Source organism: Collinsella aerofaciens, from assembly GCF_040920445.1.
GTDB classification, from domain to species: domain Bacteria; phylum Actinomycetota; class Coriobacteriia; order Coriobacteriales; family Coriobacteriaceae; genus Collinsella; species Collinsella aerofaciens_BH.
The window spans coordinates 1-57,671 of the sequence record NZ_JBCOTQ010000003.1 but is presented as its reverse complement, the minus strand read 5'-3'; the positions used below and the strand labels follow the sequence as shown (position 1 = coordinate 57,671).

At 59.1% G+C, this 57,671-nt stretch carries 48 protein-coding genes (1 of these 48 running past the window's edge); 17 read left to right on the top strand and 31 right to left on the bottom strand.

The features are described from left to right. Both cas2 and AB5405_RS00880 read left to right on the top strand, forming a co-directional pair. On the top strand, positions 1 to 126 hold the end of the coding sequence (gene cas2 / locus AB5405_RS00885; RefSeq protein WP_195445652.1) for a CRISPR-associated endonuclease Cas2. Its footprint begins 192 nt before the window's first position; 126 of the gene's 318 nt are visible here — the last part of the coding sequence; its start codon lies beyond the left edge, outside the window; it ends in the stop codon at positions 124 to 126. A 70-nt stretch (positions 127 to 196) separates the two neighbouring features. Beyond that, the gene (locus AB5405_RS00880; RefSeq protein ID WP_368137257.1) at positions 197 to 442 is read left to right on the top strand and encodes a hypothetical protein; all 246 of its coding nucleotides are present in this window, start codon (positions 197 to 199) and stop codon (positions 440 to 442) included. 144 nt (positions 443 to 586) lie between these two features. Here the strand turns inward: AB5405_RS00880 and AB5405_RS00875 are convergent, their stop codons facing one another. From AB5405_RS00875 to AB5405_RS00865, 3 genes are all read right to left on the bottom strand, one after another. Beyond that, on the bottom strand, positions 587 to 1,165 hold the full coding sequence (locus AB5405_RS00875; protein WP_368137255.1) for a methylated-DNA--[protein]-cysteine S-methyltransferase: 579 nt from the start codon (positions 1,163 to 1,165) through the stop codon (positions 587 to 589). A gap of 642 nt (positions 1,166 to 1,807) precedes the next feature. Next, positions 1,808 to 2,833: an aspartate-semialdehyde dehydrogenase gene (locus AB5405_RS00870; RefSeq protein WP_368137253.1), complete on the bottom strand. Its 1,026-nt coding sequence runs from the start codon at positions 2,831 to 2,833 to the stop codon at positions 1,808 to 1,810. A 174-nt stretch (positions 2,834 to 3,007) separates the two neighbouring features. Next, positions 3,008 to 4,396, bottom strand: a complete 1,389-nt coding sequence (locus tag AB5405_RS00865; protein ID WP_368137252.1) for an aspartate kinase — start codon at positions 4,394 to 4,396, stop codon at positions 3,008 to 3,010. Between the two features lie 104 nt (positions 4,397 to 4,500). On the opposite strand from AB5405_RS00865, the gene thrC reads away from it, so the two are divergent. Further along, positions 4,501 to 6,018, top strand: a complete 1,518-nt coding sequence (thrC, locus tag AB5405_RS00860) for a threonine synthase (protein ID WP_368137251.1) — start codon at positions 4,501 to 4,503, stop codon at positions 6,016 to 6,018. 202 nt (positions 6,019 to 6,220) lie between these two features. After that, positions 6,221 to 7,102, top strand: coding sequence for a homoserine kinase (gene thrB, locus AB5405_RS00855; protein ID WP_368137249.1), 882 nt, complete (start codon positions 6,221 to 6,223; stop codon positions 7,100 to 7,102). Positions 7,103 to 7,386: 284 nt separating this feature from the next. Here the strand turns inward: thrB and AB5405_RS00850 are convergent, their stop codons facing one another. From AB5405_RS00850 to pflB, 11 genes are all read right to left on the bottom strand, one after another. Beyond that, entirely contained in the window at positions 7,387 to 8,019 is a 633-nt protein-coding gene (locus AB5405_RS00850) for a helix-turn-helix transcriptional regulator (protein ID WP_368137247.1), read from the bottom strand. Positions 8,020 to 8,215: 196 nt separating this feature from the next. Continuing rightward, a complete protein-coding gene (gene yihA, locus AB5405_RS00845; RefSeq protein WP_161159348.1) occupies positions 8,216 to 8,806 on the bottom strand; it encodes a ribosome biogenesis GTP-binding protein YihA/YsxC in 591 nt (196 codons plus the stop codon). 39 nt (positions 8,807 to 8,845) lie between these two features. Beyond that, positions 8,846 to 9,586, bottom strand: a complete 741-nt coding sequence (gene mtnN / locus AB5405_RS00840; protein WP_368137246.1) for a 5'-methylthioadenosine/S-adenosylhomocysteine nucleosidase — start codon at positions 9,584 to 9,586, stop codon at positions 8,846 to 8,848. A gap of 126 nt (positions 9,587 to 9,712) precedes the next feature. Beyond that, positions 9,713 to 10,531, bottom strand: coding sequence for a pyruvate formate-lyase-activating protein (pflA, locus tag AB5405_RS00835; RefSeq protein ID WP_368137245.1), 819 nt, complete (start codon positions 10,529 to 10,531; stop codon positions 9,713 to 9,715). 173 nt (positions 10,532 to 10,704) lie between these two features. After that, on the bottom strand, positions 10,705 to 11,559 hold the full coding sequence (locus AB5405_RS00830) for a DegV family protein (protein ID WP_368137244.1): 855 nt from the start codon (positions 11,557 to 11,559) through the stop codon (positions 10,705 to 10,707). A gap of 276 nt (positions 11,560 to 11,835) precedes the next feature. Continuing rightward, positions 11,836 to 13,278, bottom strand: a complete 1,443-nt coding sequence (locus AB5405_RS00825; RefSeq protein WP_368137243.1) for a glycoside hydrolase family 32 protein — start codon at positions 13,276 to 13,278, stop codon at positions 11,836 to 11,838. 101 nt (positions 13,279 to 13,379) lie between these two features. Further along, positions 13,380 to 14,831 carry a PTS transporter subunit EIIC gene (locus tag AB5405_RS00820; RefSeq protein WP_138113269.1) on the bottom strand — a complete coding sequence of 484 codons (1,452 nt, stop codon included), beginning with the start codon at positions 14,829 to 14,831 and terminating at the stop codon, positions 13,380 to 13,382. Positions 14,832 to 14,876: 45 nt separating this feature from the next. Continuing rightward, positions 14,877 to 16,259 (bottom strand): family 43 glycosylhydrolase, encoded by a 1,383-nt coding sequence (locus AB5405_RS00815; RefSeq protein ID WP_368137241.1) that lies wholly within the window; start codon positions 16,257 to 16,259, stop codon positions 14,877 to 14,879. Between the two features lie 184 nt (positions 16,260 to 16,443). Then, positions 16,444 to 17,454 carry a LacI family DNA-binding transcriptional regulator gene (locus AB5405_RS00810; protein WP_368137240.1) on the bottom strand — a complete coding sequence of 337 codons (1,011 nt, stop codon included), beginning with the start codon at positions 17,452 to 17,454 and terminating at the stop codon, positions 16,444 to 16,446. A 411-nt stretch (positions 17,455 to 17,865) separates the two neighbouring features. Further along, entirely contained in the window at positions 17,866 to 18,117 is a 252-nt protein-coding gene (grcA3, locus tag AB5405_RS00805; RefSeq protein WP_006234861.1) for an autonomous glycyl radical cofactor GrcA3, read from the bottom strand. 85 nt (positions 18,118 to 18,202) lie between these two features. Next, complete coding sequence (gene pflB / locus AB5405_RS00800) at positions 18,203 to 20,254, bottom strand: formate C-acetyltransferase (protein ID WP_006234859.1); 2,052 nt, start codon at positions 20,252 to 20,254, stop codon at positions 18,203 to 18,205. Between the two features lie 550 nt (positions 20,255 to 20,804). Between pflB and AB5405_RS00795 the strand changes: the two genes are divergently transcribed. From AB5405_RS00795 to AB5405_RS00770, 6 genes are all read left to right on the top strand, one after another. Continuing rightward, positions 20,805 to 21,254, top strand: a complete 450-nt coding sequence (locus tag AB5405_RS00795; protein WP_343007717.1) for a MarR family winged helix-turn-helix transcriptional regulator — start codon at positions 20,805 to 20,807, stop codon at positions 21,252 to 21,254. After that, positions 21,251 to 23,617, top strand: coding sequence for an ABC transporter ATP-binding protein (locus AB5405_RS00790; protein WP_368137238.1), 2,367 nt, complete (start codon positions 21,251 to 21,253; stop codon positions 23,615 to 23,617). Before AB5405_RS00795 ends, AB5405_RS00790 begins: the two co-directional genes overlap by 4 nt. Next, on the top strand, positions 23,617 to 25,473 hold the full coding sequence (locus AB5405_RS00785; protein ID WP_368137237.1) for an ABC transporter ATP-binding protein: 1,857 nt from the start codon (positions 23,617 to 23,619) through the stop codon (positions 25,471 to 25,473). The genes AB5405_RS00790 and AB5405_RS00785 overlap by 1 nt, the downstream gene beginning before the upstream one ends. Before the next feature lie 307 nt (positions 25,474 to 25,780). Continuing rightward, positions 25,781 to 26,812, top strand: coding sequence for a 3-deoxy-7-phosphoheptulonate synthase (locus AB5405_RS00780; protein WP_006234851.1), 1,032 nt, complete (start codon positions 25,781 to 25,783; stop codon positions 26,810 to 26,812). Between the two features lie 454 nt (positions 26,813 to 27,266). After that, complete coding sequence (locus tag AB5405_RS00775) at positions 27,267 to 27,917, top strand: GNAT family N-acetyltransferase (protein ID WP_347492381.1); 651 nt, start codon at positions 27,267 to 27,269, stop codon at positions 27,915 to 27,917. A 139-nt stretch (positions 27,918 to 28,056) separates the two neighbouring features. Continuing rightward, positions 28,057 to 28,248: a hypothetical protein gene (locus tag AB5405_RS00770; protein WP_152077231.1), complete on the top strand. Its 192-nt coding sequence runs from the start codon at positions 28,057 to 28,059 to the stop codon at positions 28,246 to 28,248. A 35-nt stretch (positions 28,249 to 28,283) separates the two neighbouring features. On the opposite strand, the gene AB5405_RS00765 is transcribed toward AB5405_RS00770, so the two are convergent. The 5 genes from AB5405_RS00765 to ptcA all read right to left on the bottom strand — a co-directional run bounded on the left by AB5405_RS00765 (position 28,284) and on the right by ptcA (position 34,412). Continuing rightward, a complete protein-coding gene (locus AB5405_RS00765) occupies positions 28,284 to 29,693 on the bottom strand; it encodes an APC family permease (protein WP_347492382.1) in 1,410 nt (469 codons plus the stop codon). Then, complete coding sequence (locus AB5405_RS00760) at positions 29,683 to 29,865, bottom strand: hypothetical protein (protein WP_147357368.1); 183 nt, start codon at positions 29,863 to 29,865, stop codon at positions 29,683 to 29,685. Before AB5405_RS00760 ends, AB5405_RS00765 begins: the two co-directional genes overlap by 11 nt. Positions 29,866 to 30,193: 328 nt before the next feature. Beyond that, the gene (locus tag AB5405_RS00755; RefSeq protein WP_368137236.1) at positions 30,194 to 31,399 is read right to left on the bottom strand and encodes an agmatine deiminase family protein; all 1,206 of its coding nucleotides are present in this window, start codon (positions 31,397 to 31,399) and stop codon (positions 30,194 to 30,196) included. A 367-nt stretch (positions 31,400 to 31,766) separates the two neighbouring features. Next, a complete protein-coding gene (locus AB5405_RS00750) occupies positions 31,767 to 33,206 on the bottom strand; it encodes an APC family permease (RefSeq protein ID WP_368137235.1) in 1,440 nt (479 codons plus the stop codon). Between the two features lie 132 nt (positions 33,207 to 33,338). After that, complete coding sequence (gene ptcA, locus AB5405_RS00745) at positions 33,339 to 34,412, bottom strand: putrescine carbamoyltransferase (protein WP_368137234.1); 1,074 nt, start codon at positions 34,410 to 34,412, stop codon at positions 33,339 to 33,341. Between the two features lie 329 nt (positions 34,413 to 34,741). On the opposite strand from ptcA, the gene AB5405_RS00740 reads away from it, so the two are divergent. Further along, on the top strand, positions 34,742 to 35,707 hold the full coding sequence (locus AB5405_RS00740) for a response regulator transcription factor (protein ID WP_368137233.1): 966 nt from the start codon (positions 34,742 to 34,744) through the stop codon (positions 35,705 to 35,707). 327 nt (positions 35,708 to 36,034) lie between these two features. Here the strand turns inward: AB5405_RS00740 and AB5405_RS00735 are convergent, their stop codons facing one another. Then, on the bottom strand, positions 36,035 to 38,272 hold the full coding sequence (locus tag AB5405_RS00735) for an FtsX-like permease family protein (protein ID WP_368137232.1): 2,238 nt from the start codon (positions 38,270 to 38,272) through the stop codon (positions 36,035 to 36,037). Continuing rightward, on the bottom strand, positions 38,262 to 39,047 hold the full coding sequence (locus AB5405_RS00730; protein ID WP_006234847.1) for an ABC transporter ATP-binding protein: 786 nt from the start codon (positions 39,045 to 39,047) through the stop codon (positions 38,262 to 38,264). The genes AB5405_RS00735 and AB5405_RS00730 overlap by 11 nt, the downstream gene beginning before the upstream one ends. Before the next feature lie 148 nt (positions 39,048 to 39,195). Between AB5405_RS00730 and vsr the strand changes: the two genes are divergently transcribed. Beyond that, on the top strand, positions 39,196 to 40,185 hold the full coding sequence (vsr, locus tag AB5405_RS00725) for a DNA mismatch endonuclease Vsr (protein WP_368137231.1): 990 nt from the start codon (positions 39,196 to 39,198) through the stop codon (positions 40,183 to 40,185). Between the two features lie 710 nt (positions 40,186 to 40,895). Here the strand turns inward: vsr and AB5405_RS00720 are convergent. Further along, positions 40,896 to 41,753 (bottom strand): class II fructose-bisphosphate aldolase, encoded by an 858-nt coding sequence (locus AB5405_RS00720; protein WP_022095149.1) that lies wholly within the window; start codon positions 41,751 to 41,753, stop codon positions 40,896 to 40,898. Positions 41,754 to 42,087: 334 nt separating this feature from the next. Between AB5405_RS00720 and AB5405_RS00715 the strand changes: the two genes are divergently transcribed. Then, complete coding sequence (locus AB5405_RS00715) at positions 42,088 to 42,891, top strand: DeoR/GlpR family DNA-binding transcription regulator (RefSeq protein ID WP_368137230.1); 804 nt, start codon at positions 42,088 to 42,090, stop codon at positions 42,889 to 42,891. A gap of 64 nt (positions 42,892 to 42,955) precedes the next feature. Here AB5405_RS00715 and AB5405_RS00710 read toward each other — a convergent pair whose 3' ends face one another. Together AB5405_RS00710 and AB5405_RS00705 are read right to left on the bottom strand one after the other, a co-directional pair. After that, positions 42,956 to 44,116: an FprA family A-type flavoprotein gene (locus AB5405_RS00710; protein WP_368137229.1), complete on the bottom strand. Its 1,161-nt coding sequence runs from the start codon at positions 44,114 to 44,116 to the stop codon at positions 42,956 to 42,958. 129 nt (positions 44,117 to 44,245) lie between these two features. Next, entirely contained in the window at positions 44,246 to 45,232 is a 987-nt protein-coding gene (locus AB5405_RS00705) for a LacI family DNA-binding transcriptional regulator (protein WP_368137263.1), read from the bottom strand. Between the two features lie 344 nt (positions 45,233 to 45,576). Between AB5405_RS00705 and AB5405_RS00700 the strand changes: the two genes are divergently transcribed. The 3 genes from AB5405_RS00700 to AB5405_RS00690 all read left to right on the top strand — a co-directional run bounded on the left by AB5405_RS00700 (position 45,577) and on the right by AB5405_RS00690 (position 49,602). Continuing rightward, positions 45,577 to 46,653, top strand: coding sequence for an aldose epimerase family protein (locus AB5405_RS00700; RefSeq protein ID WP_368137228.1), 1,077 nt, complete (start codon positions 45,577 to 45,579; stop codon positions 46,651 to 46,653). Between the two features lie 124 nt (positions 46,654 to 46,777). Next, positions 46,778 to 47,983: a galactokinase gene (locus AB5405_RS00695; protein WP_368137226.1), complete on the top strand. Its 1,206-nt coding sequence runs from the start codon at positions 46,778 to 46,780 to the stop codon at positions 47,981 to 47,983. Continuing rightward, positions 47,974 to 49,602 carry a UDP-glucose--hexose-1-phosphate uridylyltransferase gene (locus tag AB5405_RS00690; RefSeq protein WP_368137225.1) on the top strand — a complete coding sequence of 543 codons (1,629 nt, stop codon included), beginning with the start codon at positions 47,974 to 47,976 and terminating at the stop codon, positions 49,600 to 49,602. Before AB5405_RS00695 ends, AB5405_RS00690 begins: the two co-directional genes overlap by 10 nt. A 343-nt stretch (positions 49,603 to 49,945) precedes the next feature. On the opposite strand, the gene AB5405_RS00685 is transcribed toward AB5405_RS00690, so the two are convergent. The 7 genes from AB5405_RS00685 to AB5405_RS00655 form a co-directional block, all read right to left on the bottom strand. After that, the gene (locus tag AB5405_RS00685) at positions 49,946 to 50,881 is read right to left on the bottom strand and encodes a hexose kinase (RefSeq protein ID WP_152067580.1); all 936 of its coding nucleotides are present in this window, start codon (positions 50,879 to 50,881) and stop codon (positions 49,946 to 49,948) included. A gap of 53 nt (positions 50,882 to 50,934) precedes the next feature. Further along, positions 50,935 to 51,816 (bottom strand): aldose 1-epimerase family protein, encoded by an 882-nt coding sequence (locus AB5405_RS00680; protein ID WP_368137223.1) that lies wholly within the window; start codon positions 51,814 to 51,816, stop codon positions 50,935 to 50,937. A 119-nt stretch (positions 51,817 to 51,935) separates the two neighbouring features. Continuing rightward, on the bottom strand, positions 51,936 to 52,460 hold the full coding sequence (gene lacB / locus AB5405_RS00675) for a galactose-6-phosphate isomerase subunit LacB (RefSeq protein WP_006234831.1): 525 nt from the start codon (positions 52,458 to 52,460) through the stop codon (positions 51,936 to 51,938). 63 nt (positions 52,461 to 52,523) lie between these two features. Continuing rightward, a complete protein-coding gene (gene lacA, locus AB5405_RS00670) occupies positions 52,524 to 52,952 on the bottom strand; it encodes a galactose-6-phosphate isomerase subunit LacA (RefSeq protein ID WP_006234830.1) in 429 nt (142 codons plus the stop codon). A 308-nt stretch (positions 52,953 to 53,260) separates the two neighbouring features. Then, positions 53,261 to 54,274, bottom strand: coding sequence for a hypothetical protein (locus AB5405_RS00665; RefSeq protein WP_368137221.1), 1,014 nt, complete (start codon positions 54,272 to 54,274; stop codon positions 53,261 to 53,263). 285 nt (positions 54,275 to 54,559) lie between these two features. Continuing rightward, positions 54,560 to 54,898, bottom strand: coding sequence for a PTS lactose/cellobiose transporter subunit IIA (locus AB5405_RS00660; protein WP_006234827.1), 339 nt, complete (start codon positions 54,896 to 54,898; stop codon positions 54,560 to 54,562). Between the two features lie 213 nt (positions 54,899 to 55,111). Next, positions 55,112 to 56,116: a LacI family DNA-binding transcriptional regulator gene (locus tag AB5405_RS00655; RefSeq protein WP_368137219.1), complete on the bottom strand. Its 1,005-nt coding sequence runs from the start codon at positions 56,114 to 56,116 to the stop codon at positions 55,112 to 55,114. Between the two features lie 357 nt (positions 56,117 to 56,473). Here AB5405_RS00655 and AB5405_RS00650 point away from each other — a divergent pair. Further along, on the top strand, positions 56,474 to 57,671 hold a 1,198-nt coding region (locus tag AB5405_RS00650; RefSeq protein WP_368137218.1), incomplete at its 3' end, for a PTS transporter subunit EIIC.

Sequence of the window (57,671 nt, the reverse complement as noted above, 5' to 3'; positions counted from 1 at the left end):
CCAAGCGCTGGAGAGGTCACCGTTATCGAAATGACCGAAAAGCAATACGAAGACCGAATGGTCCTTCTGAGCGAGCACAAGGAGCAGCCCGTTGAGCAGGGCGCGCAGTTAACGCTTGTGTTTTGACGTTGCCGCCTCGCACGCGCTTGACCTCCCCGGTCTTGGACGGCTTGCGATGTTGGGCAGCGTGTTTGGCATGGTAGGTGGAGCTTTTGCCTGGTGTCTTGCCCACGCCAAGACCCTTGCGGCGCGACTGCTCCCCAACCCCTATGTGCACATCGCCGTTATGGGGCTTATGCTGTCAGCGATTCTGCTCGCACCCATCCTTATTGGCTGCGAAGTCTTCGGCTTTGGCAACTTGCCGATGTTCTTTATTGCCTGCGTCGTGGCTTATCTGTTCAACATGGACAAATCTATCTACGCCCTGCAGGAGCGGGCGTAGATAGATGTCCAAGCAAGTGGTCTCAACCGGAAACAGCGTCCCACTCTGAGGCTGTATTCCGGGACACGGTTTCCGCTTGGAACGCCATTCGGAAAGCACATCCCGTTCTTTCACGGCGTCTTGGCTATGCAAAGTGTCCTGACGTTACTCCTCGTACGCACCCTCGAGCCGCAGCAGCCACTCCTTGCGGTCAAGGCCGCCGGCATATCCGTTGAGCGATCCGTCGGCCGCCACCACGCGATGGCACGGCACGATAATCGAAATGGGATTACGTGCGACCGCAGCCCCCACCGCACGAGGAGACACAACGGGTGCCTCGTTTCCCGGTACACGATGTCGAGCGGCAACACGCTGGGCGATCTCGCCATACGTAGTGACCTCGCCACGCGGAATAGAAAGCAGCTCAAACCAAACCTCGCGCTGAAACGCCGTACCAATCATATGCAACGGCGGCGTAAACCGAGGTTCCTGCCCTGCGAAATAAGCATTCAGCCAAGCCCAGGAACGCTCAAGCACCGAAGAGGCCGCACCATTTACCGGACTCACCGGCGACATGCCACCAGTACCGGAAACCGCATCGGCGCCTTCAACGTGCTCCACATCTTCTTTGAGAAGCGTGGAGCCAAAGTGCTCCTGCCCCTCAAACCAAAGTCCCGTCAGACCGCGGCCATCAGCGGCAAGCAAGATTTCGCCCAAAGGCGAAGCAAACGTCGTCGTGACCACCAGCGGCTCCTTTCAAAACTTCGCAAACATAATACCGCGAACTGTGCAGACAACCTGTCAGATACACCTGGGCAGGCTCGTAATTGTTTAAGCGAGGCCGCTTTCCCCAATCAAGCGAAGAAGACACAGGGCTTCGACGCCAGAGCGGTACCTCTATCAGCTGAGCTCTAATACTTTCCCGAGAAGTGAACGAGTAAAAACGAAGCCTCGGAGCATCCACACCTTTAGACCACAAAACCGCAGGATTCGCGCAGCAAAACCTCAGGAAATAGCAGTCAAAATATGCCAATGCTTCGGGGGTCCAAATAAGGTCGTTCACTTCTCGGGAAAGTATTAGACCCCGATTCACCCCAACCCCAAAGTCACCCCAGGCAGCAGGCGCAAAGCGCCGAGGACGCCGCCGGGACTAGGGCCCGCAACAGCCACGTGCCCCCACATCAGCCCAGCGGCCCCAACCGACAACGACCCCATCGCAGATCGCTTGCAGCAGCGTCGCCGCAGGCGGGGGCTGGGCTTAGTTTTCAGAACGTCCTCGACCATGTGTGGCGCCTTGTCCTGCTCCTTCGGAGCCGCGGACAAGGCGCCACACTGGTCTGCGGAGTGTTCTGAAAACTAAGCCCGGCCCCCGCCGGACAGGTCACGCTACTCGCAGAGCAGCTTAGCGATCTGGACGGCGTTGGTTGCCGCGCCCTTACGGATTTGGTCGCCGCAGCACCAGAAGGTGATGCCACGCGCGGCCTCGGGGTTCGAGATGTCGCGGCGCACGCGACCGACCCAAATCAAATCCTGGTCGGACGTATCCATCGGCATGGGGAAGCGGTCGTGCGCATCCTCGGCAGCCATATCGTCAACCAGCTTGACGCCGGGAGCGGCAGCCAGCGCAGCACGGGCCTCGTCAACCGTAATGTCGCGCTCAAACTCAAGCGTAATGCTCTCGGAGTGCGAGCGCAGCACGGGCACGCGCACGCAGGTGCAGTTCACGCGCAGCTCGGGCAGGCGCATGATCTTGCGGCCCTCGTTCTGCAGCTTCATCTCCTCGGAGGTAAAGCCCTCCTCCTTGACGCCGCCAATTTGCGGAATCAGGTTACTCGCCAGCTGGGCAGCAAACGCGCGCGGCTCGGGAATCTCCTCGCCACGGCCCAGGGCGGCCAGCTGAGCCTCGAGCTCGGCCATACCGGGGGCGCCAGCACCCGAAGCCGCCTGGTACGTCGAGACGATCATGCGCTTTACGCCGGCAAGCTGATGCAGCGGCCACGTGGGAACCAGGCCGATGATGGTCGCGCAGTTGGGGTTGGCGATAAGACCATGATGCCACTTGATATCGTCGGCATTGATCTCGGGCACGACCAGCGGCACCTCGGGATCCATGCGGAAGGCATGGCTGTTGTCGACTACGACGGCGCCGTGCTTGACGGCCTCGGGCAGCAGCTCCTTCGCGATATCGTCGCCGGCGGCTCCGAGCACAATATCACAGCCCTCAAAGGCCTCGGGGCAAGCCTCTTCGATCACGATCTGCTCGCCGCGGAACTCAACGGTCTTGCCCGCGGAGCGTGCACTTGCCAACAGCTTGAGCTTGCCGACCGGGAACTCCTGCTCGTTGAGGCACTCGAGCATCTGGGTGCCCACGGCTCCCGTCGCGCCCAAAATAGCAACCGTGTACTGTTTCATGCTTCCCCCTTTAAAGGTTTTGGCTTTTGCCCGCACGCCGAGCAGGCTGATTATTGTTGCCAGTGTATACAAGAACGGGGCAGGCACGAAACCCGCCCCGTCGAAACGAAACCGAAACGAAACGCCCCGCGCTAGATTTTTGGCACTTGTCCCAAAAATCCACCGGGATAGCAGCTACTTGTGGAGCGCTGCCAAGGTGGGATCGGCCGGCGCAGGAGCCTCCAGGTCGGAGACCTTCACAATGCCGTTCTCATCGGAGAAGGCACGGTAAATGGTCTGAATCGCCAGGTCGAAGTCCTTCTCCTCGACACCGATAATGATGTTGATCTCGTCACAGCTCTGCGAAATCATACGCACGCTCACGCCGGCCTGGCCAAGCATGCCAAACAGGTGACCCGAGATACCTGCGCGCCCGCGCAGGTTACGGCCGACGGTCGCGATAAGCGCCAGGCCCTCGACAACCTCGATCTCGAGCGGCTCGACCTCCTGCTGAATGTCTCCCACGAGCGAGTACAGCGAATCGTGCACGTCCTGCTCCTGCACCACGGCGCCAAAGCGGTCGACGCCGGTGGGCATGTGCTCGACGGAGACGTCATAGCGCTCGAACACCGATAGCGCGCGGCGCATAAAGCCGACGCGCGGCTTGGTGCGGTCGCGGGCGACGTTGATGGCGACAAAACCGCGCTTGCCAGTCACGCCGGTAATGATGGGCTCTGCCTCGCCCTCGTCAGCCGTCTCGCTAATGATGGTGCCGGGGTCCTGCGGCGCATTGGTGTTCTTGATGACCAGCGGAATGCCGGCCTCGCGCACGGGGAACACGGCCTCCTCGTGCAGGACGCTCGCACCCATGTACGAAAGCTCTCGCAGCTCCTCGTAGGTAACGCGGGCGATGGGCTGAGCTTCGGGCACGATGCGCGGATCGGCAGAGTAGAAACCCGAGACGTCGGTCCAGTTCTCGTACAGATCGGCGCCCAGGCACTTGGCCAGAATCGAGCCGGAAATATCGCCACCGCCACGGTCGAGCAGCTTAATCTGGCCCTCACGCGTCGCGCCGTAGAAACCGGGCATAACAAAGCCGCCCTGCTGACCGTACTCTTGCACCAGCTCGGAGGTGCGGTTCATGCTGAGCGTACCGTCGTGATGGAACGCCACAACCGTCGCGGCGTCCAGGAACGGCAGGTCCAGGTACTCGGCCATCAGGCGAGCGGTGAAGTACTCGCCGCGGCTCACGAGCTCCTCGGTAGAGTAGCCGCCCGAGCGGGCGCGCTCGGCAAAGGCCGCAAACTCCTCGCGGATGGGATAGGTGAGTCCTAGCTCGTCAGCAATATCAAAGTAGCGCTGGCCAATGTCCTCGAGCAGCTCCTCACACGACACGTGATACTTAACGTGCGCGTTAACCAGGTAGAGCAGGTCGGTCACCTTGGTGTCGCCCTTAAAGCGGCGACCACAGGCGGAAACCACCACAAAACGGCGAGCCGGGTCGGCATCGACGATGGCCTTGATCTTCTTAAAGTGTTCGGCGTCGGCGACCGACGAGCCGCCAAACTTGGCAATCTTAATCATGGGCTGGAGGTTACCTTTCTAAAAAGCCTCTGCAAACCTACTTTGCGCGCTCTGATACCATGGTTTCACCGATTGGGACCAAGTCATCCGAGGAGCAGTGTTATATGGGAACTTATCATAGTACACGAGGACGCACTTTATCGTGCTCAAGTAAGGTGGCAATCCGCACCGGCATCGCTCCCGACGGGGGTTTGTTTGTCTCGGACGAGCTTGGCACCCAGCAGGTCGATATCAGCTCGCTTGCAGATAAATCGTACTTTGAAATCGCTCAAGATGTGTTGGGAATGTTACTGAATGATTACACGGCCGAAGTAATTTCGGCGTGTGTCGACGAGGCATACCGCGGCACGTTCGCGAGTGAAGAGGTTACGCCGCTCGTCAAACTCGACGCAGCGCCGGGCGCTGACGCCCCTCAGACCTATGTGATGGAGCTCTTTGGCGGCCCCACAAGCGCCTTCAAGGACGTCGCCCTACAGATGCTCCCCCGCCTCATGGCCCGCACTTCCGCCAAGGACGGCGGCGCCGAGCGCATCATGATCGTCACCGCCACGTCAGGCGACACCGGCAAGGCCGCACTCGCCGGCTTTGCCGACGCCCCGGGCACGGGCATCACCGTCTTTTATCCCGAGGGCAAGGTCAGCCGCGTCCAGAACCTGCAGATGTCCACGCAGGAGGGCGACAACGTCGCCGTCTGCGGCATCCGCGGCAACTTTGACGACGCCCAGAGCGCCGTCAAGCGCATCTTTGCCGATAAGGAGCTTGCCGAGCGTCTGGAGGCCGCCGGCACGGTGCTTTCGAGCGCCAACTCCATCAACGTCGGCCGTCTGGTACCGCAGGTCGTCTACTACTTTGCCGCCTATGCGCAGCTGTTGCGCGCCGGCGCCATCGAGGCCGGCGACGCCGTGGAGTTCTGCGTACCGACCGGCAACTTTGGCGATATCCTGGCCGGCTACTATGCCAAGCGCATGGGTCTGCCCGTCGCCAAGCTCGTCGTGGCGAGCGACAAGAACAACGTGCTTGCCGACTTCCTGACCACCGGCGTTTACGACCGTAACCGCCCGTTCTTCACGACCATCTCGCCGTCGATGGACATCCTCATCAGCTCCAACCTCGAGCGCATGCTCTACTTCCTGTCCGATGGCGACTGCGAACTCGTTGCCGGCCTTATGGAGCAGCTGGCACAGACTGGTCGCTACGAGGTTCCCACTGACCTGCTGGCAAAGATTCAGAGCGTCTTTGGCTGCGGTTGGGCCAGCGAGGACGAGGTCCGCGCTGCCATCAAGAGCTGCTGGGACGCGAACGGCTACGTGATCGACCCGCACACCGCTTGCGGCTATCACGTCTTTGAAAAAATCGCTCCCGCCGAGGGTGCCAAGGCCCGCGTGCTGCTTTCGACCGCAAGCCCCTACAAGTTCCCGCGCGCCTGCTGCGACGCCCTGGGGCTCGACGTTCCCGAGGACGACTTTGAGGCCATGCGCGTGCTCGAGCAGGCAACCAACACGGTTGCCCCGGTCCAACTCGCCGAGCTCGAGTCCAAGCCCGTCCGCTTCGAAGACGTCTGCAACGTCGATGAGATGGCAAGCTACGTCGAGTCTGCAGCAAAAAAGATGGCTACCAACTAAAACCCCTTATAAGGCGCCGGCGAAAGCCGGCGCACTTTCTTTCATCAGATACCCACCGGGATGATGACGAACTGACATGCGGGTCTGCCTGTTTAGTTCGTCGCGAGTTCCGCACGAGCCGGAAAGCACTTAATGTGCTTTCCGAGCGAGCCAGGACTGCCCGAGCAGCGAACTAAACAGGCAGACCGCCCAGGAGATTCCCATGATCAAGATCACCGTCCCAGCAACAAGCGCAAACCTAGGCATCGGCTACGACACCCTCGGCATGGCCGTTAGCCTCTACTCGCACTTCACCTTCGAGCGCGCCGACAAGCTCACCATCACGGGCTGCCCCGAGGAGTTCCAAAACGAGAATAACCTGGTCTATGTGAGCTTTGTCGATGCTCTGGCCGCGTGGGGCGAGCCGGCTTTTCCCGTTACTATCGACATTCAGACCGACGTGCCCGTCGCCCGTGGCCTGGGTTCCAGCTCCACCTGCGTCGTCGCCGGCATTATGGCCGCCGCCGCACTGACAGGCCACACCGTCGACCGCGCTGAGCTCGTCCGCATTGCCACCGAGGTCGAGGGTCATCCCGATAACGTCGCCCCTGCTATCCTGGGCGGCGCCGTCTGCTCCTTTACGCCGACCGATTCGCTCCCCCAGTGCCTGCGCTACGAGGTGAGCGATCGCTTGCGTTTTATTACCGTGATTCCGCCCTACGAGGTGCATACGAGCGAAGCGCGCAAGGTTGTGCCGCAGGAGATTCCACTCTCCACCGCCGTATGGCAAATGGGCCGCATCGCCGGCATGACGCGCGGCCTGGAAACCGGCGACCTTGACCTGATTGCTGCCGCCAACGACGACCGCATCCAGGAGCCCTATCGCCGCCGCCTCATCCCCGACTACAACGCCGTGCGCGACACCTGCCTTAACGGAGGCGCCAAGACCATCTGGATCAGTGGCTCCGGCTCGACCCTCATGGCCGTGACTGACGACACTATCGTGGCAAAGTTCCTGCAGGTCAAGCTGCGCGAGCAGTTCCCCAAGTGCGACACGCATATCCTCACGTGCGACACGGAAGGCGCCCAGATCGAATACCTGTAGTCGCCGTCCCGTATACTCGCCGGGGAGGCCAGGGGCTTTGCCCCCAAATCGTCCTCGGACATGACAGGACCCCCGCTGTGCACTTCGTGCGGCGGGGGTCCCGCCGTCCTGCGGAAAGATTTGGGGGCAAAGCCCCTGGCCTCCCCTATGTTAACTTCGCCGGCGGCGGCTACAGGGACCTACGCTCTGGAAAATCGCCGGGCTGATAGTTTGGCCTTTTATTGATAGGGGCCCTTGCTGGTGTGAAGCATGCTCTTTAGATGGGCTTCGGCTGTGTGCTTGGTTTAGGCAGCGCTGGTTTCTTTGTATTCGAAGACTGGTTCTAGGAGGTCTTCGATGTTGCAGTGGAGGGCTTTTGCTATGGCTCTTACGGTTGTTACCGAGGCTTCGTTGATGTTTCGTTGGCGCTGTTCGTACATTTGGATTGAGCGGAGTGATACGCCCGATTCGTATGCCAGGTCTTGTTGGGTTTTCTTGAACCTCTTTCTTGCTAGCGCCAATTTAGTTTGACGAGGCACTTTCTTCGCCATATCGCAGACGAGGCGAGCCACGCGTTCCTCCGAGGCTTCGTGCCAGGGGTAGTACAGACTGCGCAGCGCATCAAATGGAACGACATGCAGCAAATCTTCGAAAGACTCTCCTAGGCGCCACTGAAGGTATGCCAATATCCAGCCTGTCCAATATTCCGGTGTCTTTTCGAATCGATAGGTTCGATTTGGCATCGGCCTCGATTGATAGCCCGACCTTTCGGCGATAAGCGCGAACAGCTCGACGCCCGATTTTCCCGACACTACCCATGCGTTGCCGCGTTCGAACTCGCGAGCTACGCCGCTCAGGCAAAAGAGTTCAGCAACTTCCGATCCTTCTGCCCCATGATCGTTAACGGCATAGTCAAAGCAGTCGCCGAGGTTGTTCATTGCATCCTCGAGGTAGTAGACGGGGTATGTCCTACTCGGCCCACAATCCGTTAACTCTTGGATCATTCAAATCAACCCTCCCTGCCATCAAATCCCTAATGTCGACACCATCAGAGTCAAGATATCACCCTAGTGACAGTCCAGTATTAACTATCACTAGGGCGATATGCTCAAAAGCTTTTGCCAAGAGCCCTTATTAGAGGCACGCCTCGGCGATGCGCTTTTTAAGCTCGTCGATGCCGGCGCCGGTCTGAGAGCTTGTGATGATCACGTTCTCGGCCGGAACGTTGAGCTGCTTTTTGATGGCTGCTGCCTGGCGGGCCTGTTGGGTGCGGCTGAGCTTGTCGGCCTTGGTGAGGCAGACGATAAAGTTGAACTCGTTGCCCTGCAGGTAGTCAATCATGTCATGGTCGAGCTTGCTCGGGTCGTGACGAATGTCCACCAGCGAGACGACCAAGTTAAAGCTGCGCTCGGAGTCGAAAAAGTCGCCGATAAGCTCGGCCCAACGGTCGCGCTCGGCCTTAGAACGACGGGCGAAACCGTAACCCGGCAGGTCGACAAAGTGCACGTCATCGGCCTCAAAGAAGTTGATGTTACTCGTCTTGCCCGGCGTACTCGAAACCTTGACCAAGTTCTTGCGGCCAAAGAGCTTGTTCATGATGGAGGACTTGCCCACATTGGAGCGGCCAACGAAGCTCACCTCGGGACAGGTGGACTCGGGGATCTGCGAAACCTTGCCGTAGCTGGCGACGAACTTGGCAAGCTGGTAGTTAATTGAATCGGCCATGGACACTCCTTGGTCGTAGGTTCTTACAAAACGGGCGTGCTATTGCGCGGCAGCGATACGACGAACGATGTCAAGCGTGATACCGCTCGCGGTGCGAGCGTACTCGTCCAGATCGAACTCGCGCTCGCAAAACGCGTCATATGCCTCGTCGCAATTATCGCTGATAGCGCGCAGCACCAGGCAATCGACACCATTCTTGGCCGCGATGTGCGCAGTTGCCGCGCCCTCCATCTCGACGCAATCGGCATGCGTGGCCTCAATCGCAGCGTTACGCATGGCGTCACCCGTAACAAAGCGGTCACCCGTGGCGATAGTGCCACACAGGAACTGCTTGGGGTCCTTCTCCGCAGAATTCTCATCCGCCGAGGTATCCACAAATCCATGCTCGGCAAGCACGGCGGCGGCAACATCAACCAACGCCGGCGTCGAGGCAAACTCCTCGAGCCCCGGCGCGGACTCGGCGATGAGTGCCGTATCGGTATCCAGATAGCGCAGGCACTTGCCTATAACCACGTCGTTAATATGGAGCTTAGGGTTTAGGCCGCCCGCAATACCCGAAAACACAACGGCCTGCGGGGCGTATTTGCTGATGAGATGCTGCGTTGCGGCAGCGGCGTTCACGGTCCCCATGCCTGCCGTCGTGGCGACTACCGTCAGACCCGAAAGCCCACCGTTCACAACGGTCAAGCCCGCCTCCTGCGACTCATGCGCGCCACTTAGCTCTTCCTTAATCTGCGCAACCTCTTTTTCGAGTGCGCCTATGATCGCGATGGTTGCCATGCCATCCCCCAAATCCGTGCAAATTGCTTATCCACGGTATGGTACCAGCATTTTGGCTCAACCGCGTCAGCACCAAGCCGTTAGGCCAGTACAGCTCGGGTATCATAAAGGGGCAAAAATAGCTTGTTAGCCGATGGCCGACCTGAGCTCCGCACGGCGCTTTCTCATGCCGGCCATAACGGCGTTGCGCAGCTCGGGCATGCGCGCGGTATCCATCTGCGGAACGCCCTCGAGCTTATAGGGAATCCCCAGCTGCTCATACTTGACGACACCCATGGTGTGATACGGCAGCATCTCCAAGCCGACCACGTTATGCCACGGGGCGATTAAACGACCGAGCGCCTCGCACTCCTCCACCGTGTCGGTAATGCCCGGTACCACCACGTGACGGATAACGACCTTAATCTTGCGACGCGCGAGCTCATCACCAAACGCCAGAATGCGTGCGGGATCGCAACCGGTCAGCTTTTTATGCTCGACGGGATCGGCATGCTTGATGTCGAGCAAAACCATGTCGGTCTCGTTGAGAACGGCATCGAACTTCTCGGGGTGATTGGGATCAAACGCATATCCGCAGCTGTCAAGGCAGGTATGCACGCGGCCATCGGGGTTATTGTGCATGGCGCGGAACAGGTCGGCCAAAAACTCAGGCTGTAGGAGCGGCTCGCCGCCCGAAACCGTAATTCCGCCGCTGCGATAGAACTCGTGGTTACTCTGGAACTCATCCATCAGGTGTTCGACGGTCACCATGGTGCCGCCGTTAACCGACCAGGTATCGGGATTGTGACAATACGCGCAGCGCATGGGACAGCCCTGGACAAACACCACAAAGCGGATGCCAGGTCCGTCGACCGTACCCATCGTCTCGATCGAATGCACGCGGCCCAGGGCAAACGCGGAGTCCTCAGGACGAGCGTCCACACCCTCGAGCGTCATCTCAGCCATTCCCGCTACCTTGCCTCTCTTTGGTTTTAGTTACATAAATGCCAGAGCCATTCTAGCCCATGCGTTTGCGTTTAAACGTCTCGGGCCAGAATGGCACGTTTTAATCTATCCCCCATCACCATGGCTGGGAGCTACGTCGAGACGTCAGGCTGAAGAGCGCTCGCCTGCGGCCTTTACGCCTTAAGCGTGAGCACCGCACCGAAGGCGGTCGGGCCGCAATGGCTCGAGATGACGCCGCCAACCTGAGTCCAGGTAACGTCCTTAAAGCCCAGGTCGTGCGCATAGACTTCCATGTCATCGCGCAGCTCCTGGGAAAGGCCCACCGAATACGCCAAGCCAATGTGCGAGTAGTCAATCTCGCCCTTCGCAACCATGTGGTCAATAAAGGCGCGGGCGCACTTGAGCATAGAGCCGCGGAACTTCTTGGTCGCCACGAACTTGCCGCCCGTCACCTCAATGCAGGGCTTAATCTTGAGCAGATGGGCGCCAAGGAATGCCACGTTGGACAGACGACCGCCTGCCTTAAGGAAGGCTAGGTCGGTAGGAACAAAGCCCAGCAGCACACGGTCCATGACGGAATTCGTAAATGCAAAGATCTCGTCGACGGTGGCATCGGGGTGAGCCTCGATGTATTTGGCAGTCTCGACGACAACGAGCGACTGGCCCACCGAGACAAAGCGCGTGTCCATGGAGTAGACGTAGTCGCGCCCCTTGGCGGCGATCTTCGATGATTGATGCGAGCAGGTCGTGGCCTCGGAATATGCAAGATGCAAAATAGTCGCGTCGGGCTGCTCGGCATGGATACGGTCGTACACGTGAGCAAAATCCGCAGGCGCGCAGCCGCTGGTCTTGGGCATTACGCCAAACTCGTTGCAGCGTGAATAAATCTCGAGCGGATCGATCGAGCCGTCCTCGACGGTCTCGTCACCAATCATGACATGCATGGGCACGCGCACGATGCCGTAGCGCTCGCAGAGCTCCGGCGTCACATCCGACCCAGACTCAACCACGATTACGTACTTGCCCATTATTATCACGACCCATCTCGACATTGGCTTTTCAATACATGGCACGCGCCGCCGCACTGTTGCACAACGGCGTCCAAGCGCCAAAGAGACGCCGCCCCTTGCACACAACAAAGGACAGCGTCTCCCTGGAAAACTCCGTGCTTATCTAGGATTCCACACGGTTTATTAAGGAGGGTTACTTATTCCGCAAACGGTCGCTATATGCGGTAAGCGGTAGTTGGCCGCGACAACTGCGACACATTCCGCCCAGCAAGTCCAATCGTACTCCATGCACGGTTAATGCACGAGGCGGTAGAAATTCATCGATGCCGCACCCTCGGCATGCAGCTCCATCGCCGGAACCGCCGGCGAATAGGTACGGCTCGTAAGTGCCGCCTCGCCGCCATTTGCAAAAATCTCGACCATCGTAGTGTCCGAAAGCACGCGTAGGTCGCGAAGCTCGCCGAGCTCAATCGACCTCTGGTCGCGCCCATAGCCTTCGTCACCCATATCGAGGGTAAGCATCCCGTCCGTATAACGCACAAAGACACCCTTGCGGATTTCGAGCTCGACCATCTTGGCGCCCTCACAGGAAACCACAAGATCAAACAGGCGGCCCGGCTCCTCAACGGTTTCACCGCCTGTCGCGCGAACGCGGTCGCCGCGCATCTTCTCAATCTCGTGCGCCGGCTGCTGACAGAGCTTACCATCGCGTATGCTCAGCTCTCGCGGCACCGTCAACGCGCACTGCCACCCGCGTGCCACCGTCGGGTTTTCTGCCGTCGCATCGGGGCAACCAGACCACCCGATCATCAAACGCCGACCCGCAGCATCCTCAAAGGACTGCGGTGCGTAGAAATCAAAGCCAGCATCGACCATCGGGGGCATGCCCTGCCCGGTGATCTTAAAGCTCGGCGCCTCCCAATCGACCTCGATGGAGAACCACACGCACTGGTGCGGATTGCGGTAACGCCAACCATCGGCGGGCACGCCCTGCGGACAGCAAACGAGAATTAGCTCGCCATCAAGCTCAAATAGATCAGGGCACTCCCACATAAAACCAAACTTCTCGCCCAGCTCAATGCGCGTCGCATAGCTCCAATCCTCTAGATCGCGCGAAGTATAGACAAGCACGCAGCCGCGGTCGTCTTTCGTACGAGCGCCCAGAACCATGTAGTAGATACCATCGTGTTCAAGGATCTTGGGGTCGCGTACGTGCGTACCGATATCGTCGGGATAATCGACCGGCCCAACAGCCACACGCTTCTTGCCCAATTCGTCGGGATTCTCGGTAACCATATGAATTTGGTTTTGCTCACGGCCCGTCAACACGTAGTCGTAATCATCGCGGTCAAAATGCTTGACGTTGCCGGTATAGAAGTAGTGAATCTTGCCGTCGTGTACAAAGGCAGAACCAGAATACGCTCCGCTCGAATCCAAATCGGAATCGGGGAACAGCACAGGGCCGCAATTCTCGTACGTCACAAAATCCTTTGTTGTCAGATGATTCCAAAGCACTGGACCGCCATGCGCAGCATCGAATGGATCGTATTGGTGATAGATGTGATACGTATCACCGATCTGCACCAAACCGTTGGGATCGTTGAGCCAGCCAAGCTCAGGCTCCACATGGAACAGGAGCCTATCGGGGTCGGACGCGATGCGACCCGCCGTCTCATCCTGTCCGGCACGCCATTGCTCATAGTCCGCGCGTGTCACCTTATTTTTTTGATTAAACATCGCCGTTGACTTTCTCGTCTATGGGGAAGGACGCTCGACTCACACGAGCCGAACGCCCTTCCCCAAATGGACTTATCCTCAGATTACGCTGAACGGCTCAATTAGAAGCTAACGTCGAAGCCAGCGCCAGCGCCCTCTTCATCGGTGGTCGGCACGCCCTTTGCCTTGTTGTAGGCAAAGATCAAGACGATCGGCACGATGAAGGCGATGAGATTGCCGGCCACATACCACACGAGCGTCTCGGGCGTGACGATGAGCAGGCCAAGCACGCCGGTCAGACCCTGACCGATGGCGCGCACCTCAAAGAGCTTCACGAAGGCACCGCCGCAGCCTGCACCGATGCAAGCGCAGACGAACGGAATGATCGAGTAGCGCATGTTTGCAGCAAAGATTGCGGGCTCGGAGATACCGACCAGCGTCGGGATAAAGGACGACATGCAGATGTTGCGCTCTTTGGAGTGCTTCTTGTGAATGAGATACATGCCGATGGCGCCGCCGCCCTGGGCGATGATGGAAACCGACCAGATAGCCTGGATGTAGTTGAAGCCGGTCGTGGCAACGAGGTTGGCCTCAATACCCTGGATGAACTGATGCGTACCGGTAACGACGAGCGGCTGCAGGAACGCGGCGAAAACAAAGGCGCCAAAGACGCCCATCCTGTTGTACAGGACATCGATTACGCCAGCGAGGACGTCGCCGATCAGGTTGCCGAGCGGGCCGAACACGGTGAACAGGGCAACGTTAGCAAGAATCAGGGTAACGGTCGGGACAAAGACAAACGAAACGACCTCGGGGATGTACTTCTGGGCAATCTTCTCGACCTTGGCCATAAACCAGGCAGTCAGGATTGCAGGGAACACGCCGCCCTGGAAAGCAACCATGGGGATGGAGAGCGGACCAAAGTTCCAGTACTCAGCACCTGACGGATCCATAACGAACGCGTTACGGTTCATAAGGCTCGGGTGAACCATGACGATACCGACGAGGATACCCAGGATCGGGTTGCCGCCAAAACGCTTGACCGCGCTATACATAACCAGGACAGGCAGGTAGTCAAAGGTGGTGGCAATAATGGCAAAGAAGCTTGCGAGGTTCTTGAGGAACTCGCTGTGGTCGGCGAGGCTGCCCTCCATGCCAAAGAGGCCGTTGGCAACGATCAGCGACTTAAGGCCGATGATGATAGCGGCACCGACGAAGGCGGGAATGATGGGGATAAAGATGTCCGAGAACACCTTGAGGACAGAGAAGAACTTGCCTTTCTTGTCCGCCTCGGCGCCCTTGACCTCGGAAGCGCTGATCTCCTTAACGCCCGTCAGAGCCATAAACTCATCGTAGACCTTGTTGACGGTACCGGTACCGAAGATGATCATGAGCTGGCCGCTGTTGTACAGCACGCCCTTGACGCCATCGATGTTTTCGAGCTCGGCCTTGTTGTACTTGCTCGTATCCTTGAGCACCAGACGTAGACGCGTAACGCAATGCGTGGCACCCTCGATGTTCTCCAGACCGCCGACGTTATCGACGACTTGCTGAGACACTACTTTGTAGTCCATGTTCCTCTCCATTCCCTTACGAAATCATAGGACGTTTTGCCACCATTACAGAGACGCAATCGTTGCGTTTGTGCACTTGAGCGTACCGTCGGTGACCGTCAGCGCTACACCCTGGCCCTGCTTATTGCAGAAGCGAGCGTTGAGCGCAACATCATCGACAAAGATGGTCGCGATATCGTCGTCAACGACCAGACGCACATGGTGAGTGCCCTCGCCCTTAAAGAACAACGGACGCTCGAGGCCCATGTTGTTGACCTGGAACCATGGATACTGGGGGGCAGCCGTAAACTCGAGCTTGCCCTCACGCAGGTTGGCGCGGAACTCATAGGCAAGACCGGACTCGGCGTCCTCGGCAAGCTTCACCGAGAAGCCGGCAGCGTCACCGGCGAGCTCGATGTCGGCATCGAGCATATAGGTGGAACCGGCATCCGCGGCGAGCACCTGCTCGACCTTGCCCGACTCGCAGGAAAGCTCAAAGGCCTCGACTGCCTTAGCCTCGCCAAAGGCGCCAAGCATGCTGTCAGGGAGCTTGGTGCCGAGCGTTCCGTCGGCACGCTGAACGATCTCGAGAGGCATAAAGGTGCCACCCCACAGGTAAGAGCTGGGATCGCCACCCTCGTCACGCGTAGGAACCCAACCAAAGAGAACGCGGCGCTCGCCATCAAATGCGGTACGCGCGGCATAGTACGCGCGGCCATCGAATGAATCGTCAGCAGGAGTGATCCAAGGACCGTTGATGGAGCGAGACATGCGGTAACGGGTCTTGTTGCCATCACTGTACTCGGAGAACACCAGATACCACCAGTCGCCCATCTTAAAGAGATCAGGCATCTCGAACATGGTGTAAAGGCCCGGATTCCACCAGTCGCCCTGGAACTCCCAGGTATCCAGGTCCTTGGAGGTGAACTTGACCAGACGACCGGTCATCAGACGCTTGTCCTCGCCCACACGCGTGCCGAGGATGAGCATGTACTCTTCGTTCTCCTCATCCCAAAGCACAAAGGGATCGCGCCAGTTGCGGTCATCGTAACCCTCCTGGGGCGGAAGCAGCGTCTCGGCGATGTTCTTCTCCCACTTGACGGCGTCGTCACTCGTTGCGTGAAGAAGAACTTGCTTCATCAAACGTGCGCGGACCTTATCGCGATTGCAACCAGTGTAGAGCGCATGGTACTTGTCGCCCACCTTAAACACCGTGCCGGCATAAACGTACTGGTCGACCTCCTCGTCGCCGCCGCGCTCAAGGCTCTCGCCAAAGTCCTTGTAATTGACGAAGTCCTTGGTCGTAGCGAGTGCCCAACCAAACGGCTCTCCGAAAGGTCCGGGGTTACGCGTGTCGCGCTGATGATAGAGATAGAACGTGCCATCCTCGCCGTACGGCATGATGTCGCCTACCCAAATTCCCTCAGGCTGGTAATACACCTTATGCATCCGAGACTTCCTTTCCCACGAGATACTAACTCGGTACATCTGCAAGATATGTCAATCGTTTTCATATGTCAAACGTTTTCACATCAATACGTCTTTTCGCAGTTCCAGTCGTCGGCAAACGGTTGACATATGCCGGCGAACGGTCATCAGAGGCGTTTGAGGAATTCTTTTGGCACGGGATGAACTACGCGGTTTTGCCCTCAATGAGTTCAACGGGGAGCTTGGTATTCGATTCGGGCTTTTCACCGTTAACAAGAGCGATGATGGATTGCGCCGCGAGCTCTCCGATGCGATCGATATCTTGACGAACGGTTGTTAAGTCAGGCATAAACGTCATAGTGCGGCGGGCGCCATCCGCGCCCACGACCTTAATATCGTCCGGAGCGCTCAAGCCGCGCCGCTTCATCACGTTGAGGCAGATGGCCGCCATCGTGTCGTCTCCCGCAAAGATGCCGTCAATATCGGGGTTCTCATCGAGGATCTTCGCAACGACCGCACTCTTTTCGTCGTCGGACTTAACGAACTCGACCTCACGGACAAGCACGGGCAAACCGGCCTGCTCCACAACATCGTGGTAGGCATCGGTACGCTTATTGGCAGGCATACGCATGCGGCTATTGTTACGCAGGCACAAGATGCGCGAACACCCGTCATCGATCAGGCGACGCGTGGCAAGTTCGCCGATGCCATAGCTGTCGCTCGCAATCTGAACAGAGGTCTCGCCAAGGTCGCAGTCGATACCAACCAGACTCAAGCCCATCTCGGCATACGCCTCGGCACCGATATTAAGCGAGTTGACGATGACGCCATCAACCATATTGCGCCGAAGCATATCGATATAAGAACGCTCAAGATCAGGTCGATTGGCGCTATTGCACAGCAACATCTTAAAACCGTTTTCGGCCAGGGTACGCTCAACGGCTTGGACCGCTTGGGCATGAAACGGGCTGCTGACATAGGGGACGATCATACCTATTAGATTCAGGCGACCGTTGAGCATGGCACGGGCGATATCGTTGGGCGTATAGTTGATGCGCTTCATCGCGGCATGGACCTTATCGCGGGTCTCTTGGCTAATATAGCCGCGATTATTAAGCACGCGAGATACCGTAGTAGGCGAAACCCCCGCCACCGCTGCAACTTCCTTGATGCCAGGCTTAGCCGAATCCTTAGAACGAGCGCCCTCGCGAGCCATAGCACCCTCCCCCATCAACATGTCATACGTTTACATACGAACAAAGCATACCCCAACAAGAGCGGGAAGACGGTAACAGTACAAGTAAGTAAACGACTCATCCAAATAATTAGGAGAGTTCCGCCTAAAGGGTGACTACACAGGACCCCAGCCGGGGCTGTTTGGGCTACCTCCCAAAACATTCCGCAGGACGCAAAGAGGCTCGCCGCACGAAGTGCGCAGCGAGCCTCTTTGCATGTCCGAGGACACCAATTTAATTTAGCGTGGTTCCCTAAAGGACGACAACGCAGGAGACCCGGCAAGGCCGGGAGCACTTTGTCTCGCAAACATTCCGCAGCCGCGAAGCGGCGAGGACGTTTGAGAGGCAAAGTGCGTAGGCCTTACCGGGTCTCCGGTGGGAGTTGAGTCCCTTTAGAACTTGTCGTGGAAGGTACGCGCAATGACCTCGTCCTGCTGCTCCTTGGTGAGCGTGTGGAAGTTCACGGCATAGCCGGAAACGCGGATGGTCAGCTGCGGGTACTTCTCGGGGTGAGCCTGAGCGTCGAGCAGCGTCTCACGGTTGAAGACGTTGATGTTCAGGTGGTGGCCACCCTTCTCGGCGTAAGCGTCGAGCATGTGGACCAGGTTATCGGCCTGGGTCTCGGAAACTTCAGAAACCTTCATAATGTGTCTCCTTCGATTAATAGGCGCCGGCCGAAACCGGCGCACTAATCAGTAATCGTTATTGTTAGTATAGCACTAACAATAGTTACTCGCCCAGCTGATCAAGGTCGATATCGCCAAAGAACACCTGGTCCTCCTTGCCGAGCGCACTCGGGATGATGGAGAAGGTGTTGGAGATGCCGTCCTGAGCATCGCGGAACGGGAGCTTGGAAACCGAAGACAGCGAAGCGATGGCGCCGTGGCTATCGCGCTTGTGCATGGGGTTAGCACCCGGGGCGAACGGCTGGCCAGCCTTGCGGCCGTCGGGCGTGGAGCCGGTCTTCTTACCGTACACGACGTTGGAGGTAATGGTCAGAACCGAGGTCGTAGGCACGGAGTTGCGGTAGGTGTCGTTCATGCGGATGTACTCCATGAACTGGTGCACAACGTCGTGAGCGATCTGGTCGACGCGGTCGTCGTCGTTACCGTACTTGGGGAACTCGCCCTCGGTCTCGAAGTCGACGATGATGCCGTTCTCGTCACGGACGGGGTGGACCTTGGCGTACTTGATGGCGGACAGGGAGTCAGCCACGACGGAAAGGCCAGCGATGCCCGTAGCGAACCAGCGGTGCACGTGCTTGTCGTGCAGAGCCATCTGGATGCGCTCGTAGCAGTACTTGTCGTGCATGTAGTGAATGATGTTCAGCGAGTTGACGTACACGCCAGCGAGCCACTTCATCATGTCGTTGTACTTGGCCACAACGTCGTCGTAATCGAGCGTATCGCCCTCGACGGCGCGATACTTGGGGCCGACCTGCTTCTTGGAGACCTCGTCAACACCGCCGTTGAGTGCGTACAGCAGGCACTTGGCCAGGTTGGCGCGAGCGCCGAAGAACTGCATCTCCTTGCCGATGCGCATGGAGGACACGCAGCAGGCGATGCCGTAGTCGTCGCCATGATAGACGCGCATGAGGTCGTCGTTCTCGTACTGGATCGAGGAGCTGGCGACAGAAGTCTTGGCGCAGAACTTCTTGAAGTTCTCGGGCAGACGGGTCGACCACAGAACGGTCATGTTGGGCTCGGGGCTGGTGCCCATGTTCTCGAGCGTGTGCAGGTAGCGGTAGCTCATCTTGGTAACGAGCGTACGGCCGTCGACACCCATGCCGCCGATGGACTCGGTGACCCACTGCGGGTCGCCGGTGAACAGGGCCTGGTACTCAGGGGTACGGGCAAACTTGACCATGCGAAGCTTCATGATGAAGTGATCCACGAACTCCTGGATCTGCTCCTCGGTGAAGGTACCGTTGGCAAGGTCGCGCTCAGCGTAGATGTCGATGAACGTAGAGGTACGGCCGATGGACATGGCAGCGCCGTTCTGCTCCTTGACGGCAGCAAGGTAGGCGAAGTACATCCACTGGATGGCCTCCTGCGTGTTGGTAGCAGGGTTGGAAATGTCGAAACCATAGGTCTCGGCCATCATCTTGAGCTCGCCGAGGGCGCGGATCTGCTCCTGCAGCTCCTCACGATCGCGGATGTTGTCGGCGGTCATGACCGTCGGGGTGGAAGCCTTCTGGGCCTCCTTGTCCTTGATCAGGTAGTCGACGCCGTACAGGGCAACACGACGGTAGTCGCCGATGATGCGGCCGCGGCCATAGCCATCGGGCAGACCGGTGATGATGTGAGCCGAGCGGCAAGCACGCATCTCGGGAGTGTAAACATCGAAGACGCCAGCGTTGTGGGTCTTACGCTCGAAGGTGTAGCGCTCGACAACGTTCTCGTCGACCTTATAGCCGTGCTGGCTGGCAGCCTGACAAGCGATGCGGATACCACCGTTAACGTGCAGCGCGCGCTTGAGCGGCTTGTCAGTCTGGAGACCGACGATGGTCTCCTTCTCGCGGTGGGCGTTATCGATGTAGCCAGCGGGGTGGCTCACGATACCCGTGACGATCTTGGTGTCCATATCGAGGACACCACCCTGCTCGCGCTCCTTAAGCAGCAGGTCGAGAACCTCGCCCCACAGCTCCTTGGTACGCTCGGTCGGACCGACGAGGAACGACTCGTCGCCCTCGTAGGGGGTGTAGTTCTTCTGGATGAAGTCTCGGACGTCAACTTCTCCCGTCCAGATGCCTTCCTTGAAGCCTTCCCATGCCTCCTGCATTGTGTAACCACGCTCCTAGTTACGTGTAATGCGGCGCTCTCTCACACCGCTGCTTATTGAATTCTTGAATGTTCGGCTTGCACTACCGGCTTCTTCCGTTCTTCACCACACGTCGGTGCAGGGAAAAACGTTTGTCCACCTTGGAACTACAACCCAAAACCCAAGATTTCACCCGTCTGAGAAGGATAACATAGCGACCCTCTCCATCTGGGCTGTTATATGTTTCTTTTTTTATATCATAAAGGCGTTTTTTACAAACCCGCAGGAAATGCGAGCGCGAACAACTACCGTTCACCGATTTGTATGTTATTTTTCCTTGCCTTTGTACGACGTTCGCTCTAGCTGTTATGCCAGCTTTAGCAGGGTAAAGTGCCTCTGAGTGGGCTTTAGGACGTGCTCAGAGATCTACCCCTAACTTTGCTGATACCGACGGTGTACGGAGGTCGCCTAAAGGTTGTTTTCTAGGCATGTCCCAAAATCTACCGTATAGGGTGCGCGTGCGGGGGTATCATCTTTCACCGAAAATAGTTTCTAGTGTTAGGGGTTTTCGGTGGAAGATACCGATTTCCGTGAACTTGGACGTCAGCTCCTTACCGAGTTCGGCAGCATGCATCAGCGCATTTCGCGCTTTGCGGACAAAGCTCTCGGCGGCGAAATGGCTGTCATGCGCGCCCTCATACTCGCCGGCGGTTCGCTCACGCCGAGCGAACTCGCTGATCGCGCCTGGGTCTCGAGTGCCCGCATCGCCAATATCCTACGCGCTCTCGAAGCCAAGGGCTGGGTCGAGCGCGAGCACTCAAAGACCGACCGTCGTCGCGTACACGTCATAGTGACCGACAAGGGATTCCAGGATCTCGAAATCAAACGCCGGGAATTCGAGGACCGCACCGCGGCTTTCCTCGAGCAGCTCGGCGAAACAGATACCCAAGAGATGGTGCGTCTTCTTAGACGTGCCAACGAAATTATCGACCGCAATCAAGAAAGGAGAGATGCCGAGTGAGGATTCTCAAGCTCTTTAAAAAGCATGTCCTGGCACTGTTCGCAGCTATCGTGCTTATCGTAATCAGCTGCAACGCCGATCTGGCGCTGCCTACCTATATGAGCGACATCGTCGACGTGGGTGTGCAGCAAGGCGGCATCGCCTCGCCCGTGCCCGACACCATTCGCGCCGAATCGCTCGACGACCTCGAACTCTTTATGAGCGCCAAGGACGCCAAGGCTGTGGAGGCCGTGTTTAGCAAGGCTGACAAAAACGGCATTCGAACGTACAAGGGCACCGAGGAAGAGCGTGCCGATGGAGGCAAGATTGCCGACATTATGAGCCTGCCCGAGACTGTCGTCCTTTCGCTCGACCAGGGCATTGACGCCAACTCCATGGGCGACATGATGGGCTCGTCCAGCGAGAAAGACAACAACGCTGCCCAGGACATGCCCACCCCCGAGCAGATGGCTGCCATGACGCCCGAGCAACTCGCCGAGATGCAGCAGAAGGCCGCAGCCGCGCAGAGCATGCAAAAGCAGATCGACGCCGACGGCGGCAAGATCACCATGAAGAGCCTGCGCCTGGGCGTTGAAGGCGGCCTAATCGACCAGGGCAAGCTCGTCGAGGGCGCCAACGATATGGCAGACAAAATGGGCTCCATGTCGGGCTCCATCGTGACCCAGCGCGCCGTGACCTACGTACAAGAAGAGTACAAGGCACAGGGCATCGACCCCGCCGACGTGCAGAACGCTTACCTGAGCCGCATGGCGACCACGATGTTTGGCCTGTGCCTGGTGTCGCTCGTCGCCACCATCCTGACCGGTGCCGTGGCTTCGCGCACCGCCTGCTCCATCGCCCGCGACCTGCGCCGCGAGACCTTCGACAAGGTTATGCACTTCTCGCCGGCCGAGGTGGGCAAGTTTAGCCAGGCCTCGCTCATCACCCGCTGCACCAACGACATTCAGCAGATCCAGATGGCCGCAACCCTGTTTATCCGCATGTGCCTGATGGCCCCCGTCATGGGCATCGTCGCTGTCATGCGTGTCCTGGCTAACCACACCGGCCTGGAGTGGACCATCGCCGTGGCCATCATCGCGGTTTCGGCCGTTGTCGGCGTGCTCATGGGCCTCACCATGCCCAAGTTCAAAAAGATGCAGAGCTTTGTGGACCGCGTGAACCTTACCGCCCGCGAGCTGCTCGACGGCCTTATGCCTATCCGCTCGTTCAACCGCGAGGAGCATGAGCTCGAGCGTTTTAACAAGGCTTCGCTCGACCTGATGACCACGCAGCTCTACACCAACCGCGCCATGAGCTTTATGATGCCGCTCATGATGCTCGTCATGAACTGCATCACCGTGCTTATCGTCTGGTTTGGCGCGCAGGGCGTGTCCAACGGCGTGATGCAGGTCGGCAACATGATGGCGTTCATCTCCTACACCATGCAAATCGTCATGGCGTTTATGATCCTCACCATGGTTTCGGTCATCCTGCCCCGCGCCGAGGTCGCAGCCGAGCGCGTGGAAGAGGTCATCACCTGCCCCACGAGCATCAACGACCCCGTCTCGCCCAAACTGCCCGCGGCCAGCGCGCCGCGCGGCGAGCTCACCTTCCGCGACGTGAGCTTCCAGTATCCCGATGCCCGCGCCGACGTCATCAGCGGCGTGAACTTCACCACGCATGCCGGCCAGATGCTCGGCATCATTGGCTCCACGGGTTCGGGCAAGTCTACGCTCGTGCAGCTCATCCCACGCCTGTACGACGTCACGGGCGGCAGCATTTCACTCGACGGCATCGATGTGCGCGACATGACCCTTTCCGAGCTGCGCCGCCGCATTGGTTACATCCCGCAGCAGGGGCGTCTGTTCTCGGGCACCGTCGAGAGCAACCTCAAGTTTGCCGGCGACATGGTGAGCGATGATGACATGCGCCAGGCAGCACGCGTCGCCCAGGCGGAGGACTTTATCGCCGAGCGCGAGGACGGGTACGACTCCCCCATTAGCCAGGGCGGCTCCAATGTCTCGGGCGGTCAGCGTCAGCGCCTGGCCATCGCCCGCGCCTTGGCCAAGAAGCCCGAGGTCGTGGTGTTCGATGATTCGTTTAGCGCCCTCGACTACAAGACCGACGCGCGCCTGCGCGAAGAGCTGGCCAAAAACGTCACCGACGCCGCGCTCGTGGTCGTGGCCCAGCGCATCGCGACCATCATGCACGCCGACCAGATCATCGTGCTCGACGACGGCCACGTAGTGGGCACCGGCACGCACGAGGAGCTGCTGCGCAGCTGCCCGGCGTACCTGGAGATCGCACAGTCACAGCTTTCCGCCGAGGAGCTGGGGCTTACCCAAGAAGAAATTGCAGCCGTCATGGAAGGAGGCGAGCGCTAATGGCAGACGAGACCAAGACTCAGATTCCCAAGCCCACCCGCCAGCGTGGTCCCATGGGCCGCATGGGCGGCATGCGTCGCGGCGAAAAGGCCAAGGACTTTAAGGGCACCATGAGGCAGCTGCTCGGCTATATCGGCCAGCACAAGATTGCCGTGTTTGCCGCCGTCGCCTTTGCCGTGTGCTCGGTCATCTTTAACATTGTGGGACCCAAGGTGCTCGGCCAGGTTACGACCAAGCTGTTCGAAGGCCTGGTCGCCAAGGTCAACGGCACCGGCGACGTTGACTTTGGCTGGATCGCCAAGACGCTCGGCTTTTTGCTCTGCCTGTATCTGGCGAGCTCTGTCTGCAGCCTGGTCCAGGGCTGGCTCATGACCGGTGTCACGCAAAAGATCTGCTACCGCATGCGCAAGGAGATCGCAGCCAAGATTGCCGTCGTGCCGATGAGCTACTTCAATGGTCACAGCAAGGGCGATGTGCTCAGCCGCATCACCAACGACGTCGATACACTCGGCCAGTCGCTCAACCAGAGCGTGACGCAGCTTATTACGTCCGTCACGCAGATTATCGGCGTGCTCGTCATGATGCTGTCGATCAGCCTGCCGCTCACCGGCGTCACCGTGCTCACGCTGCCGGCCGCCGCGATTATCTTAACGGTGATGATTCACTTCTCGCAGCCGTACTTCCGCGAGCAGCAGCAGGTCCTGGGCACCGTCAACGGCATTATCGAGGAGGATTTTGCCGGCCAGAACGTCATTCAGGTGTTCGACCGCGCCGAGGCTTCGATCGAGGAGTTCGACCGCCAAAACGACCGCCTCTTTATTAGTGGCTGGCGCTCGCAGTTCCTGTCGGGCCTGATGATGCCGCTTATGAGCCTGGTGGGCAACATGGGTTACGTGGGCGTTGTCGTAGTGGGCGCGCAGCTCGCGCTGACCGGCAATGCCACGCCCGGCGACATCCAGAGCTTTATCCAGTATGTTCGCAACTTTACGCAACCCGTGCAGCAGCTGGGCAACGTGAGCAACACGATGCAGTCGATGGCCGCCGCCACCGAGCGCGTGTTTGAGTTCCTGGCCGCGCCCGAGGAGGAGCAGAAGGCCGACGCGCAGATTCCCGAGAAGCGCCCCGGCCACGTGGAGTTTGACCATGTCAAGTTTGGCTACACGCCCGACAAGACCATCATCCACGACTTTAGCTGCGAGGCACAGCCCGGCCAAACCATCGCCATCGTCGGCCCCACCGGCGCCGGCAAGACCACGCTCGTCAAGCTGCTGCAGCGCTTTTACGACGTGGACGGCGGTTCGCTGCGCGTCGAGGGCATCGACGTGCGCGACTGGGATCGCGCGGCACTGCGCGGCGAGTTTGCCATGGTGCTGCAGGATACCTGGCTGTTTAACGGCACGATCCGCGAGAACATCCGTTACGGACGCCCCGACGCGAGCGATGCCGAGGTCGAAGCCGCAGCACGCGCCGCACGCTGCGACCACTTTATCCATACGCTCGCCGGCGGTTACGACTTTATGATCAACGAGGAGGGCACTAACCTGTCGCAGGGTCAGCGCCAGCTCGTGACCATTGCCCGTGCCATTTTGGCCGACCGCCCGGCGCTCATTCTGGACGAGGCGACATCCAACGTCGATACCCGCACCGAGGAGCTCATCCAGCGCGCCATGGATGCGCTGATGCAGGGCCGTACCAGCTTTGTCATCGCGCACCGCCTGTCCACGATCCGCAACGCCGACGTGATCTTGGTAATTCGCGACGGCGACATCGTCGAAAAGGGCACGCACGACGAGCTGCTCGCCCAGGGTGGCTTCTACGCCGATCTGTACAACTCGCAGTTCGACGAAGCGGCGTAGATTCGGCCGCAAGGAGCGAATAACGCCCGAGAACGGGGGCGCAGGACAACCTGCGCCCCCGTTTTTTGTTCTGCGGACCTCAAACCGCCTCCTCTGGAACTCAATCGACGACCTCTTCCAAGCCACGTGGCATCATTCCATTCCAGGGCCAGCTGACGTTTGCCCAGATAAAACCTGCCAAAATATACCCGTCCCTTTTTGGTAGGTTTCGGGGTGGCAAGGACTTGCACTTTAGCGTGCGACAGCGGATAATGCCGAGCATTCGACAATACGCTTATTGCTCTTTCTATAGATTGAGGAGACCCCTATGGCCATGGAATTCAAACGCAGGCTGCCGATCCCCATGGAGATCCGCGAGGAAATGCCGCTTTCCGCCGAGCTTACCGCCAAAAAGCAGGCATTCGACGCCGAGGTCGCCAAGGTCTTTACCGGCGAGGACGCGCGCAAGGTGCTCATCATCGGCCCGTGCTCTGCCGACCGCGAGGATTCAGTGCTTGAGTACATGAACCGACTAGCCAAGACCGCCGAGGAGGTCAAGGACAAGCTCATCATCATTCCGCGCGTCTACACCAATAAGCCGCGCACCAAGGGCACCGGCTACAAGGGTCTTCTGCACAACCCCAACCCCGAGGCTCCCGACGACCTGCTCGAGGGCGTCAAGGCCATCCGCCATATGCACCTGCGCGTCATCGAGGAGACCGGCTTCTTTACCGCCGATGAGATGCTCTACCCGTCCAACTACCAATACCTCGTCGACCTGCTGAGCTATGTTGCCGTGGGCGCACGCTCGGTCGAGAACCAGGAGCATCGCCTGGTGTCGAGCGGCATTTCGGTACCCGTCGGCATGAAGAATCCCACTGCCGGCTCTACCACCGTTATGCTCAACTCCATTTACGCCGCGCAGGCGCACCAGAGCTTCATCTTCCGCAACTGGGAGGTCGAGTGCGACGGCAACCCGCTCGCACACGCCGTTATGCGTGGCTACATCGGTCTCGATGGGCGCACCTACCCCAACTACCACTACGAACACCTGGAACGCCTGGCCGAACGCTATACCGAGCATGCCGGCTATGCCAATCCGGCAGCGGTCATCGACTGCAACCACGACAACTCGGGCAAGCGTCCACTGGAGCAGTATCGCATTTGCAAGGAAGTGCTCGACAGCTGCCGCCGCAACGAGTCCATCTCCAAGCTGGTCAAGGGCTTTATGATCGAGTCCTACCTGGAGGACGGCAACCAGCCGGTCGACGGCGGCGTCTTTGGCAAGTCGATCACCGATCCGTGTCTGGGCTGGGAAAAGACCGACTACCTCATCCACGAGATCGCGGAACGTATTTAGTTACGCGGTTTTACCAAACCGCGTAACCAGTCGACGCTGCAAACGCCCCTAAGCGGCAATCTGACGTTCAATCGTCGGTCGCGTACCGAAGTACGCTTCCCTCCTCTTTCACGTCACCTTGCTCGCTTAGGGGCGTTTTCGCTGACCTATGCTCAACCTACGATAATTCCGAGCTGAACGAGTTGCTCACTGTAGCGAGTGGCTAGTCGTTGGGGACGTTCTTAAACGACTACCCAGAATGAGAGTGGATAATCTCCCGTTTTTGGCTTGCTTTTCGGGCGAAAGTGGGAGATTATCCACGCTCGTCGAGCGGGCGTCCGATAATCCACTCTCATTCCCTCCTGGAGCCCTCCGCCCCCGAGGATTCGAGGCTCGTCTGCCGAATGGTTGATGCGGCGGCCCTGCGGCCATGCCACACTCATAGATGGCCTGACCCAACTTGGAAGGAGCCTCCATGGGCCTTGACAACGTAACTCTGCGCGCCGCCACGCTCGATGACCTGGATGGTATCGCCGCCATCTACAACCAGCTGTGGTGCAACACGCTGCGCAACCGCGGCGACATCGAAGCCGCCGATTTCTGTGCGCGTTTCAACATTGCCATGCAGCTGCAGCGCTCCCCTATCGCGCTCGTTGCCGAAGCTGAAGGCCGCATCATCGCTGCTTGCTGCATCGGCATCTTCGAAGACGGCAAACCACGCAAAAACCCGACGTGGAAGCCTTGCTACGACGAGCTATTCGCCCAGGCAACCGAAATGTCAAAAACCGCCGACGCCAAGCTCGAGGGTTCACTCTTTGGCGACAGCCGCGAGAAGGCCACAGCCGACCGCTTTGCCGCCACGGGCAACGAGTATGCCCAGGGCCAGCTCAACCTGATCATCATCGTGCCCGAGTGGCAGGGCAAGGGCCTCGGCCGCGCGCTTATTGACCTTGCACGCGCCGAGCTCGCCAAAGCCGGCTGCACCAAGTTTTTCCTGATGAGCGACTGCAACTCCGATTGGCAGTTCTACGAGCACCTCAACATGAAGCGCATCCTCGAGGACCACAGCCAAGATACCGGCGACGGCTTTATCGTCTACATGTACGGCGGCAACACGCAGGATTAGCCCGCCAATAAGGACCGGAACCACCACAAAGGTGCCTGTCCCCTCTGTGGTGGTTCTGGAGCGCTATGCAGCGGGATGCTAGACTTGCGGCTAGCACATTTGCACCAAAATACGGGGCGCATGCAGGAGAGGAGATGTCATGGCACCGATTGAGCCACTCAAAAAAATCGTCGCTCCCGCCGCCAGGATCATCGTCCGCCTGAGCGACTCGCTTACCTACGACGATGTCCCCTGTGCCGCTAAGGCACGTTCGGACAGTCGTCCCTACCTGGGCCACGTCCCCTTCTTTGCGCCCAAGCTTGATTCCGATTCCAAACACCGCGAACAATAATCCAAACTGCAGCAGACACCGCGCAGGTCGCGGCGTTACTGCTTTGGCGCAACGTAACCTGACCCCCTTGCGCCAACGCCGGGATTATCGACACTGCGGCCGAGGCGCGATATCATGCGCGAGACCTCGCCCAGCAACACACCGGTCACCACGCCAACAAGGATGGGTAGTTTTGCCATCTCGGCGGGCGAGCTATTAAGTGGCACGATCGTAGCGACAATCGAAAGCACAAGCTCCACCACGGGAATCGCGAGCGCCACCGCAAGCACCTTGCGCTCGAAGGGCGCGCGGAACACGCGCGGGCGATCGTCGTATTTGCGCAGGCGCCAAAACGCCGGGAACATCGGGATATAGCTCATGAGCAGAAAAACGACGTTCATCGAGAAGAAGACCCAAAAGACGTCGGAGCCCTCGCCCAGCGGAATCTGGAGCAGCAGCACCAAGCTCGCGAAACAACCGTTAATGAGCGCCGAGCCGTCTGGCATGCCGGTCTTCTTGGACACCAGCGCAAAGGGACGCGGCATATTGCCATGACGCGCGGCATAGCTCGCCACGTTGTTAACGCCAAAGCTCCAGCAGATCATGTTGGCGAACAGCGTCACCAAAAAGGCCACGCCCACGACCATCGTCAGCGGATGGCTGCGCCCCAACATGGCGGCGACCGCGTCCACAATGCCCGAATCGAGCGAAAGCTGCTCGGTGGGAACCGCGGCTCCAATGCCGATGCCGCAGATAATGTAGATCGCCGCAATGGCAACGCCACCAGCGATAACCGCCTTGGGGATATCGCGCGACGGGTTCTTCATCGTGCTGGCAAAGGTCGCGACTACCTCAAAGCCCATAAAGTTGAATAGGATGATCGAAAGATACGTCAGTGAGTTAGTGTCTCCCAGATCGGGGACAAAGCTCTTAAACGACATATCGTTGGCAAAGCCGTTATTGCGGGCAAACCAGATGCCGACGATTCCCACCACGGCGGTAATGAGCACCTTGATGACGGCGCCGCCGTCCATGACCCAATCGGCCTCGGCCACCGGGTGCATCGCCATGACTGTGACGCCCCACACAAAGGCAAGCTCGATGGCAATTCGGACCCCGAGCGAAAATTCGATGCCCCATACCGCATTGATGACACTGGGAAACATGCAAGCGATGCTTGCCACCCACAGCGGAAAGTTGACCCAATAGCACCAGGAGCAGCGGGCGCCCCAACGGTCGCCCAAGCCCAGGCGCACCCAGTCGTACAGGCCGCCCTCGGAATCGAACGCCGTACCGAGCTCGGCCACCACCAGACCATAGGGAAGCAAAAACGTAATGATGAGGAAGATCCACCAGAAGAACTGCACGTTACCCATGGCAGATGCCGGAGCAGCCGCCTCGATGGTAAAGACAACGCAGATAACCGAGAGGATGACCTCGAACAGGGAGAACTTTTTACCTACCATGGCACGCTCCCCCTACAGCAAAAAGGATGGCATCTGTACCGAAGGCGCAGCCCAAGGTAGGGTTGCAGGCCGCGTCACCGGTGCAGGTGCCATCCCAAAGAGAAGAGAGGATGCAATTGTTGGACCAGCGCTCGCGGAACAGGCGCGTGTAGATGACGATACGCTGGTACATAGATACTCCGATCAAAACGGCCGCGTTTGCGACCGGAAACTTTCGACAATTGGGTACGCGTCTGACCTGAGATATTCAAGCGAACAATTGGCCTAACCCGCAAAAAATCCCAGGCCAGACGCGTACTCAATCAAAGAAAAGGGCACTCCGATGTGGAGGCAACGGAGTGCCCAAAGAAAAACCCAGCCGACCAATCAGGTAGCCCCTGTCCGCTTGACAGGCTGGGTTTCTGAGGTGCGGCAGATTCCCGTGAAAGAGGAGCGCCGCGTACTTTGGTACGCAAGCGACGAATGAACGGGAAGGTGCCGTGCCGCGGAAAGCCAGACGATTAAGCGGACGGCTCCTGCTGGGTAATGCAGTGGATGTTGCCGCCGCCGAAGACGACCTGCTCGGACTGAACGCCGACGCACTTGTAGACGCCCTCGCCCCAGACCTCGTCGTAGATCTTCTGGAGCGTGTCGACGGCCAGCTGGTCGTTCTCGTCGCCGTACTGCGGGACGATAACGCCGTGGTTGGTGACCAGGTAGTTCATGTAAGAGGCGATCAGCGGCTCGTCGGGGACGCGCGGCTCGGCGTTCTCGTCGGCGTCGATGGTGTCGCAGGAGGCTTGGTCCATGAACAGCGGGTTCACGGGCATGCAGAGCTTGTAGACCTTCATCTTGCGGCCCTTGGCGTCAACGGCGTTGGAGAGGGTCTCGTAGGCGGCGTGGCACTGCTCGTAGAACGGATACTCGGGATCGTCGGTCCAGATGCAGGCCATGACGCCCGGGGCGATGAACGTGGCGACGTCGTCGATGTGGCCGTTGGTCTCCTCGGGGTCGATGCCCTCCTTGACCCAGATGACCTTCTCGACACCCAGGTAATCCTTGAGGTGCTCGTCCATGTAGGCGCGAAGCTCCTCGCTCCAGGGCTCAAACTTCTTGTGGTACTTGGGCCAGATGGACTCGGGATCCTCTTCCTCCTCGAGCACCGCAGAGCAGGTGCGGCCCGGGGAAAGCAGGCACTGGTCGGTCACGACAAGGGTGCCCTCGCCGTCGACGGTGATGGAGCCGCCCTCGAGGATCATGTCATCGGGACGATAGCGGCGGCAGCCGGAGAGCTCAGCCATCTTGAGGGCGATCTGCTCGTCCTTGTCCCACGGGAAGTACAGGCCGTCGACGAGGCCGCCGTAGGCGTTGAAGTGCCAGTGGTTGGCGCGCTTCTCGCCCTTGCCGTTGATGACGTAGGTGGCGGCGGTGTCGCGGAACCAAGCGTCGTCGGTGGTCATCTCGATAACGGTGACGTTCTCGTCGTTCTCAAAGACGGCCTTGCAGTTGGCGTAGTCGACCTGGTTGGCACACATGGTGACCGGGGTGAACTCGGCGATGGCGCGAGCGATGGCGGCATACTGCTTCTGAGCCGGCTTGGCGCCGTGGGCCCAGGTGTCGGTGCGGTGGGGCCAGCCCATCCACACGCGATCCTGCGGGGCGAACTCGGCGGGCATAAAGAAGCCATCGGCCTTGGGGGTGGACTCGGACTCGGTGATCGTACGCATAAGATTTCCTCCAAATCGAACGATCGCTTGCTGCGGGCGGGTTACCCGCAGCCTAAAACCAAGAAATGATAGGCGCCCGTTCCCCGGCAAAGGTCGGGGCGCCCGGCGCCGGTTTTCACGGAGTCGCACCGGCAAGCGACGACGTAACCAAGTGCGTGGAGACAAAACGCACGAAGGATACGGAAGAGAGATTGGGGTGGGCGGTGGCTACCGGAGCTATCGCTCACACCCACCCCGGGGAATGGTTAGCAAACCTGTCGCTTTGGCACGCCTCCGAAGAGGCTAGAGTGCCCGAAGTCGGGAGCGACAAGCCCGACGAAGCGCACGTTGGTACGCGAGGAGGGTTGGAGCCCCAGAACCGGGTGCTCTAGTTCTCCTCGGCCTCGGCGGCCTCCTCAGCGAGACGCTGAGCTGCCAGCTCGGGAGTGAGGCCCTTGTACTCGGTCTCGCGGTCCCTAGCGGAGACGACGCGGACGACCTCGCCGATGAGCACGAGCACGATGAAGATGACGATCATCGGGACCTTGTCGCCAATTTCGGCGGCGGAGAACGGGATCAGCGTTGCAACGATGGCCAGGACCAGCTCGATGCAGGGAATGGCCAGCATGACCTTCATCATGGCGCCCTTAAACGGGAACGTGAATATGCGCTCGCGGTCGGGGTCGTTCTTGCGAAGGTTGAGGAACGCCGGGAACATCGGGATGTAGGTGAGCAGCAGGAAGACGACGGAGGTGCCGAAGAGCATCCAGAAGACGCCGTTGGAGATGGCGTCGATGGGAACGAGCTGCAGGCACAGCACCAGGGAGGCAACGACGGCGTTGACCAGGTTGGCGCCGTTGGGCATGTCGTCATCCGAGATCATCGAGGCGAAGACTTTGGGCATGTTGCCGTGCTCGGCGGCGTAGTGGGCGACGGAGTTGACGCCGAAGGACCAGGCGGCCATGTTGGCGAACAGGGTGATCAGGAAGGCGATGCAGATGACCTTGAAGATCATAGAGTCGCCCACCATGGTCTGGACTGCGACGATCATGCCGTAGTCGGGGTCGATGGAGTCGGCCGGCACGGCGGCGCCGATGCCGAAGCCGGCGAACAGGTAGATGACGGCGATAGCCACGCCGCCGACGATGATGGCCTTGGGAATATCGCGAGCGGGATCGGCCATGTCGTCGGTCATGGTGCAGATGACCTCGAAGCCCATGAAGTTGAAGATGATGATGGACAGGTAGCCGAGGGCGTTGGTGTTGGTGAGCTCGGGCAGGAAGGTGGCAGCGGACATGTCGTTCGCAAAACCGTTCTCCATGGCATACCAGATGCCCAGGGCGCCGACGATAACGGCAACCGCGACCTTGATGATAGCGCCTCCGTTGAGGACCCACTCGGAGTCGGCCGCCTTGGAGCGGCCCATGAGATACACGATCCACACAAAGGCAAGTTCGATACCCATCTTGGCGATTAGGTTGAACTCGACGCCAAAGACCATGCCCAGGATGTCGGGGAACATAGTGGCCAGCGAGGCGATCCACAGGGGGTAGTTGACCCAGTAGTAATACGAAATGCGGGCGCCCCACTTGTCACCCAGGCCATCGCGTACCCAGTCGTAAATGCCGCCCTCGCCGTCATAGGTGGTGCCGAGCTCGGCGACAACCATGCCGTAAGGGAGCAGGAAGGTCAGGATCAGGAAGATCCACCAGAAGAACTGCTGGTTGCCAATGGCGGCAGCAGGTGCGGCGGCCTCGCAAACGAAGACGACGCAGATGATGGTCGAAATGACCGTCAAGAAGGAAAGCTTTTTCTTTCCGTCGCTCATGATGAGCTCCTTCGCTCAGTCTTGGACAGATCCGAGACTCCAAGGACTAAGGCAATTGCTTGGGCCTCGGTGAGTGGGCGACAGGAGACGAGCATCCGCCGCCCGCAAACGTGCGTTTAGCAGCCTTGAGGCTTAGAGCTGCTCGAGAGCCTCGAGAGCGGCGTGGAGCTCGGCCTTGGCGGAGTACTCGACACCCTCGTCGTTGAGCGGGGTGCGCTTGCCCAGAGCGGCAAGGAGAGCGCGGATGGAGTGCTTGCGGTTCTCAGCCTCGACCCAGCACAGGGAGCGCTCGGGATCGTCCATGACCTCGTCGACGACCTCCTCGTTGCGGGTGGCCGGCAGGCAGTGCATGAACTTTGAGTTGGGGCCGGCGAAGTTCATCATGTCCATGGTGACCTGATACTTGGGATAGAACACGTCCATGTAGTTCTCGCCCGAGACCTCCTCGTCGTACAGGCCATACCACACGTCGGTGTAGATGAAGTCGGCGCCCTTGATGCACTCGATGTCGTCGGAGATGACGACCGAGCCGCCGGAGACCTTGCAGTTCTCCTCGGCGATGGCCATCATCTGCTTACCGAACTCGGCGCGTTCCTCGACGGTGCCGACGTGCAGGCCGCCGTCGGGGATCTGGTGGCCCTTAGGTCCAAACTGGACAAACTTCATGCCGACCTTGGAGGCGATGAACATGAGGGAGACGCAGACCTGGGTGGCGTCGCCGATGAAGGCCAGGGTGCAGTCCTCGATCTTCTTGCCCTCGGGGAGGTTCTCGAGCATGGTCATGAGGTCGCCCATCTCCTGCGTGGGATGGTTGAACTCGGACATGCCGTTGATGACGGGCACAGCGGAGCCCTCGGCGAGACCGACGACGTCCTTGTGACGGTCAACGCGAGCCATCATGATGTCGAGCAGCGAGCCCATAACGCGAGCGGTGTCGCCCAAGGACTCGTGACCGCCGAGCTGGATGGTGCCAGGGCCATAGAACTGAGCATGACCGCCGAGGTCGGTCATAGCGGTCTCGAAGGAAAGACGGGTGCGGGTGGAGACCTGCTGGAAGATCATGCCAAGGCTCTTGTTGCGGAGCAGGTGCGGATAATAACCGTCAACCTTGATGGCCTTCTTCATTGCCAGGCCAAGATCCTCGATAGCCATGATCTGCTCTTTGGTGAAGTCGTTGGTGTCGATGAAATCCTTAGGCAGTGCCATGTCGATTTCCTTTCCGCCGGTCTTGCCGACTATTACTATGAGGCGCTCGAACATCACGCCTCGTGTTGACAAGACCATCATTCACCCGTATGCAATTTTCACCTAGTTTATTCGGGATTAAAGACCGTTCACGGAGTTACATCCCCTCTAAACCAATATAAACCCGCAGGCAGCTGGCTTGTAGGGGGTTTACCGTCTGGAACCGCGAACGGTATACGGCTATGCTGTATCTCGGTGTTTAATCCGCAATGGAACGACCGGCGGAGGCATGTATACCGGGGGGATATAGCGGGCTCCATAAGAGATCAAATGAGACAGGACGGTGACATATGGACACACTCATGTTCTTCTATACCCTAGCGATACTCGTAATCTGTATTGTGACGGCAGTGCTTTCGCTTGCCGCCTACGCCTCGTCTCGTCGACAGTTCTTTATCTATGGCAGCGGCGTTTTTATTTGCTATGCCATCGAGATGACCGAGATCTTCTTTTTTGAATACACGTTGCAAAACCGAAGTTTTCCGGCCAATGAATATTACTCAATTACCATGCCTGTAATGCGGACCCTTGTGGCGACCGCTTCACAGGCTTTTATTTGGGCCATTGCCATGGACTTACTTGATAAGCATTCTAAGAAGTTGTTCGCCATCCCCGTTTTAACGTTTTTGCTGTGCGAGTCGCTGATTATCGTCGCTGTCCCCTCCGACCCCATGCATCAGTGGCTCTACTACACGATGCGTCAGGTATTCCTTGTCTTTATGGGACTGTATATCTTTTGGACGGCTCATAAGAGTACAAAGGTTGAGCTGAAGACACGCGTTAACAACCAACGAAAACACCTGATTATCGGCGCTATTCTGGTCGGTTGCATCGTTGCCGAGGATTTCTACAACATCCTTGTCGTCCCCATGAGTCTGGCGCCCTCTTGGCTGCAGCTATATCTGTCCGAGCGCAACTTTAGCGAAAACGTCTTTGCGTGCTACTTTGCGATTCTGCTGATCATCTACTCCTGCCACGTGCTTTCAATCCGCATGCAGGAGGCGCCCGAGGAAAAGAACGTCAGCGATCTTGATCGGCACATAGAAGAGCAGATGCCCTTCTATCGCAACGCCTACAAGCTCTCCAACCGTGAGACCGAAGTTATGCGTCTGGTCGTACTGGGCAAATCGAACCAAGAGATCGCTGACGAGCTATTCCTTGCCGTGGGCACCGTCAAAACCCACATCCACAACATCCTGGTCAAAACCGAGCAGCAAAACCGCACCACGCTGATCCTCCACTTCTGGAAGCGTTAACCTGCCAAAAAGGGACAGGTTTATTTTGGTAGGTTTTATCTGGGCAAACGCCAACCGCCGCAAGGGAGCTGCTTTCCCTCGCGGCGGTTTTCTAGCAGAAAAAACCAAGTGAGTAGGCTTTTTGCAGGAGGTCAAGCACGCCCCAAAACGCCACAGCCCTGACCTGCTGTTTTATTGGGCGCCACCCGCGATGTGCTCGACAGATCCAAAAAAGTCTACTCACTTGGTCTTGAGACTCATCAGTCAGGCAAAAAAACGCCGCGAAGGGGGCTGGACTCCCTTCGCAGCGGTTGTTCGCACTGGTTTTGCGACGATTTTGCCCGCTTGTTACTCGCTGTAGCGGGTGGCGATGGCGGCTCGCACTATGCCGGTGCTCATGAGGTAAGTTACCAAGAAGTAGCCGCCGTAGGATGCCAAGAAGATCGCGCAGGTGAGGCCCACGGTGCCGCCGATGCTCATATGACCGAACGTGCTCACCAGGTCGATAATCACCTTGAGCGCCACAAAGGAGTGCGCCAGGCCCACTGCCAGCGGGAACAGGAAGAACACCGCTTGCTGCGCCATCACCGAATGGTGGATCTGGCGGTCGTCACAGCCGATCTGCGCCAGCACACGATAGCTGCGGCTGCCGTCGGCCACATTGGAGAGCTGCTGGATCGACAGAATCGCCGCGCATGCAACGACCAATACAAAGCCGATGTAGATGGCTAGGTAGCTAATAAGACCGTTCATTTGCGCTGCTTGCACGTACATCTCGGAGCGTGTGATGAAGAGTCCCCACGACCCCGGCTCCTTGCCGTCAACGAGCAGATTGTCGAGCGCAGTGTATTTAATGCTCTCGTCTGCCTCGGTCGTATCCATCCCCTGTTTGTAGTTAACGAGCAGGCTGCTGGAATACGGTTGCAGATTAAGTTGGGACAACAGCTCGTCGGCAACGACGACGGTACCCGGATTACTGCCCATCGCCGAGTTGGCGATGGCCGCCGTATCTTCGTCCGACTTATCGGTTGCGGGCTTGAGCGTATGCCCGCCCAAGGTAAGGGCATGGCCGCCAGCCATATACTTGGTGTACATGTCGACCAGCTCGCCGCCCAGATCACACGTGAGCAAGTACTGGTCGCGACCAATGCTCACCGGCTCCTTGCCCATCATCTGACGCAATTTGTTGTACTGACTTGCCGGCGTCACAGACAGGCCTGTCGTGTCGGCGTTGCTACCCTCGAGCTCCTTGGGGAGCTTTTCGCCCATGGTCTTGCACATCTCACCTGGAGTCACCGAAGGATCCGAGCCGCCAAGCGGATAATTCAGATACGAATCGATCTGCACATGCTCACCGGCAACATCGGCGATATTGACCTTCTTGCCGGTCTCGACGCTGTTGTCCGCCGACTTACCATAAATACTCTCCGTATCATTGTCCGGATCGGCAAGCTCACCATGCCACGCAGAGTACAAGTCGACCGTTGCGTCGGCCGGCACCATACGATCGGCCTCAGACGGGTCAGCATACTCTTTGTAACGGTCGAGATCATCGGGCGTGTAGTAGATATACGTCTGCGACATATCAGCCGGCGTATAGCGCTCCAGATTCTCGTTCATCACGTTGGCGATCGACATGCCGCACGTCACCGAGGTGATGGCCAAAAACAGGATCATCGCGATGACGCCCATCGAAAAGCACACCGTGTTGACCTTGGCCGCAAGCTGGCGCACGGTAAACATGTTGAGACCGCGCCAATACACACCGCGCAGGCTCTGCAGCAGCTTGACGAGCATGCCCGAGAGTCCCCAGAACAGGGCAAAGGTGCCCACGGTAACCATAGCGGTCGTGATGCCAAACTGGTTCATGGCCTCTTGCAGCTTGCTGTCCGTCGCGGTGACCGGGAACCCATCACGTAGCAGACGGTAATAGGCCACGCCCACCAGCACCACGCCCACGGCAAAGATGGCAATCGCGATCCAGGGGTTGCGTGTCTTGATGCTCTCGTTGCGACGCTCGGCACCCATAAGCTCGATGAGTTTGGTGCGACGCACGGCGAGAAGGTTCAGCAGCAACGTGAGCACAAACATTACGAGCATGCAGGCAAGGGTCAGGTTGAACGCATGCACCGAGAAAAAGAAGTGGAAATTGGCGATCTGCGTCTTAAAGAGCGAGGCCGTAAAGAACGTCATGAGCTGGGAGAGTCCCACACCCAGCACAATGCCGGCGACAAAGGCCACGACCGATACTATCACGGTCTCGAGCGCCATGATCGTGGCGACGCGCCCGCGCCCCATGCCGAGCACCTGGTACAGGCCAAACTCCTTCTTGCGGCGTTTCATGATGAAGTTATTGGCATACACCATCAAAAAGGCCATGACACCGGCCAAAAAGTACGTCAGGTTGCCGAGCATGCTGCCCATAACCTGCGCCAAGCCCTTTTCATCGATGCCGGCGATGTCGACCTGCATCGAGATGGTGTTAAAAGCATACAAGACCGTGACGCCCAGGGTGAGCGTCAAAAGGTAGACGAGGTAGTCGCGGCCGGCGCGGCGGACGTTGCCCCAAGCGAGTTTACAGAGCATCGGAGCCCTCACCGCCCATCATGGCAACGACCTCCATAATGCGGTCGAAGAACTCTCGGCGGTCGGTGTCGCCGCGGCGCAGCTCGGTGAAAATCTTGCCGTCGCGAATGAACAGCACACGGCTCGTGTAGCTGGCGGCAAAGCTGTCGTGCGTGACCATGAGCACGGTCGCGCGCAAGCGGCGATTGAGGGCCTCCAGGCTCTCGAGCAGCAGACGAGCGCTTTTAGAATCGAGGGCGCCGGTGGGCTCGTCGGCCATAATCATGGTGGGGTCGGTGACGAGCGCGCGAGCCGCGGCAACGCGCTGCTGCTGACCGCCGGACATCTGGTAGGGATACTTGTCGAGCACCTGACTGATGGACAGGCGCGCTGCCACATCCTGCACGCGGGTCGAGATTTCTGCCGAGTTTGTGCGGGCGATGGTGAGCGGCAGGGCGATGTTCTCGCGTGCCGTGAGCGTATCGAGCAGGTTGGAGTCCTGGAAGATAAAACCGAGCTCCTCGCGGCGGAACTGCGAAAGCTTGGCCTGCTTCATGCGCGTCACGTCCTGCCCGTTGATGCGAATGGTGCCGCTCGTGGCGCTATCGATGGTCGACACGCAGTTGAGCAGGGTCGACTTGCCCGAGCCCGAAGCGCCCATGATGCCAACAAATTCGCCGCGGTTGACGGTAAAGCTGACGTCGTTGAGCGCGCGGGTCACGTTGCCCAGCGCGCCGTATACCTTTTCGAGATGCGCGACCTCCAGTACCGGGGTCGCCATGTGCGTGGTTTGCATACCGAGTCCTTTCTTGCAATTAGTCTACGGCATCTATAGTCGCAAGAAGCCGAGTCGGCTACCATCGATATGGCTTACGCTTGCCTTACCGTTGTGTAAGGTAGGGGCAGCTACCCTGCCACGTGTTGATGTTGAGAGAGGACTCCTGTTGAAGACTGTTCATGTTGCCGTTGGGATCATCCGCAAGGAAGGATCTGACGAGCTGCTTGCCGTGCAGCGCGGCTATGGCGACATGCAGGGACTTTGGGAGTTCCCCGGTGGCAAGCTCATGCGCGGCGAGACGCCCGAGGACGCCGTACGCCGCGAGCTCATGGAAGAGCTGCAGGTCAAAGTCACCAACCTGCGTGATTTCTATACCGTTGAGTACGACTACCCCGATTTTCATCTCTCGATGGAGTGCTACTACTGCTCGCTCGCCGATGAATCCGATGAGCCTCAGAAGCACGACCGCCAGCTCGATATCCGCTGGATTCCGCGCACCTCGCTTGCCACGGTGGAATGGATGCCCGCCGACAAGGGGCTTATTGATGCCCTGATTGAGCTGAAGGAAGATCGGCTTGAGGCCAACAGCACTGCCAACGACGCCGAGGCCACCACGACCGAACGCCCCGTCGCCAAGCCCAAGCGCGCACCTAAGCGCCGCAGCAAAAAGCGCCCCAAGCCCGGCCTGCTGGACGGCATCGACACCTCGGACCTCTCCGCCGACGAGCGTGAGCTCGTGCGCCGTCGCGCCGCCATCAAAAAATCCATGAAGGGCAACAAGCGTGCGAACACCAAACCCGAGCTGCTCGTTCGCCAGCGCCTGCGCGCCGCAGGCCTTACGGGATACCGTCTGGAATGGAAGGTGCCCGGAAAGCCCGACATCGCCTTTCCCGGGCGCAAGATCGCCATCTTCGTCAACGGCTGCTTTTGGCATCGCTGCCCCAAGTGCAACCCGAGCCAGCCCAAGCGCAATGTTGAATTTTGGGAGGCAAAGTTCCGTCGCAACGTCGAGCGCGACCGAGCCGCCATCTCCGCGCTTACCCAAATGGGCTGGACACCCATAACCATCTGGGAATGCGAGCTCAAAAAAGACCGCATCGACGCCACGATGGAAAAAGTCATCGAGCAGGTGCGCGCCGCAGAGCCGCAGCGCTAAGAACGAGCCATCCACACGCCCCGCACAGGCGAGCCACATCCGCACCACAAACCTTAGAAAGCCCTTAAGCTCAAAACCTTTCAAGAGTGTTACTCGATACTTCTGACCTGCAGTTTCATCGTAAAACCAAACCAGGTTAAGCCTTTCTTTAGCGCTTCTTTGCAGCAGCCGCGGCATAATACTGCCAGCGCACGGGACCTAGCAGCACACCCCATGCGCAACCTTTTGGTGGACATCGAGGAGGCCGCATAAGCATGCATTCTTCCAACGACGCAGCACAGCAGCCATCCCTAAATCATGCAAACCTTTTCTCCTTCCCCCCGACACAGAGAAACGGCCTCCTCGACTCCCCCACCACAAAAACCAAACGCTCAACCGACCAGGAACTCAACCTGCGAGCATCCTTCGAAAAGCTCCAAGCATCCCTAGACAAAACCTTCCCCAACCAAGCCCGGGCATACTAATCCCCCATCAGCAAAGAAGCCCTAACGCCCCACCCATTTCCGCCCTAACGCCACAAGGGCAATCGAGCAGGACGGCTTGGGCGGGTCCCCGTACTTAGTTTCCAAAATCATTCCGCAGCGCGAAGGCCCCCGTCGCCAACGCTTCGTAGAAGCGAGGCAACGGGGGCCTTCATGCGCGAGGACGTTTTGGAAACTAAGTACGGGGACCCGCCCAAGCCGTCCGGTGGGATCGGAGTACCCTTGCTGTTACTCCGCTTTGCCCACAGAGTTGAGGTTGGTCATGCGGATCTTAACCAGCTCGGTAATCTCACGCATACCCTCCTTGGCCGGCTTCTTAGGATCGAAGCAGGCAGGGTTCTCGGCCATGTAGGCCATGAAGCCCTTGGTGTAGGCCTGACGCAGCTCAGTGGCGTAGTTAACCTTGCAGATGCCGTTCTTCACAGCCTCGGCAACCTGCTCATCGGGCACACCGGAGGTGCCGTGCAGAACCAGCGGCACGTCGACGGCGTCGCGGATGGCCTTGACCACGGACTGCTCGATGTGCGGATCGCTCGTGTACACGCCGTGGCTGGTGCCAACGCCAATGGCCAGCGAGGTGCAGCCAGTGCGCTCGACGAACTCCTTGGCCTCGGCAGGATCGGTGTAGGGGCTCTCGCCCTCAACCGCGGGACCGTCGTCCTCCTTGCCGCCAACCTTGCCGAGCTCGGCCTCGACGGGCACACCCATGGCGCGGCCAGCGTCGGCGACGGACTTGGTCAGGGCGATGTTGTCCTCGAAGGACTCGTGCGAACCGTCGATCATGACAGAGGTGTAGCCAGTGCGGAAAGCCTGCATGCAGCGGTCATAGCCATCGCCATGATCGAGGTGCAGGGCGACGGGCACGGAAGCGCGCTCGGCGGCAGCCTTGACCATGCCGTAGAAGTAGTCCAGACCAGCGGTCTTGATGGTGCCCGGGGTGGTCTGCATGATGACGGGGGACTTGGTCTCCTCGGCAGCGGCCAGAACGGCCATAACAAACTCGAGGTTCTCGACGTTGAACGCGCCGACGGCGTAGTGGCCGGCCTGAGCGTCCTTGAGCATCTTTTCGGTGGTAACAAGTGCCATGAGCGTTTGCTCCTCTCCCTCGCCCGCATCTGGACATCGGGCGTACGTGTCCGCAAGGCGTTTTACCTTGCGTTTTGCTGCTTCCATTGTATGAAATTCAGCGGCTTTGCATGTGCGAGATATTGAGCCCATGCAGGTCAATACAGTCGTTTTTGAAAAGTAAACGGAAGGAATTGGAGCCGAGTGGGCGTATTCGATATTGAATTTTGGGCGTTCAGCGTCTTTCTTTTATAGAAAAGATAAGTAATCGAAAGGCGTTTTCTTACTCAAAAAGAAAATGAACGAAAATAGACTCAACACAATTCCTACAAATTTAGCCGAGAATGGAGCAGCCATGTCCCATGCGACAACCCGAGCCTTCGCCGATGAGCGTCGTGCCGCCATCATGGAGATGCTCGAGCATAACGCCTCGGTGCAGGTGGCAGAAATCGCCCAGACCTTTGGCGTATCCTCTGTCACCGCTCGCGCCGACCTGGACTCACTCGCCGAGTCCGGCAAGTTGCGCCGCACGCATGGTGGCGCCGTGTCTCTCCAGAAGCGACTGACCGTATCCACCCAGGATCGCCGCATCAACGTCAATGTCGCCGCCAAGCAGGCCATCGCGCAAAGCGCCATCGAGCTCGTCGGCAATGGCGACACGCTGCTTGTCGACTCGGGCACCACGGCGCTCGAGTTCGTCCGGCTCCTCGATCAGCGCGACGGCATCACCGTCATCACGGCCGACATTACCATCGCCGATTACATCGACGAGAGCATGCCCTCGGTCGATGTCGTCATGCTGGGTGGGGCACTGCGCAAAGGTCATCGCTATCTGTACGGTCCACTTACCATGCAGGCGCTCCAAATGGTCCACGCCGACCTTGCCGTCATGTGCCCCAGCGCTTTTGTCCCCCGCTGCGGCTTTACGACCGACTTTCCCCAAATGGCCGAGACCAAAACGGCTATGATCGCCGCAGCCCATCAAAGCGTCGCCCTCATGGACGCCAGCAAGGTTAACGGACGCGGCATGTACCGCTTTGCCGAGCTGGCAGATGTCGACACCATCGTGATGGACCGTGACCCCGATCATGCCGTTGCCACCTCAATCGCCGAGATCGTCGACGACGCCCGCCCAAATCTCCTCATCGCTGGCGCTTAAACAAAAACCACCACAAAGGTGCCTGTCCCCTTTGTGGTGGTTGAGCGTCAAAAGCGAAATATCGCTACTTGGAAAGCTCGTCGGCGAGGGCCTCGATCTGGGCGCGCGATGCGTCGTTGAGCGAACCCATGACGGTCACTTTGTTCTGCGTCAGGGCGATGTCCTTCATGCCCTCGAGCTCCTTGGTCATAACCTTGGCAGCGGCGGGCGCCCAGGAACCGGCCTCGACGAGCGCAACTGTACGGTTCTGATAGGCGTGCTCGGCAAGCGTATGGATAAAGGTGCTCATGAACGGGAAGATCTCGCCCTGATAGGTGATGGAGGCGAGCACCAGGCGGTCGTAGCGGAACGCGTCCTCAACGGCCTCAGCCATATCATCGCGAGCCAAGTCAAAGACGGAGACCTTCTGGCCGCGGGCCTCGAGCGCAGATGCGAGCTCCTCAACGGCAGCCTTCAGATGCCCATACACACTCGCATAGGCAATCGTGATGCCCTCGTCCTCGGGCTGATAGCTCGACCAGGTGTTGTAGGTGTCGAGGTAATAGCCCAGGTTCTCGGTCAGCACGGGGCCGTGAAGCGGGCAAATGATCTGGATGTCCAGATTGGCGGCCTTCTTGAGCACGGCCTGCACAAACTTGCCGAACTTGCCCACGATGCCAAAGTAGTAACGGCGCGCTTCGCAAGCCCAGCCCTCGGGATCCTCGATGTCGTTGGCACCAAACTTGCCAAAGCCGTCGGCACTAAAGAGCACCTTGTCGGTGGCCTCGTAGGAGAAGAGCACCTCGGGCCAGTGAACATTGGGGGCACCGACAAAGGTTAGGCTGTGGCCGCCCAGGTCGAGCACGTCGCCATCTTTGACGACCATCTTGCGCTCGGGGAAGTCGGTGCCAAAGTAGTTGACCATCATGCGGAAAGCGCCCATGCTTGCCACAATCTGCGCCTGGGGATAGCGCTCCATAAAGGCGGCGATACCGGCGGAGTGATCGGGCTCCATGTGATGAACGACCAAGTAGTCGGGCGTACGGCCATCGAGCACGGCCTCGAGGTTGCCGAGCCACTCGTCGACAAAGCCAGCGTCGACCGAATCGGCGACAGCGATTTTATCGCCCAAGATAACGTAGCTGTTGTATGCCATACCATTCTCGGACACGTCGTACTGGCCCTCGAACAGATCGATGTCGTGATCGTCGACGCCGATGTAGCGGATATCCTTGGTGATCTCCATCAGGCAAAGCCTCCTTGATAGACAAAAGAACCCGTCTATCATAACACTCGCCCTCGCAGCCACGGCTATCTGCCAGCATCCTTACCGATTGTTATTGATGCGGAATATACCGCTTTTGACCTGCAAAAACTATACGCGAGGCTCTGCCGTGGTGTGCCGAACGATGAGCTTGCCCGGAATACGAATGGCAACAGTCTTGCCCGTTGCCCCCGCCTTGGGAACCGCATGCTCGAATACCTCGCGTCCGCGCTGATGTAGATCGAATCGCACGGTCGTGAGCTCGTTATGCGCGACAAAGTCGTCGAGCGAGTCATCGACGCCCACCACGCTCACGTCCTCGGGCACACGCAATCCGTTGTCGCGCAACGCAGCGATCGCACCGTTTGCCATCTGGTCATTTGCCGCGTAAATCGCCGTCATGGTGCGGTCGTGCTCGGCCAGATATCTGCCGGCCTCGTAACCGCTGTTGGCAGACCAGTCACCCTCGAGCGGTTCAGCCATTTTGATATGCCTGCGCTCGAGAGAATCTCTCCAACCAGCCCGGCGGAACTGTTCGTCGACCGAGAAGGACGGACCGCCGATAAAGCGAATTTGCTCGTGGCCCAGCTCAAACAGATGATCCATAAGCAGTAGAGAGCAGCCATAGTGGTCAGAATCGACCGTGGTTACCCGCGGGTGAGCATACATGGTGACGATGACCGTGCCGATGCCCGGCAGAGGCGCAAACGTCTCAAAGTCGGGCGCCAGTCGGCTCATGCCGATGATGATGCCATCCACTGGCAGCGCTGCCATGCGACGAGTAGCCTCGGCAAGCGAAAACTCCTCGGTCTTGGACATCTCGACCAGTGTGATAGCACAACCGCGTTCGCGGGCCGCACTGGCAATGCCGTCGATCATCGTCAGGTTACCGAACTTGGTGACGTCGTTAACGCACAGCCCGACCGAATGGTAGCGGCCATCGCGCAGCGAGCGACCGGCATAGCTCGGACGGAAACCGAGCTCCTGCATGGCTGCCTGCACACGCTGACGCGTCTGCTCATTCACGTTGGGCAATCCGTTGGCAACGCGCGAAACCGTCTGCTGCGAAACACCGGCAGCGCGGGCAACGTCGACCATGGAAACCGGACGCGAACCCGTGTCGTTGGAAGGGCGCCTTGCCACAAAATCACCTTCGCTCCTGTAGGAAGCCTAAATACCCCATGCGAAATTGCTGGTCACACGGGAGGCTATGTTGTCTATCGATAATGTTAACGTATTCTACTATACCTATCAGCAGTTATGCAGCGCCCTCAACACCACCCGAATACCGTTCACGGCTCATTTTCGACCGATTGCAGGAAAGCGAAGAAGTCCGTGGTTCCAGGTTATGAGTACGTTAACATAAAGCATAAACACACCGATACCAAGATGGCCTGCGCTCCGAGCGCGCAGGCCATGGCGTCGTATTCGAAAGGACGCTCATGATTACCACAACTCCGTTCGGCACCGCCCCCAGCGGCTCGCCGGTTACGGCCTATAACCTTGTTTGCGCAGGTGCCCGCGTGCGCGTCATGGACTATGGCGCGACCATCCTTGGCATCGAGGTTCCCGATGCCTCAGGCGATGTTGCCGACATCGTGCTCGGCTTCGATGCCCTCGATGGCTACTTCGACAATCCGGCGTGCTACGGCGGAACTATTGGCCCTTCGGCCAACCGAACGGATAAGGGCCAAATCGAGATTGCCGGCACGGTCTATCAGATGGCATGCAACGATGGTCCTGACAAAGCCAATAATCTGCACACCGACCTTGTGCGTGGCCTTCATAAGCGCGTGTGGAACGCCACAGTCGACGAGATTACCAACACGGTGAGCTTTACCTGCGAGCTGAAAGACGGCGAACTGGGCCTCCCGGGCAACCGCACCTTTACCGTTGCCTATGTCCTGCAGGCAGGGCCAACGGGTGCCGCAGAGCTCACCTGCACGCAAAGCTGCGTTACCGATGCCGACACCTTCGTCAACATGACCAACCACACGTACTTCAACCTTGCGGGGCACGATGCCGGCACGGTTCTGGACCAGATCGCGACTATCGACGCCGAGGCTTTCCTCCCCCAGCGCCAGGACAACGTCTCTTCTGGCGAGGTTCGCCCCGTGGCCGGCACGCCATTCGATTTCCGCGCACCCAAGGCGCTCGGCCGCGACATCGAGGCGAACGACGAGCAGCTCAAGATTGCACGGGGCTTTGACCATTGTTTCTGCCTGGATGACTTTACCCCCGATGCCGACCCGCGCCACGCACTGCGCTTGCAAGATCCAAACTCGCGCCGCACGCTCGACATCTTCGTAACCGCACCGGGCGCGCATCTGTATACCGGCAACTGGCTCAGCGATATCGACGCCAAAGACGGCTGCAGTTACGGTCCTCGCGACGGCGTCGCATTTGAGCCCGAGTTTTGGCCTGACAACAACCATCACACAGATTGGGCGCATCCCGTCTGCACGCCTGACCACCCATTTAGCTCGACGATCGTCTACCGATTCGCGACGATTTGTTAACCCACCCTCGTCGAGGTGCGAGGGAGCAGCGTTATGACTCCCGTCTACTCCCTCGCACCTTGATATGTTTACGTACTCATAAGCAAAGCCCGGTAACTCGGGATAACCAAGAAAGGAAGACACCATGACCGCCCCCGACGAAAAGACACTCGCCACGCTCACCAAGCTGTTTGAGGAGGAGTTTGGCCCCATCGGCGATCGCCAGGTGCTCTACGTGCACGCGCCCGGGCGTTCCGAGATCAGCGGCAATCACACCGATCACGAGGGCGGTCATGTTATCGCCGGCTCGCTCGATGTCGCCGTCGACGGCATCGCCGTGGCAACCGACTCCAACAAGGTCCGCGTTGCCGACGAGGGCTATCCCACGTTTGAGATCGCGCTCGACACACTGGATGTTCAGGAGTCCGAGAAGGGCGCGTCCGCAAGCCTCGTGCGTGGTATGGCCCACGAAATTGCAGCCCTTGGCGTTGAGCCCCACGGCTTCGACTTCGCCTTCACCTGCTCCGTCCCCTCGGGTGGCGGCCTTTCCAGCTCTGCCGCCGTCGAGGCCGCGTACGGTCGTGCCATGGAGACGCTCTGGGGCGCGCCCGCCATTGAGCCCGTCACGCTCGCTCAGATGAGCCAGCGCACCGAGAACAACTACTACGGCAAGCCCTGCGGTCTGATGGACCAGGCCGCTGTGTGCTTGGGCGGCTTCGCCTACATGGACTTTGAGGATCAGGCTCAGCCTAAGACCCAGAAGCTCGAGCTCAACTTTGAGGATCACGGCTATGCGCTCGTGCTCGTTAAGGTCGGCGCCGACCACGTGGCCGCCACCGATGACTACGCCGCCGTTCCGCGCGAGATGCAGGACGTCGCCGCCGAGTTTGGCAAGGCACGCCTGTGCGAGGTAAACGTGGCGGACTTTGACGCCAAGCTCCCCGAGCTGCGCGCCAAGCTGGGCGACCGTGCCTGCCTGCGCGCCGTTCACTACTGGTACGAAAACGGCCTGGTCGACAAGCGCTGGGTAGCCCTGAACGCCGGCGACATCGACCAGTTCCTGGTCCTGACGCGCGAGTCCGGCGCCAGCTCTGCCATGTACCTGCAGAATGTCGTTGCCAAGCTGGGCTCCGAGCAGCCTTCCATGTATGCCCTGGCGCTGGCCGAGCACGTGCTCGACGGCCGTGGCGCCGTTCGTATCCACGGTGGCGGCTTTGGTGGCACCATCCAGGCCTTCGTGCCGCTCGACCTGGTCGACACCTTCATCGCCAAGATGAACGGCTGGCTGGGCGAAGGCTCTGCCCGTCACTACGCCATCTCTGACAAGGGGGCTTACGCGGCATGGCTGTAATGACTGACGTGCGCGAGGCCGCGCAGAACCTGATCGAGTACGCTATCCACCGATCGATGATCGGCCAGGACGATCGCATCTGGGCATACAACACCATTTTGGAGTGCATCGGCGCCACGGGCCCCGCACTCGACATGACTTGGGCACTCCAAGTTGAGAAACTCTCGCTCTTGCACCCCGATACCCTGCCTGACTTTGACCTGGAGGGCACGCTCGCCGCGCTTGCCGAGGCCGCCGTTGCCAACGGCGCCGCCGAGGACACGGCGTCGGGCCGCGACCGCATCGCCATGCGCATCATGGGCGCGCTCATGCCGAGGCCTTCGGTTGTAAACGAGGAGTTCGACGGCCGCATGGGCGTCAACGAGCCCCGCGCCGCGACCGACTGGTTCTACGGTCTGTGCTGCGACGCCGGCTACGTGCGCCGCGCCGCCATCGCGCGCAATATCAAATGGAACACCCCCACCAACTGGGGTGACCTGGAGATCACCATCAACCTGTCAAAGCCCGAAAAGGACCCGCGCGATATTGCCGCAGCCGGTGCCGCCAAAAACACGGGCGAGAAGTATCCCGCCTGTCAGCTCTGCATCGAGAACGAGGGCTACCCCGGACGCTCCGCCGCAGCCGACGGCGGCGCTCATCCCGCCCGTCAGAACCTGCGCGTTATTCCCATCCAGCTCGACGGCGAGCGCTGGGGCTTCCAGTACAGCCCGTACGCGTACTTTAACGAGCACTGCATTGCCATGAGCTCCGAGCATCGCCCGATGCACGTCGACCGCAAGGGCCTGACCTGCCTGCTCGACTTTGTCGACCTGTTCCCGCACTACTTTATTGGCTCCAACGCCGACCTGCCCATCGTGGGCGGCTCGATTCTGTCGCACGACCACTTCCAGGGCGGCGCGCACGAGTTCCCCATGATGCACGCCGCCGAGGTCTCGCAGTTTAGCATGCCCGGCTTTGACCAGGTCAGCGGTACCGTGTTGCAGTGGCCGCTTTCGGTGCTGCGACTGCGCTCGCACGACCGCGCCCAGCTGCTCGACGCCACCGAGAAGATTATCCTCGCCTGGCGCGAGTGGACCGATGAGTCGGTGGGCGTCATCGCGCACACAGCCGACGGCGTGGCCCACAACACCGTGACGCCCGTCATCCGCCGCGTCGACTCCCGCGGCAATGCCGGCGGCGAAATCTACGAGGCCTACCTGGCGCTTCGCTGCAACATCACGACTGACGAGCATCCGCTGGGCGTATTCCACCCGCATGCCGAGTACCACCACATTAAGAAGGAGAACATCGGCCTGATCGAGGTCATGGGCCTGGCCATTTTGCCGCCACGCCTGGTTCCCGAGCTCGGCGCCGTCCGCGAGCACCTGCTGGCCGCCAAGGTCGACGCAAGCTACGACCTTGGCGCCGCACTCGAGGGCGACGACCTTTGCCGCAGCCACGCCGCATGGGCCGAGGATGTCTTTGCCCGCCGCGCCGACGAGCTTACGGCCGACAACGCCATCGATATCCTGCACGAGGAGGTCGGCGTGGTGTTTGGCCACGTGCTCGACAACGCCGGCGTCTTTAAGTGGGACGAGGCAGGACGTGCCGCCCAGCAGCGCTTTATCGACTCGCTGTAATGATCCCTTGGGGACGGAGGAAAACGGATCATTTCGTCTTCAAGACAACGGCGCCCGCCGGCAACATCGCCGGCGGGCGCCGTTTTTGAGTGTAGTCATTGGGGTCATTCTTAAGGGGCGTTCTTAAACGACTAGTCATTAAAGAGCGTCCCCAATGACTACTTGCGACCAAGGCAACGCCGGTGTCTTGGCAACGACAGCGAAAACGCCCCTAAGCGAGCAAGGTAACGTGAAAGAGGAGGGCATTGACCTTTTGGTCATGCCCGACGATTGAACGTCAGATTGCCGCTTAGGGGCGTTTGCAGCGTCGCGCCGTTACGCGGTTTGGTAAAACCGCGTAACCCTACAGTTCAGTCACGACAACGCTGTTGTAGATCTCGTCCCAGCGGTCCATGACCAGGTGGCCGGTCTTGGGATCCATGGCGTTGAGCTTGCCGCAGGTATTGGCGGTCTTGAGCACCGTGACGTCGTCGGCACCAGCCGCAATGGCATGCGCAAAGCCGGCGATGGTCGAGTCACCGGAACCCGTTGCGTTCACAGCCGCAATCGCGGGCGTCTTGGCGCGGAACGCGCGGCCCTCATGGAAGCCCACCGAACCGGCAGCGCCCATCGAAACGACAACCCAGGGAATACCGGCAAAGCGGTCATCGGCGGCAAGCGCCTCGCGCAGGGCATCGACATCATCGGTCGTAAAGGACGTACCCAGCAGGCCGTTAATCTCGGTCAGGTTGGGCTTTACGAGCTCAGGCTTGGCATCGGACTCCAGCGCGGCCTCCAGCGATGCACCCGAGGTGTCGAGCAGCACCTTGGCGCCCGCCTCCTCGGCGATCTTAACGAGCTCGGCATAATAGCCGGCATCGACACCACGCGGCAGCGAGCCCGAAAGCGTCACAACGTCCGCCTTCGCTGCAAGCTCGGCAAACTTGGCCGTAAAGGCCTCGAGCTCGGCCGGGGCGATCTGCGGGCCGCTCTCCAAAAGCTCGGTCTGATTACCCTCGTGCAGAATATTCAGGCAAATGCGCGTCTCACCGGCGATGGGCACAAAGTCGTTCTTGACGCCGTCGGCATCCATAAGCTCGGCCATATAGGCACCCATGTGGCCGCCGAGCAGACCGGTCGCGAGCACATCGTCGCCCAACTGCAGCAGCACACGGCTCACGTTGAGGCCCTTGCCGCCAGCGGTCTTTTCGGGCGTCACACGGTTAACATCGTCGATGATCAGCTTGTCGAGCTGATAGCGCGTATCAATCGACGGGTTCATGGTAACGGTCAGAATCATGTTGAACTCCTGTTCCGGGGCGGCATGACCCGCCCCAAACATACGATAACTCGTTAAAGGATCTCGATCTCAAAGCCGCGGGTGACGGTCTCTCCCGGCTTAGCCACCAGGCAGCCGCGCTTGTGCTCCAGGATATCGTCCTCGTCGGAGCAGGTGGACAGACCACCCCACGGTTCAACAGCCACAAAGTCGCCCTCGGGCTTGCTCCACACAATCAGGTACGGCATATCGGGGAACGTCAGGCGCACGCCCTTGTCCTCGGTTTTCTTGGTCAGCGTAACTACGCGGCTCTCGAGCACGTCGAAGATGGTCTCCGCGAAGTCAAAGAGTTCATGGGTAAGCGGCAGGTTCTGGCCGATCATGGGGTTCTTGCTGCGATGCTCAACATCAATCAGGCCCGTCGAGGGAACGGCAGTGCAGAGGTCGGTGGCCTCACGCTGCTCAAAACGAAGCTCGTAGTCGTCATAGGACTCGCCCTCGTCGAGCGGGCACTTAAAGCCAGGGTGACCGCCCACAAAGAACGGCATGTCCTCGGTGCCCTCATTGGTCACCTCGTACGACACGGCCACCTTTTCCGAATCGATCGTGTAACGAGCAACGATCTTAAACGGATACGGGTACTGCTCGAGCAACTCGGCATGGTCGGTAGAGCTTAGGCTCAGCGCAACCATGTTGTCGCTCTGTTCCTCGAGCTTCCACTCCTGTTTGCGCGCAAAGCCGTGGCGGGCGAGCTTTACCTCGCGGCCGCCCATGGTCATTGCGCGACCGTCACGAAGACCGCCGCAGATCGGGAAGCAAATAGGTGCCTGGCCCGACCACACCGCCGGATCGCCCTGCCACAGGTACTCACGGCCGTTGGCCGTAATAGAAGTGAACGATCCGCCAGCCGTACTCAGTGCTACGCGGATAGAACCGTTATCAAGAACAAACTCCATAGGAGCCTTCCCTTTCTTACGACAGCCCGCCAAGTCAATAGGGCTGATAGAAAACCGGCCCGCGCCCCCTCACAGAAACGCGAGCCGTCAACGGACTAGTTAATTACGCCGGATACCCGCTAATCATGGTATTCGCCGCGGTCCCACTTCTCGAGGAACTCGTCAAAGAAGTGCGGGTCAGCCTGAGCCTCGGCGTCGGCCTTATTGCAGGCGTCGATCTTGGCGATCAGGGCGTCGTGCTCGGGAGTCTTCTCGTAGGGCTCCTCCAGGAAGGCAAGCATGATATCGGCCATCAGGAACTCGCCGGTGATCTTGCCGCCAAAGCCCACGATGTTGGCGTTGAGCTCGCGACGAGCATACAGGGCAGAGGTCATGTCGCGGACCAGGGCGCAGCGGGCGCCGGGAACCTTGTTGACGGCGTTGGTGATGCCGATGCCGGTGCCGCACAGGGCCACGCCAAAGTCGGCCTTGCCGCTGGCAACAGCCTCGCCCACGGCCTTACCGTAGATGGGATAGTGCGTACGGGTGTGGCTGTAGGTGCCGCAGTCGAGCACCTTGTAGCCAGCCTGCTCCAGGCGGTCGGCCAGATAGATCTTCTCGTCCGTAACGATATGGTCGCAACCGATTGCGATGGTCTTCTTCATCAGAACGTCCTTTCGTCTGAATTCACAAGTTGAGGTAGAAGTTCGAGTTCTCGGTGGCTCTCGTTAGGCCATCTTATTGAGCATGTCGACACGGATCTGGTGACGGCCGCCGGCGTACTGGGCGCGCAGGAACTCGCGGGCGATCTTCTTGGCGACCTCGGTGCCCACAACGCCCGGGCCCATGGTGACCATGCGCGAACCGTTGTGCTCGCGGGTCATGTAGGCGGAACGCTCGTCGGAAATGTTGGCAACGACCATGCCCTTGATCTTGACGGCGGCCATATAGGAGCCGACGCCGTACTTATCGAATGCGAAGCCCTGGGAATCCTTGTGCTCCAGCAGGTCCTTGGCAACGGCGGTCGCGGAATCGACAAAGTCCGCGGCAGGGGTCTCGGAATAGTCGACGACCTCGTGACCGTCGGCGATGAGCATCTCCTTGATGGACTCCTTCATCGACATACCGTCGGCATCGGAAGCGATTACAACCCTCATGACATCCTCCTTGAGAGATACGCAGGTGCGTAGTTTCTGTTTGGAAGTGTTGAATCGCGTTCAGGTCCGGGCATCTGAATGTGCGGTTCTTCACTGTTCATGTTTATTTGAACACATTCGAACAGCAACTGCAACAACTATTTGTTTATCTTTGTTCTTTTTTGAACAAATACCGTTCACGGATGATTGCTGACCGTTTGGGATCGGGTAAAGCCTAGTCTGCCACGTATTCGCCAAACAAAAGGGCGGCCGAGAACGCATCTCGGCCGCCCTTCGGCGGTATGCCCCGGTATATACGGCTGCTTTAGTTACTCGGACTGCCCGCCCTTCTTGGTATGCTTGGACGGAGCACTCAGAAAGCGGCCCGTCAAATAGTTCGCCGGGCCGGAAATATCAATCCCCAGTAGCGTGTGTCCCAGCCATAGAAACGCCGCGAGCACCAGCAGCGGGATAACGCACGAGGTCACGATCATCACAATGACGCCTTCGATGAGATCGGTCACTTGCTGCACAATTTCATCGGTCATCTGCTTGGCGCCGCTGGTCACCGACGTGACGAGGCCCGAGGCACCGTCGGCAAGCTGCTCGAGCACGCTCTTGGACTCTGCGGACTCGGTCTTTTTCTTGCTTGTTTTGGAGCTATCGCTATCTGCCGCACTCGCAGCGTCGGCCGCCTTTTGCTCGGCCGCCTCGATGCTAACGCGATACGTTTCGTCGACCTTCTGCGACACCCAAACGCTTGCAGGCACCAACGCCATGCCAATTATGGCGACCACCAGCACACGCGTTGCCACGCGGCGAATGACCGCGCTCGTGCTCCAGCGTCCGTGAATGCCAAGCGACACCGCGAAGAGTACGAGCGAGAACGGAATCAGGATGCCCAGCCCGACCGACCATAAAATGGTCAGCAGATATTTTTCGAGGTAGAGCACGGCAAGCACGATACCCAAGTTTCCCGAAAGCTGCGCGAGCTGCTCGGCAACTGGCGTTCCCGTATCGCCCGGCAGCGCAGTTATACCCGCAGATAGGGCGACGCACGAGGTCGTGAGCGCCAAAACGTTGCCCTTCTTTTGATCGATGACCTCGATGGTGGAGTCCCAAGTCTTGGTATCGGCGAAATGCGGACGAGCTACAAAGCCCGACAGCAGCGCCAGTACCACGAGCGCAACGATAAAGCCAATCTGCAGCTTTTTGTTTGCGCACACGACATCGGACAGGCTGGGCTGCAGCTCGGTTACCGTCGTATGCTCGGTTATCTGGACAGGACGCCCATGAGCCATCTCGTGCGCATCTGTCTTTTGAATCAATCCGTTGTCCGGCATTTGGACACCTCCTCATTCCGGCCTGCATTGCGGATGGAAGTATACCCACCCATCGAAAAACCGAACGGGAGGGCGTGCAGAAGCTCCAAGACTGCCCCCAACGACTAGTCGTTTAAGAACGTCCCCAATGACTGTCTCGGGATGAGTTGCGGTGGAATAGGGGTTGTTTTGCGCCCGCCGGCCCCTATTCAGTCCCTATTTCACCGCAACTTGGAGGAGGACAGAAAAAGCCCTGCCGCGGGTAGCGGCAGAGCTTTTGGAAGGGGACTTGGTTGTGAGGGCTCGTTAGGCGAGCTTGGCCTCGAGCTCGGCGATGCGCTTGTAGGCATCGATGGTAAAGCGGGTCTGCTTCTCCAGGATCATAGTGGTCATGAGGGTGTCCTGAGCGTGAGCCATGATGAAGGTCATTTCCATCTCGCCACCGCCGGCCTCCTGCGAAAGCAGTTTGGTCTGCGTGTCGTGGGCACCGATGAGCGCATCGCTGGCATCCTTGTGCAGCTGTTCGGCCTTCTCAAAGTCACCCTCGCGAGCAGCATCGAGCGCTGCAAGCAGATCGGTCTGGGCGTCACCTGCGTATGCGACGATCTCGAATCCAACCATCGAGATTTCTTCTTTGGTTGCCATGTTGCGTTCCTTTCACATATGAACCAATGGAGAGCATCGCGTCCGGGCATACGCGCTGCGTTGTGTATGACAGAAACAATAACATTCAAACAAAAAAGAACAGCTCAAAACGTAATTTCGAGCTATGAACGGTCACTTTTCGCCCGTGAACGGTTTTTAAACCAATCTGAACAATATCAAACACAATTATCGGCAACCCAAACAGGACCGCACCTAACGCAAATCGCGCACCGTATCGCCCTCTACTAGCACACCGGGGATCAGCATGTGCTCCACGCCAGACGCACCCCCATCGGCGTCGGCAATCTTGTCGACCGCCCACATGCCGACGCGCTTGTTGTCAAAGCGCACCGTGGTCAGGCGACGGTCGGGCACGATATCGCCCAGGCTGTCATCAACACCCACCACACTCACGTCCTCGGGCACACGCCTTCCGCATGACTCGAGCCCGCGAATGCAGCCGTATGCCATGGCATCGTTGGAAGCATAAATGGCCGTACAGGTCGGATCTTCCGCCAGAGCCTGACCGGCAGCATATCCGCTCTGTGCCGTCCAATCCCCACGGACGAGTCGCGGCGGCTCAATTCCATGCGCGCGCAATGTCTCGCGCCAGCCTTCCTCGCGCCGCATGCCCGAAAGCGAGCGCTCGGGACACGAGATAAAGTGCACGGTTTTGTGCCCCCGCCCCAGCAAGTACTCGACCACCTGGCGCGAGCAATCGAACTGGTCGTTATCGACCGTTGAACAGAGCGGGTGCTCCAGCATCGTAACGAGCACCGTCTGCATGCCGGGCAGCGGCTCGAAGGTGCCAAAGTCCGCCGGCATGCGGTTCATAATCACAACCATGCCATCCACCGGCAGTGCGCTCATGCGCGACGATGCGCTCTCGAGGGTATACGGATGCCCGTCTACTTTAGTGAGGGTGATGGCATAGCCATGTTTGTCGGCCGCGGCGGCAAAGCCCTCCATACGGTCGAGATTGCCGGTGCCGGTAATGTTGAACATGGCGACGCCGACGGTCTTAAACTTACCGCGGCGCAGCGATCGACCGGCAAAATTGGGGCGATACCCCAGCTCGCGCATGGCGGCACGCACGCGTTCCTTGGTCTCGGGGCGCACGCTGGGCGAATCGTGCACGGTGCGCGAGACCGTCTGCTCCGAGACGCCCGCGAGGCGCGCTACGTCTTTGACGGATACCGATTTTTTAACAGCGGCCATAGGTCGATCTTTCTATGTCGACGATGCCATTGGTGGCACCTTGCGCAGTCATTTTTAACGCCTTCAAGTATATCCAACGCCTCCCCCACCATACGCTCACCACCCAAAACCTACCGTTCACCGACATTTTTGCTTCCCCGAACGGCTTTTGGTACCCAAATGTTAACGTTGCCATTGTGCAAACACAGAGCCACCGGGCGGCTCAAACGTTTACGCGTAAGGAATCGACGGTTCGCAGGCACAGGAACCACCGGTTCGCGTCTTTTTTTGTGTCACAAAATGGCAACGTCAACATTTTGGCAACCGAACGCCAAAAGCTACCATCGTTGCTAACCCACCGACTCTTAGGAGCATTGCATGGAGCAACTCATCGCCATCATCGAAAAGGGCCAGCCCTTTTTCAACGCGATCGCCCGCAACAAGTACCTCAAGGCGATCCGCGACGGCTTTATCTCCGTCATCCCCATCATCATCTTCTCGTCCATCTTCTGCCTGGTAGCCTCGGTTCCCAACATCTGGGGTTTCTACTGGCCCGATGACATCAACAACGCCCTGTGGAAGTGCTACAACTACTCCATGGGCATCCTGGCCATCGCCTGCGCCGCCACCACGGCCAAGCACTTCGCCGACGCTCAGAACCGCGATCTGCCCAAGAACAACCAGATCAACTTCATCTCATGCATGTGCGCGGCCATCATCGGCTTCTTGCTCCTTTCGAGCGACACCATCGCCACGGACGCCGCCAGCGGCTTCAACACCACCTACCTTGGTTCCAAGGGCCTGCTGACCGCCTTCATCGCTGCGTTTGTGACCGGCATCATCTACAAGTTCTTCATTAAGCGCAACATCACCGTCAAGATGCCCGAGCAGGTTCCGCCCAACATCTCGCAGACCTTCAAGGACATCATCCCCTTCTCCGTCTGCATCACCGTCTTTTGGGTCTTTGACATCGTCTTCCGCGCTGCTTTTGGCTTCTGCTTTGCCCAAGGCGTCATCCAGGTGTTCCAGCCCCTGTTCACCGCTGCCGATGGCTACATCGGCCTCGCTGTGATCTACGGCGCCATGAGCCTGTTCTGGTTCGTGGGCGTCCACGGCCCCTCAATCGTCGAGCCCACCATCGCCGCCGCCCTCGTTGCCAACATGACCGACAACCTGGCTGCGTTCCAGGCTGGTCAGCACGCTTCTGCTGTCCTGACCCAGGGTGCCCAGTACTTCGTCGTCTGCATGGGCGGCACCGGCGCCACGCTCGTCCTGGTCTTTATGTTCTGCTTCCTGGCCAAGTCTCAGGAGATGCGCGCCGTCGGTAAGGCCGCCATCGTCCCCGTCTGCTTTGCCGTCAACGAGCCGCTGCTGTTCGCCGCACCTATCGTGCTCAATCCCGTCTTCTTTGTCCCGTTTGTCTTTGCCCCGATCGCCAACATCTGGATCCTCAAGATCTTTATCGACTTCTTGGGCATGAACGGCTTTATGTACACCCTGCCTTGGACCGTCCCCGGCCCCATCGGCACCATCATGGGCTTGGGCTTCCAGCCGCTCGCCTTTGTGATGCTCGCCC

What these genes read in the sequence shown, in the direction of transcription:
- pflB (WP_006234859.1), bottom strand. Translation starts at nt 20,254, where the DNA reads ATGCAGGAGGCATGGGAAGGCTTCAAGGAAGGCATCTGGACGGGAGAA.
- grcA3 (WP_006234861.1), bottom strand. Translation starts at nt 18,117, where the DNA reads ATGAAGGTTTCTGAAGTTTCCGAGACCCAGGCCGATAACCTGGTCCAC.
- AB5405_RS00660 (WP_006234827.1), bottom strand. Translation starts at nt 54,898, where the DNA reads ATGGCAACCAAAGAAGAAATCTCGATGGTTGGATTCGAGATCGTCGCA.
- AB5405_RS00730 (WP_006234847.1), bottom strand. Translation starts at nt 39,047, where the DNA reads ATGCAAACCACGCACATGGCGACCCCGGTACTGGAGGTCGCGCATCTC.
- lacA (WP_006234830.1), bottom strand. Translation starts at nt 52,952, where the DNA reads ATGAGGGTTGTAATCGCTTCCGATGCCGACGGTATGTCGATGAAGGAG.
- ptcA (WP_368137234.1), bottom strand. Translation starts at nt 34,412, where the DNA reads ATGGCACTGCCTAAGGATTTCATCGACACCAACGACTTCACCAAAGAG.
- AB5405_RS00820 (WP_138113269.1), bottom strand. Translation starts at nt 14,831, where the DNA reads ATGGACTACAAAGTAGTGTCTCAGCAAGTCGTCGATAACGTCGGCGGT.
- AB5405_RS00760 (WP_147357368.1), bottom strand. Translation starts at nt 29,865, where the DNA reads ATGTACCAGCGTATCGTCATCTACACGCGCCTGTTCCGCGAGCGCTGG.
- AB5405_RS00870 (WP_368137253.1), bottom strand. Translation starts at nt 2,833, where the DNA reads ATGAAACAGTACACGGTTGCTATTTTGGGCGCGACGGGAGCCGTGGGC.
- thrC (WP_368137251.1), top strand. Translation starts at nt 4,501, where the DNA reads ATGGGAACTTATCATAGTACACGAGGACGCACTTTATCGTGCTCAAGT.
- AB5405_RS00755 (WP_368137236.1), bottom strand. Translation starts at nt 31,399, where the DNA reads ATGCGTACGATCACCGAGTCCGAGTCCACCCCCAAGGCCGATGGCTTC.
- AB5405_RS00780 (WP_006234851.1), top strand. Translation starts at nt 25,781, where the DNA reads ATGGCCATGGAATTCAAACGCAGGCTGCCGATCCCCATGGAGATCCGC.
- AB5405_RS00690 (WP_368137225.1), top strand. Translation starts at nt 47,974, where the DNA reads ATGGCTGTAATGACTGACGTGCGCGAGGCCGCGCAGAACCTGATCGAG.
- AB5405_RS00695 (WP_368137226.1), top strand. Translation starts at nt 46,778, where the DNA reads ATGACCGCCCCCGACGAAAAGACACTCGCCACGCTCACCAAGCTGTTT.
- AB5405_RS00815 (WP_368137241.1), bottom strand. Translation starts at nt 16,259, where the DNA reads ATGCATAAGGTGTATTACCAGCCTGAGGGAATTTGGGTAGGCGACATC.
- AB5405_RS00770 (WP_152077231.1), top strand. Translation starts at nt 28,057, where the DNA reads ATGGCACCGATTGAGCCACTCAAAAAAATCGTCGCTCCCGCCGCCAGG.
- thrB (WP_368137249.1), top strand. Translation starts at nt 6,221, where the DNA reads ATGATCAAGATCACCGTCCCAGCAACAAGCGCAAACCTAGGCATCGGC.
- AB5405_RS00865 (WP_368137252.1), bottom strand. Translation starts at nt 4,396, where the DNA reads ATGATTAAGATTGCCAAGTTTGGCGGCTCGTCGGTCGCCGACGCCGAA.
- AB5405_RS00765 (WP_347492382.1), bottom strand. Translation starts at nt 29,693, where the DNA reads ATGGTAGGTAAAAAGTTCTCCCTGTTCGAGGTCATCCTCTCGGTTATC.
- AB5405_RS00665 (WP_368137221.1), bottom strand. Translation starts at nt 54,274, where the DNA reads ATGCCGGACAACGGATTGATTCAAAAGACAGATGCGCACGAGATGGCT.
- AB5405_RS00785 (WP_368137237.1), top strand. Translation starts at nt 23,617, where the DNA reads ATGGCAGACGAGACCAAGACTCAGATTCCCAAGCCCACCCGCCAGCGT.
- AB5405_RS00740 (WP_368137233.1), top strand. Translation starts at nt 34,742, where the DNA reads ATGGACACACTCATGTTCTTCTATACCCTAGCGATACTCGTAATCTGT.
- AB5405_RS00775 (WP_347492381.1), top strand. Translation starts at nt 27,267, where the DNA reads ATGGGCCTTGACAACGTAACTCTGCGCGCCGCCACGCTCGATGACCTG.
- pflA (WP_368137245.1), bottom strand. Translation starts at nt 10,531, where the DNA reads ATGGCTGAGATGACGCTCGAGGGTGTGGACGCTCGTCCTGAGGACTCC.
- AB5405_RS00655 (WP_368137219.1), bottom strand. Translation starts at nt 56,116, where the DNA reads ATGGCCGCTGTTAAAAAATCGGTATCCGTCAAAGACGTAGCGCGCCTC.
- AB5405_RS00685 (WP_152067580.1), bottom strand. Translation starts at nt 50,881, where the DNA reads ATGATTCTGACCGTTACCATGAACCCGTCGATTGATACGCGCTATCAG.
- AB5405_RS00850 (WP_368137247.1), bottom strand. Translation starts at nt 8,019, where the DNA reads ATGAACAACCTCGGCGACTGCTTTGACTATGCCGTTAACGATCATGGG.
- AB5405_RS00720 (WP_022095149.1), bottom strand. Translation starts at nt 41,753, where the DNA reads ATGGCACTTGTTACCACCGAAAAGATGCTCAAGGACGCTCAGGCCGGC.
- AB5405_RS00830 (WP_368137244.1), bottom strand. Translation starts at nt 11,559, where the DNA reads ATGGGCAAGTACGTAATCGTGGTTGAGTCTGGGTCGGATGTGACGCCG.
- AB5405_RS00825 (WP_368137243.1), bottom strand. Translation starts at nt 13,278, where the DNA reads ATGTTTAATCAAAAAAATAAGGTGACACGCGCGGACTATGAGCAATGG.
- AB5405_RS00750 (WP_368137235.1), bottom strand. Translation starts at nt 33,206, where the DNA reads ATGAGCGACGGAAAGAAAAAGCTTTCCTTCTTGACGGTCATTTCGACC.
- AB5405_RS00700 (WP_368137228.1), top strand. Translation starts at nt 45,577, where the DNA reads ATGATTACCACAACTCCGTTCGGCACCGCCCCCAGCGGCTCGCCGGTT.
- yihA (WP_161159348.1), bottom strand. Translation starts at nt 8,806, where the DNA reads ATGGCCGATTCAATTAACTACCAGCTTGCCAAGTTCGTCGCCAGCTAC.
- AB5405_RS00880 (WP_368137257.1), top strand. Translation starts at nt 197, where the DNA reads ATGGTAGGTGGAGCTTTTGCCTGGTGTCTTGCCCACGCCAAGACCCTT.
- mtnN (WP_368137246.1), bottom strand. Translation starts at nt 9,586, where the DNA reads ATGGCAACCATCGCGATCATAGGCGCACTCGAAAAAGAGGTTGCGCAG.
- AB5405_RS00735 (WP_368137232.1), bottom strand. Translation starts at nt 38,272, where the DNA reads ATGCTCTGTAAACTCGCTTGGGGCAACGTCCGCCGCGCCGGCCGCGAC.
- lacB (WP_006234831.1), bottom strand. Translation starts at nt 52,460, where the DNA reads ATGAAGAAGACCATCGCAATCGGTTGCGACCATATCGTTACGGACGAG.
- AB5405_RS00710 (WP_368137229.1), bottom strand. Translation starts at nt 44,116, where the DNA reads ATGGAGATCACCAAGGATATCCGCTACATCGGCGTCGACGATCACGAC.
- AB5405_RS00680 (WP_368137223.1), bottom strand. Translation starts at nt 51,816, where the DNA reads ATGGAGTTTGTTCTTGATAACGGTTCTATCCGCGTAGCACTGAGTACG.
- AB5405_RS00705 (WP_368137263.1), bottom strand. Translation starts at nt 45,232, where the DNA reads ATGGTCGACGTTGCCCGCGCTGCCGGTGTTTCGCAGCAGACGGTTTCG.
- AB5405_RS00715 (WP_368137230.1), top strand. Translation starts at nt 42,088, where the DNA reads ATGTCCCATGCGACAACCCGAGCCTTCGCCGATGAGCGTCGTGCCGCC.
- AB5405_RS00810 (WP_368137240.1), bottom strand. Translation starts at nt 17,454, where the DNA reads ATGGCTCGCGAGGGCGCTCGTTCTAAGGATTCGGCTAAGCCTGGCATC.